61 protein-coding genes and 1 riboswitch (2 of these 62 only partly in view) are annotated in these 56985 nt (G+C 40.9%); of the genes, 22 read left to right on the forward strand and 39 right to left on the reverse strand.

The features are described 5' to 3' along the window. From EV282_RS17020 to EV282_RS17055, 8 genes are all read right to left on the reverse strand, one after another. Positions 1 to 761, reverse strand: partial view of a branched-chain amino acid ABC transporter substrate-binding protein gene (locus tag EV282_RS17020; RefSeq protein ID WP_130297095.1) — the 5' portion only. 433 nt of this gene lie to the left of the window's left edge; 761 of the gene's 1194 nt are visible here — the first part of the coding sequence; its start codon is at positions 759 to 761; its stop codon lies beyond the left edge, outside the window. 223 nt (positions 762 to 984) lie between these two features. After that, complete coding sequence (locus EV282_RS17025) at positions 985 to 1392, reverse strand: secondary thiamine-phosphate synthase enzyme YjbQ (protein WP_130297096.1); 408 nt, start codon at positions 1390 to 1392, stop codon at positions 985 to 987. Between the two features lie 485 nt (positions 1393 to 1877). Continuing rightward, on the reverse strand, positions 1878 to 2939 hold the full coding sequence (gene rsgA / locus EV282_RS17030; RefSeq protein ID WP_130297097.1) for a ribosome small subunit-dependent GTPase A: 1062 nt from the start codon (positions 2937 to 2939) through the stop codon (positions 1878 to 1880). A gap of 353 nt (positions 2940 to 3292) precedes the next feature. Beyond that, complete coding sequence (locus EV282_RS17035; RefSeq protein WP_130297098.1) at positions 3293 to 4351, reverse strand: SDR family oxidoreductase; 1059 nt, start codon at positions 4349 to 4351, stop codon at positions 3293 to 3295. A gap of 131 nt (positions 4352 to 4482) precedes the next feature. Continuing rightward, on the reverse strand, positions 4483 to 4656 hold the full coding sequence (locus EV282_RS20385) for a hypothetical protein (protein ID WP_165389519.1): 174 nt from the start codon (positions 4654 to 4656) through the stop codon (positions 4483 to 4485). 2 nt (positions 4657 to 4658) lie between these two features. Continuing rightward, on the reverse strand, positions 4659 to 5126 hold the full coding sequence (locus tag EV282_RS17040) for a redoxin domain-containing protein (protein WP_226537141.1): 468 nt from the start codon (positions 5124 to 5126) through the stop codon (positions 4659 to 4661). A gap of 449 nt (positions 5127 to 5575) precedes the next feature. Next, positions 5576 to 7207, reverse strand: coding sequence for a hypothetical protein (locus tag EV282_RS17050; protein ID WP_130297100.1), 1632 nt, complete (start codon positions 7205 to 7207; stop codon positions 5576 to 5578). Positions 7208 to 7269: 62 nt separating this feature from the next. After that, on the reverse strand, positions 7270 to 8103 hold the full coding sequence (locus EV282_RS17055) for a hypothetical protein (RefSeq protein WP_130297101.1): 834 nt from the start codon (positions 8101 to 8103) through the stop codon (positions 7270 to 7272). Between the two features lie 219 nt (positions 8104 to 8322). On the opposite strand from EV282_RS17055, the gene EV282_RS17060 reads away from it, so the two are divergent. Then, complete coding sequence (locus EV282_RS17060; protein ID WP_130297102.1) at positions 8323 to 9054, forward strand: Bax inhibitor-1/YccA family protein; 732 nt, start codon at positions 8323 to 8325, stop codon at positions 9052 to 9054. Positions 9055 to 9083: 29 nt separating this feature from the next. On the opposite strand, the gene EV282_RS17065 is transcribed toward EV282_RS17060, so the two are convergent. From EV282_RS17065 to EV282_RS17075, 4 genes are all read right to left on the reverse strand, one after another. Continuing rightward, positions 9084 to 9731, reverse strand: a complete 648-nt coding sequence (locus EV282_RS17065; RefSeq protein ID WP_130297103.1) for a hypothetical protein — start codon at positions 9729 to 9731, stop codon at positions 9084 to 9086. Between the two features lie 63 nt (positions 9732 to 9794). After that, a complete protein-coding gene (locus tag EV282_RS20390) occupies positions 9795 to 9947 on the reverse strand; it encodes a hypothetical protein (protein ID WP_156774206.1) in 153 nt (50 codons plus the stop codon). A gap of 129 nt (positions 9948 to 10076) precedes the next feature. Continuing rightward, the gene (locus tag EV282_RS17070) at positions 10077 to 10520 is read right to left on the reverse strand and encodes a DUF6376 family protein (RefSeq protein WP_130297104.1); all 444 of its coding nucleotides are present in this window, start codon (positions 10518 to 10520) and stop codon (positions 10077 to 10079) included. Between the two features lie 118 nt (positions 10521 to 10638). After that, complete coding sequence (locus EV282_RS17075; RefSeq protein ID WP_130297105.1) at positions 10639 to 11649, reverse strand: hypothetical protein; 1011 nt, start codon at positions 11647 to 11649, stop codon at positions 10639 to 10641. Positions 11650 to 11800: 151 nt separating this feature from the next. After that, positions 11801 to 11882, reverse strand: a riboswitch (cyclic di-GMP riboswitch). Positions 11883 to 12242: 360 nt separating this feature from the next. Between EV282_RS17075 and EV282_RS17080 the strand changes: the two genes are divergently transcribed. Beyond that, a complete protein-coding gene (locus EV282_RS17080; protein ID WP_413466156.1) occupies positions 12243 to 12437 on the forward strand; it encodes a hypothetical protein in 195 nt (64 codons plus the stop codon). Positions 12438 to 12488: 51 nt separating this feature from the next. Here EV282_RS17080 and abc-f read toward each other — a convergent pair whose 3' ends face one another. The 7 genes from abc-f to EV282_RS17115 form a co-directional block, all read right to left on the reverse strand. Continuing rightward, complete coding sequence (gene abc-f / locus EV282_RS17085; protein WP_130297107.1) at positions 12489 to 14138, reverse strand: ribosomal protection-like ABC-F family protein; 1650 nt, start codon at positions 14136 to 14138, stop codon at positions 12489 to 12491. 269 nt (positions 14139 to 14407) lie between these two features. Further along, positions 14408 to 14848 carry an Hsp20/alpha crystallin family protein gene (locus tag EV282_RS17090; RefSeq protein ID WP_130297108.1) on the reverse strand — a complete coding sequence of 147 codons (441 nt, stop codon included), beginning with the start codon at positions 14846 to 14848 and terminating at the stop codon, positions 14408 to 14410. 13 nt (positions 14849 to 14861) lie between these two features. Beyond that, a complete protein-coding gene (locus tag EV282_RS17095; protein WP_066286096.1) occupies positions 14862 to 15062 on the reverse strand; it encodes a spore germination protein GerPB in 201 nt (66 codons plus the stop codon). Beyond that, on the reverse strand, positions 15059 to 15454 hold the full coding sequence (locus EV282_RS17100) for a spore germination protein GerPE (protein WP_130297109.1): 396 nt from the start codon (positions 15452 to 15454) through the stop codon (positions 15059 to 15061). The genes EV282_RS17095 and EV282_RS17100 overlap by 4 nt, the downstream gene beginning before the upstream one ends. A 10-nt stretch (positions 15455 to 15464) precedes the next feature. Beyond that, positions 15465 to 15635, reverse strand: a complete 171-nt coding sequence (locus EV282_RS17105) for a spore gernimation protein GerPD (RefSeq protein WP_077364830.1) — start codon at positions 15633 to 15635, stop codon at positions 15465 to 15467. Further along, a complete protein-coding gene (gene gerPC / locus EV282_RS17110; protein ID WP_130297111.1) occupies positions 15610 to 16236 on the reverse strand; it encodes a spore germination protein GerPC in 627 nt (208 codons plus the stop codon). Before gerPC ends, EV282_RS17105 begins: the two co-directional genes overlap by 26 nt. Positions 16237 to 16294: 58 nt before the next feature. Next, on the reverse strand, positions 16295 to 16516 hold the full coding sequence (locus EV282_RS17115; protein ID WP_077364834.1) for a spore germination protein: 222 nt from the start codon (positions 16514 to 16516) through the stop codon (positions 16295 to 16297). A gap of 162 nt (positions 16517 to 16678) precedes the next feature. On the opposite strand from EV282_RS17115, the gene EV282_RS17120 reads away from it, so the two are divergent. Beyond that, complete coding sequence (locus EV282_RS17120; RefSeq protein ID WP_077364836.1) at positions 16679 to 16897, forward strand: spore germination protein; 219 nt, start codon at positions 16679 to 16681, stop codon at positions 16895 to 16897. A 12-nt stretch (positions 16898 to 16909) separates the two neighbouring features. Continuing rightward, on the forward strand, positions 16910 to 17395 hold the full coding sequence (locus EV282_RS17125) for an Hsp20/alpha crystallin family protein (protein WP_130297112.1): 486 nt from the start codon (positions 16910 to 16912) through the stop codon (positions 17393 to 17395). A gap of 44 nt (positions 17396 to 17439) precedes the next feature. Here the strand turns inward: EV282_RS17125 and EV282_RS17130 are convergent, their stop codons facing one another. Beyond that, positions 17440 to 18183, reverse strand: coding sequence for an AIM24 family protein (locus EV282_RS17130; protein ID WP_130297113.1), 744 nt, complete (start codon positions 18181 to 18183; stop codon positions 17440 to 17442). 104 nt (positions 18184 to 18287) lie between these two features. Between EV282_RS17130 and EV282_RS17135 the strand changes: the two genes are divergently transcribed. After that, positions 18288 to 18629, forward strand: a complete 342-nt coding sequence (locus EV282_RS17135; protein ID WP_130297114.1) for a DsrE family protein — start codon at positions 18288 to 18290, stop codon at positions 18627 to 18629. Positions 18630 to 18882: 253 nt separating this feature from the next. Here EV282_RS17135 and EV282_RS17140 read toward each other — a convergent pair whose 3' ends face one another. Both EV282_RS17140 and EV282_RS17145 read right to left on the reverse strand, forming a co-directional pair. Continuing rightward, positions 18883 to 19245, reverse strand: a complete 363-nt coding sequence (locus EV282_RS17140) for a YggT family protein (RefSeq protein WP_130297115.1) — start codon at positions 19243 to 19245, stop codon at positions 18883 to 18885. A gap of 48 nt (positions 19246 to 19293) precedes the next feature. After that, positions 19294 to 20118 carry an aminoglycoside N(3)-acetyltransferase gene (locus EV282_RS17145; protein ID WP_130297116.1) on the reverse strand — a complete coding sequence of 275 codons (825 nt, stop codon included), beginning with the start codon at positions 20116 to 20118 and terminating at the stop codon, positions 19294 to 19296. 403 nt (positions 20119 to 20521) lie between these two features. On the opposite strand from EV282_RS17145, the gene EV282_RS17155 reads away from it, so the two are divergent. From EV282_RS17155 to EV282_RS17165, 3 genes are read left to right on the forward strand one after another with little or no spacing between them, the layout of a single operon-like run. Further along, complete coding sequence (locus EV282_RS17155; protein WP_130297118.1) at positions 20522 to 21274, forward strand: DeoR/GlpR family DNA-binding transcription regulator; 753 nt, start codon at positions 20522 to 20524, stop codon at positions 21272 to 21274. Then, on the forward strand, positions 21271 to 22182 hold the full coding sequence (gene pfkB, locus EV282_RS17160; protein WP_130297119.1) for a 1-phosphofructokinase: 912 nt from the start codon (positions 21271 to 21273) through the stop codon (positions 22180 to 22182). Before EV282_RS17155 ends, pfkB begins: the two co-directional genes overlap by 4 nt. 28 nt (positions 22183 to 22210) lie before the next feature. Continuing rightward, positions 22211 to 24088, forward strand: a complete 1878-nt coding sequence (locus EV282_RS17165) for a PTS fructose transporter subunit IIABC (protein WP_130297120.1) — start codon at positions 22211 to 22213, stop codon at positions 24086 to 24088. 43 nt (positions 24089 to 24131) lie between these two features. Here the strand turns inward: EV282_RS17165 and nhaC are convergent, their stop codons facing one another. Continuing rightward, entirely contained in the window at positions 24132 to 25535 is a 1404-nt protein-coding gene (gene nhaC / locus EV282_RS17170) for a Na+/H+ antiporter NhaC (RefSeq protein ID WP_130297121.1), read from the reverse strand. Between the two features lie 169 nt (positions 25536 to 25704). Between nhaC and EV282_RS17175 the strand changes: the two genes are divergently transcribed. Beyond that, the gene (locus EV282_RS17175) at positions 25705 to 26175 is read left to right on the forward strand and encodes an NUDIX domain-containing protein (protein ID WP_165389520.1); all 471 of its coding nucleotides are present in this window, start codon (positions 25705 to 25707) and stop codon (positions 26173 to 26175) included. A gap of 200 nt (positions 26176 to 26375) precedes the next feature. Here EV282_RS17175 and treR read toward each other — a convergent pair whose 3' ends face one another. The 3 genes from treR to treP all read right to left on the reverse strand — a co-directional run bounded on the left by treR (position 26376) and on the right by treP (position 30301). Next, positions 26376 to 27092, reverse strand: coding sequence for a trehalose operon repressor (treR, locus tag EV282_RS17180; RefSeq protein ID WP_130297123.1), 717 nt, complete (start codon positions 27090 to 27092; stop codon positions 26376 to 26378). A gap of 26 nt (positions 27093 to 27118) precedes the next feature. Further along, positions 27119 to 28807: an alpha,alpha-phosphotrehalase gene (gene treC / locus EV282_RS17185; RefSeq protein WP_130297124.1), complete on the reverse strand. Its 1689-nt coding sequence runs from the start codon at positions 28805 to 28807 to the stop codon at positions 27119 to 27121. A gap of 87 nt (positions 28808 to 28894) precedes the next feature. Continuing rightward, positions 28895 to 30301 carry a PTS system trehalose-specific EIIBC component gene (treP, locus tag EV282_RS17190; RefSeq protein ID WP_130297125.1) on the reverse strand — a complete coding sequence of 469 codons (1407 nt, stop codon included), beginning with the start codon at positions 30299 to 30301 and terminating at the stop codon, positions 28895 to 28897. A 303-nt stretch (positions 30302 to 30604) separates the two neighbouring features. Here treP and pdxK point away from each other — a divergent pair, with 303 nt between their 5' ends. The 7 genes from pdxK to EV282_RS17230 all read left to right on the forward strand — a co-directional run bounded on the left by pdxK (position 30605) and on the right by EV282_RS17230 (position 37216). Continuing rightward, complete coding sequence (gene pdxK, locus EV282_RS17195) at positions 30605 to 31417, forward strand: pyridoxine/pyridoxal/pyridoxamine kinase (protein ID WP_130297126.1); 813 nt, start codon at positions 30605 to 30607, stop codon at positions 31415 to 31417. A gap of 447 nt (positions 31418 to 31864) precedes the next feature. After that, positions 31865 to 32215, forward strand: coding sequence for a YojF family protein (locus tag EV282_RS17205; RefSeq protein WP_130297128.1), 351 nt, complete (start codon positions 31865 to 31867; stop codon positions 32213 to 32215). Positions 32216 to 32230: 15 nt separating this feature from the next. Continuing rightward, positions 32231 to 32875: a bacillithiol biosynthesis deacetylase BshB2 gene (bshB2, locus tag EV282_RS17210; protein ID WP_130297129.1), complete on the forward strand. Its 645-nt coding sequence runs from the start codon at positions 32231 to 32233 to the stop codon at positions 32873 to 32875. 204 nt (positions 32876 to 33079) lie between these two features. Continuing rightward, the gene (locus EV282_RS17215; RefSeq protein ID WP_077364862.1) at positions 33080 to 33352 is read left to right on the forward strand and encodes a spore morphogenesis/germination protein YwcE; all 273 of its coding nucleotides are present in this window, start codon (positions 33080 to 33082) and stop codon (positions 33350 to 33352) included. Positions 33353 to 33659: 307 nt separating this feature from the next. Next, complete coding sequence (gene proB / locus EV282_RS17220; protein WP_130297130.1) at positions 33660 to 34793, forward strand: glutamate 5-kinase; 1134 nt, start codon at positions 33660 to 33662, stop codon at positions 34791 to 34793. Positions 34794 to 34856: 63 nt separating this feature from the next. Then, complete coding sequence (locus EV282_RS17225; RefSeq protein ID WP_130297131.1) at positions 34857 to 36128, forward strand: glutamate-5-semialdehyde dehydrogenase; 1272 nt, start codon at positions 34857 to 34859, stop codon at positions 36126 to 36128. Positions 36129 to 36250: 122 nt separating this feature from the next. Further along, positions 36251 to 37216, forward strand: coding sequence for a nuclease-related domain-containing protein (locus EV282_RS17230; RefSeq protein ID WP_130297132.1), 966 nt, complete (start codon positions 36251 to 36253; stop codon positions 37214 to 37216). Between the two features lie 368 nt (positions 37217 to 37584). Here EV282_RS17230 and qoxD read toward each other — a convergent pair whose 3' ends face one another. The 6 genes from qoxD to EV282_RS17260 all read right to left on the reverse strand — a co-directional run bounded on the left by qoxD (position 37585) and on the right by EV282_RS17260 (position 44321). Further along, a complete protein-coding gene (qoxD, locus tag EV282_RS17235; RefSeq protein WP_130297133.1) occupies positions 37585 to 37995 on the reverse strand; it encodes a cytochrome aa3 quinol oxidase subunit IV in 411 nt (136 codons plus the stop codon). Beyond that, on the reverse strand, positions 37988 to 38608 hold the full coding sequence (gene qoxC / locus EV282_RS17240; RefSeq protein WP_130297134.1) for a cytochrome aa3 quinol oxidase subunit III: 621 nt from the start codon (positions 38606 to 38608) through the stop codon (positions 37988 to 37990). Before qoxC ends, qoxD begins: the two co-directional genes overlap by 8 nt. A 14-nt stretch (positions 38609 to 38622) precedes the next feature. Beyond that, positions 38623 to 40563 carry a cytochrome aa3 quinol oxidase subunit I gene (gene qoxB, locus EV282_RS17245; protein WP_130297135.1) on the reverse strand — a complete coding sequence of 647 codons (1941 nt, stop codon included), beginning with the start codon at positions 40561 to 40563 and terminating at the stop codon, positions 38623 to 38625. A gap of 18 nt (positions 40564 to 40581) precedes the next feature. After that, the gene (gene qoxA / locus EV282_RS17250) at positions 40582 to 41559 is read right to left on the reverse strand and encodes a cytochrome aa3 quinol oxidase subunit II (protein WP_226537117.1); all 978 of its coding nucleotides are present in this window, start codon (positions 41557 to 41559) and stop codon (positions 40582 to 40584) included. Between the two features lie 411 nt (positions 41560 to 41970). Next, on the reverse strand, positions 41971 to 42849 hold the full coding sequence (locus tag EV282_RS17255) for a hypothetical protein (protein ID WP_130297137.1): 879 nt from the start codon (positions 42847 to 42849) through the stop codon (positions 41971 to 41973). 119 nt (positions 42850 to 42968) lie between these two features. Then, complete coding sequence (locus tag EV282_RS17260; RefSeq protein WP_207224348.1) at positions 42969 to 44321, reverse strand: L-cystine transporter; 1353 nt, start codon at positions 44319 to 44321, stop codon at positions 42969 to 42971. A gap of 322 nt (positions 44322 to 44643) precedes the next feature. On the opposite strand from EV282_RS17260, the gene EV282_RS17265 reads away from it, so the two are divergent. Then, positions 44644 to 45213, forward strand: coding sequence for a DJ-1/PfpI family protein (locus EV282_RS17265; protein WP_165389521.1), 570 nt, complete (start codon positions 44644 to 44646; stop codon positions 45211 to 45213). On the opposite strand, the gene EV282_RS17270 is transcribed toward EV282_RS17265, so the two are convergent. Further along, positions 45208 to 45930, reverse strand: a complete 723-nt coding sequence (locus EV282_RS17270) for a 5-formyltetrahydrofolate cyclo-ligase (protein ID WP_130297140.1) — start codon at positions 45928 to 45930, stop codon at positions 45208 to 45210. The genes EV282_RS17265 and EV282_RS17270 overlap by 6 nt on opposite strands. Before the next feature lie 123 nt (positions 45931 to 46053). Between EV282_RS17270 and EV282_RS17275 the strand changes: the two genes are divergently transcribed. The 3 genes from EV282_RS17275 to EV282_RS17280 all read left to right on the forward strand — a co-directional run bounded on the left by EV282_RS17275 (position 46054) and on the right by EV282_RS17280 (position 48429). Further along, positions 46054 to 46506: a DUF2269 family protein gene (locus EV282_RS17275; protein WP_130297141.1), complete on the forward strand. Its 453-nt coding sequence runs from the start codon at positions 46054 to 46056 to the stop codon at positions 46504 to 46506. A gap of 64 nt (positions 46507 to 46570) precedes the next feature. Continuing rightward, positions 46571 to 46732, forward strand: coding sequence for a hypothetical protein (locus tag EV282_RS20395; protein WP_165389522.1), 162 nt, complete (start codon positions 46571 to 46573; stop codon positions 46730 to 46732). 140 nt (positions 46733 to 46872) lie between these two features. Further along, on the forward strand, positions 46873 to 48429 hold the full coding sequence (locus tag EV282_RS17280) for an ABC-F family ATP-binding cassette domain-containing protein (RefSeq protein ID WP_130297142.1): 1557 nt from the start codon (positions 46873 to 46875) through the stop codon (positions 48427 to 48429). Positions 48430 to 48678: 249 nt separating this feature from the next. Here EV282_RS17280 and EV282_RS17285 read toward each other — a convergent pair whose 3' ends face one another. Beyond that, positions 48679 to 50595, reverse strand: coding sequence for an ABC-F family ATP-binding cassette domain-containing protein (locus EV282_RS17285; protein WP_130297143.1), 1917 nt, complete (start codon positions 50593 to 50595; stop codon positions 48679 to 48681). A 102-nt stretch (positions 50596 to 50697) separates the two neighbouring features. Beyond that, complete coding sequence (locus EV282_RS17290; protein WP_130297144.1) at positions 50698 to 50940, reverse strand: hypothetical protein; 243 nt, start codon at positions 50938 to 50940, stop codon at positions 50698 to 50700. A gap of 71 nt (positions 50941 to 51011) precedes the next feature. Between EV282_RS17290 and putP the strand changes: the two genes are divergently transcribed. After that, positions 51012 to 52490: a sodium/proline symporter PutP gene (putP, locus tag EV282_RS17295; RefSeq protein WP_130297145.1), complete on the forward strand. Its 1479-nt coding sequence runs from the start codon at positions 51012 to 51014 to the stop codon at positions 52488 to 52490. 54 nt (positions 52491 to 52544) lie between these two features. On the opposite strand, the gene fni is transcribed toward putP, so the two are convergent. After that, positions 52545 to 53585 (reverse strand): type 2 isopentenyl-diphosphate Delta-isomerase, encoded by a 1041-nt coding sequence (gene fni / locus EV282_RS17300; protein ID WP_130297146.1) that lies wholly within the window; start codon positions 53583 to 53585, stop codon positions 52545 to 52547. 275 nt (positions 53586 to 53860) lie between these two features. Here fni and EV282_RS17305 point away from each other — a divergent pair, with 275 nt between their 5' ends. Beyond that, positions 53861 to 54367 carry a GNAT family N-acetyltransferase gene (locus EV282_RS17305; RefSeq protein ID WP_130297147.1) on the forward strand — a complete coding sequence of 169 codons (507 nt, stop codon included), beginning with the start codon at positions 53861 to 53863 and terminating at the stop codon, positions 54365 to 54367. Between the two features lie 45 nt (positions 54368 to 54412). Here the strand turns inward: EV282_RS17305 and EV282_RS17310 are convergent, their stop codons facing one another. The 3 genes from EV282_RS17310 to EV282_RS17320 form a co-directional block, all read right to left on the reverse strand. Then, positions 54413 to 54592, reverse strand: a complete 180-nt coding sequence (locus EV282_RS17310) for a hypothetical protein (RefSeq protein ID WP_130297148.1) — start codon at positions 54590 to 54592, stop codon at positions 54413 to 54415. 43 nt (positions 54593 to 54635) lie between these two features. Beyond that, positions 54636 to 55904, reverse strand: coding sequence for an ATP-binding protein (locus tag EV282_RS17315; RefSeq protein ID WP_130297149.1), 1269 nt, complete (start codon positions 55902 to 55904; stop codon positions 54636 to 54638). Between the two features lie 131 nt (positions 55905 to 56035). After that, positions 56036 to 56985, reverse strand: the 3' portion of a protein-coding gene (locus tag EV282_RS17320) for an ABC transporter ATP-binding protein (RefSeq protein WP_130297150.1). The gene runs 850 nt beyond the window's last position; only the last 950 of its 1800 coding nucleotides appear in the window; its start codon lies off the right edge, out of view — the gene reads right to left on this strand; the stop codon is at positions 56036 to 56038.

The raw sequence follows: 56985 nt of genomic DNA on the forward strand, positions 1-56985 counted from the left end.
TTGTCACGTGCTTGACGGATCAGCTGGCCGCCTTCTGTATAAAGTCCGCCAAAGAATACTAAGTCAGGTTTCTTTGACAATACTTGTGTAAGTACACCATTGAAATCTTTCTCTCCAACGGTAATCCCTTCATATCCAAGAATTTCAGCTCCAGCGTCCTCAGCTGCTTTTTTGAACGCGTCAGCAAGACCTGTTCCGTAAGCTGTTTTGTCTTGGATAACGAAAATCTTTTTAGCTCCTAATTTATTAATCGCAAAGTCTGCACCTGCAGGACCTTGGAAATCGTCACGTGCAACGATACGGTTTACTGTCTTAAGTCCGCGGTCTGTTACTTCCGTAGCTGTATTAGCTGGAGAGACCATCGGAACTTTGTACTTTTCATACACTTCAGATGACGGGATAGAAACACCTGAGTTCAAGTGGCCGACTACCCCAAGGATGGATTTATCAGAACCGATAAGCTGGGCATTAGCTACACCTTTTTTAGGGTCAGCTTGATCATCATATGGCTGAAGCTGAAGCTTGTACCCTAAGTCTTCGAACTTCTTCTTGTTTTCTTCAAGAGCAAGCTGTGCACCAAGTTTAATAGATTCTCCAAGTGTTGCACTTCCCCCTGATAATGGAGTCTGTGTTGCAATTTTAATAACCTTTCCGCTTCCTCCACCACTGCCGCCTGATCCTCCTGAAGCATTACAGCCTGCTAAAAGTCCTAAAGACAATGCAGAAGCTGCTAATACTTTTAACCCTTTTTTAATCCCCACCTAGAAATCCCCCTCGTAAGAATATTTTGATAATTGCAACTATTTAAAAAAATAGTACATGAATCCGTGACGGTAGACAACTAAAATTTTGAAAAAATAGATATTTTATTTTAAATTTAAAAGTTTTCCCTAATGTTCAACAAAATCCCTTACATTCCGCAGCTAGAACTTTAGTACGAAAAAAGAAAAAATCCGCTGAAATGTACTCAGCGGATTTCATTTATTAATTTTGATTCGTTAGTATTTTCACGTGATACTTTCTTGTCCTCGGTCCATCAAATTCACAAAAATAAACGCCTTGCCATGTTCCAAGCAGTAACTCCCCATTCTGGATTAGCACGACCTGCGAAGAGCCAACCGTGCTGGCTTTTAAATGAGAAGCTGAATTGCCCTCAGCATGCCGATATTTTGGGTGTTCCCATGGATACACTTCATCAAGCCTCATTAACATGTCTTTCACAACATCAGGATCTGCGTTTTCATTTATCGTAATGCCAGCGGTGGTATGCGGACAGTACACATACATTACCCCGTCTTTTACTCGCTGTTCCTCCAGATACGCTTGCAGTGAACTCGTAATCTCATACATTTCGTCACGCTGGTGTGTTTGAATCGTAAACGTTTGAGCCACTTCCTATCCCTCCTCTACACTACTTAATTTGATGATTCCCTAACAAAAACCTTTTTATATCGGAAATTGTATAGAAGGATGATTACAAAAGCAGTTTTTAATGATAGCTTGAGAATGTCCGGTATCGTTCGTAAAGTTCTAGAATCGCTCGTGAATTTCAAGAATCGCTCGTAAATTTCAAAAACCGCTCGTAAATCTCAAGAACCGCTCGTAAATCTCAAGAATCGCTCGTAAATCTCAAGAATCGCTCGTAAATCTCAGAAACCGCTCGTAAATCTCAAGAACCGCTCGTAAATCTCAAGAACCGCTCGTAAATCTCAAGAACCGCTCGTAAATCTCAAGAACCGCTCGTAAATCTCAGAAACCGCTCGTAAATCTCAAGAACCGCTCGTAAATCTCAAGAACCGCTCGTAAATCTCAGAAACCGCTCGTAAAAATAAAAAATCCCCAAAAGGACAGTTCCTTTTGGGGATGATTTGCTTATCTTATTTTCTATGAACTCTCGTACGGTCACCTGCGAGCTTTTTCCAGCGAGCTTTTTCTGCAAGAGCCAGCTTTTGATCTTCTTTTCTGGCAAAATAAGCGAGTTCACGCTGAAGTTTTAAAAAACTATTATACCGTTCTTCATCTAATTCACCGGATGCAATAGCACCCTGGACGCCGCAGCCCGGTTCATTATTATGTGTACAGTCACGGAATCGGCATTGTTCTGCAAATGCCTCAATATCCTGGAAGCTCTGGCTTAAACTGCTGTCACCTTCCCAAAGCTGCAGCTCACGCATTCCTGGTGTGTCGATCAGTATTCCGCCGTTTTCAAGAACGAGTAGCTCCCGGTGAGTCGTCGTATGCTTTCCTTTTCCATCTTCTTCACGAATATCGTTCGTCTTCAATACTTCCTGACCAAAAAGCTTATTGGCGAGTGTTGATTTCCCAACCCCGGAGGACCCTAATAATGCGACTGTTTCTCCTTCTTTTATAAAAGAGGATAGTGCATCAAGACCCGATCCATTTTCCGCACTGACTGCAAAAGTGGGTACTCCAAAGGCAATTGTCTCCACTTCATCTATATACGTTTGAACATCCGCACAAAGATCTGCTTTACTTAGAACGATAACTGGAGTTGCACCGCTCTCCCATGCCATCAATAAATAGCGCTCCAATCTGCGCAGATTAAAATCCTGATTTAATGCATTCACTAAAAATACAGTGTCTACATTAGTCGCTACAATTTGTTCTTCTGTCGTTATACCCGCTGCTTTCCTTGAAAACTTGCTCTTTCGAGGCAAGATTCCATGAATATAAGCTTTTCCTTCTTGAGGAACAGCTGAAACAGCAACCCAATCACCAACTGCGGGATAATCGTGCCTTCCAGCAGCGTTGTATCGGATTTTCCCTGTGATCTCTCCAAGCAGTTCTCCGTGTTCAGTAAGAACGTCATAAAGACCTTTATGTTCAACGCTGATCCTGCCAGGAACAAGTGCTTGATCTTCATATACTTTAAATGCTTCTTCAAATGTTTGATTCCAACCTAGTGATTTTAAATTCAATGTAATACCCTCCGAATAAATGTTGTCTAATTTTTTGTAATAAAAAAGAACCGCAGTAAACGGTTCTTTAAAAGAAAGAGAGGTGCACAAAAAAACCTCTTTTTCATATAAAAAACCATGAACTGAATGCACAGCCCATGGTTAAAATGACAAATTTAATCGCAGAAATCACAAATCAAATAAACTTTATCTGCTATCCTTCATTGTCCCAATAGGCTGTACAAGAAACACTACACTCTCTGAAGTCAATCCTTTAAGTTGTCTCATCATACATCCCTCCTTGGGTTTTGATAAAATAGTTTACTTTCCCACTATACCAGTATATGCATATTTTGTAAATAGATGCATTCAGATTATTTTGTTATTGAAGAACTTTCATGATAGCCTTTAATAATGGTTTTAATCATCTCTTCATCCATTTGGAGTGGCATTTTATCTAATGTATTAAGCAGCTCCTGTGTATTAGAGTCATCAAACACGATGTTGCGATTCAAATAGTTCTTATATACATCAACAACATTGTTCAACAGCTGTTCTTCTTCATTAAGATTTGACTCATAATCATATGGAGCAAGTTTGAAAAGATCGAGGTCAGCCTTGTCTCTCATGATTTGAAACACATCAGCACTTAACGGAGGATTGCTGTTAGTAATGTGATAGATGTTATCTTCTCTTCCTTTTTGCAGTACATCTGATAAAACATCAGCCACATAATCTACAGGAACGAGATTCTGCGTGCTTCCTTCCTCACACAATAGGTGAAAAACGCGGTCTCCCAGTCCTTTGCGCTGAAATCTCTTTTTAAAAACTTCCAGACTTCTCATTAATCCATAAAGAGTAAACTTCGAATCAGCTTCACCGGTTTTTGAATCGCCGATAATGATGGCAGGCCTCAAGATGGTTACGTTGAAGGATTTCTTATAATCCATGCAGAGGTGTTCAGCTTTACACTTGCTTTCCTCGTAAGGATTATTGAACGAACGGTCTATCGAATGAAGCTCTTCTTTTGCAAATTCATTTTTTCCTAATGTGTAAGCCGTACTCACATAATAAAAATGCGAAACACCCATCTTTTCCGCTGCCGCTAAAGCATATTTAGTGCCCGAAAAGTTTATTTGAAAAAGTTCTTCTTTCAGATCAAGATCAAACTTAACAAGTGCGGCCATATGATAAAAAACATCAATCTTATTCGCAAGCTCCCGTTGAGTCTCTTTGTTCATACCCAGATCAGGAACTGTAATATCACCTTTAATAATATGAATATTGCCTTTAAGATCAGCTGTCTTTAGAAGAAGCTGCTCTGCTTTTTTTATATTACGCGCCAGTACATATAACGTATGTCCTTCACGCGACAAGTTTTGAATTAAGCGTCCACCTAAAAAACCGGTAGCTCCGGTAAGAAATATATTCATTAAGCCGGTTCCTTCCTATTCCTATATCAGCATATTTTCTCTTCTATAGTAACACATCATCTTAAAGATGGCGCTGTATTCATAGGGTTTTGTACTGCTTCCACAAAAAAATAAAGCCACAACATGTAGCTTTACTTTTCATCATCAGATTTCGCAATATTTACTGCTGGCATCTCATTGTTCATATAGTCCGTAGGATGACCATCATCTTCCCGATTTTCACCATAGAAAAACTCATTAATTTCCTTTTCAGCATGTGCTGTCGGATCTTCAAGTCGCTTTTCCGATTCATGTTCCTTGTCCAATGCTATTCATCCTTTCCACAGTTTTCACAAGCTTTAAATACTTCCTCATATTGTAGCTTTTCGTTAGCATCAAACTTATGATTGCAGTAGCGAATAATACCTTCTTGATCGATCACAAAACAAGAACGAATTGCGGTACCATTCTCTTCGTTTAATACACCAAAAGCTTTAGTCACTTTTTTATGCCAATCGGCTAAAAGCGGATAAGGAAGTGTTCCAAGGCTAGCAGAGAAAACATTATGGGAATAAATGTGATCCACACTTATCGCAAGCACTTCTGTATTCGCATCTTTAAAACGCTGATAATCCTCTTTCCAAGAGGTGATTTCCTTTATTCAGCCAGGTGTGAAGTCCAGCGGATAGAACGCTACAAGGACATTTTTATTGCCTCTGAAATCGGCTAAAGAAATATCTTTTTGAAGCGTGGATGGCAACGTGAAATCTGGTGCTCGATCGCCCGTATTTAACAACTAACCCACCTCCTTAGTTCTCAAGAATATAGTTCCCTGTTCCTTTAAAAGAAAACGTTGGAATATAAAGTTATTCTTTAATGTATGCAGGAGGGAAAGAGCTTGTCTCCATGATTGATGAGGTATTCTTAAAAATGAATAAATTAGATAACGTTTAAAGATGTAGCCTATTTAGAAGAAAATGAGCTAAAAAGCATCATAAAAAGAGATGACCCCCTAAGAAATTGTGTATCTTGGTTGGCGTCAAGTGATCATTAACCGGTATTGTTGGCATTTTGAAGATTACGAAAGGGCCGATTGGGATTAATTTCACCAAAAACAATTATAATTTCACCTTTCTTGGTGTTATATTAAAGAATCTAAGCATTATTTTCACCAAATTGGTTATTTTATTGACACTTCGACTAAACAAAAAAAGCCAGAGGACACTCCCCTGGCTTTCAAAAATATTATTTTACCTCTACTACAGTTGTTTCTTCTGTAGTCACTTCTTCAGTTGCTGGTACTTCAACAACTTCAGGAGCATCTTCTTCTAAAACATCTTCAACTGCTAGAATAGCTGCATTGATTGCTGCATAAAGTTTCGCATTTTCACTAGCGTGCTCTGCTGCTAAAGAACGGATCTTGTTTAAAAGAGCCGTAACTTCTTCAGATGCTACTTCTTCAGTCGTTGTTTCTTCCGTTGCTGGAGCTTCTTCAGTCACTTCTTCTTCAGTCGTTGTTTCTTCTGTTGCCGGAGCTTCTTCAGTCACTTCTTCTTCAGTCGTTGTTTCCTCTGTTGCTGGAGCTTCTTCAGTCACTTCTTCTTCAGTTGTTGTTTCCTCTGTTGCTGGAGCTTCTTCAGTCACTTCTTCTTCAGTCGTTGTTTCTTCTGTTGCCGGAGCTTCTTCAGTCACTTCTTCTTCAGTTGTTGTTTCTTCTGTTGTTTCTTCTGTTGCTTCTTCTTCAGCATCTACAGCGTGAACAGCAGCGTTTGGTGCAGCATGCAGCTTCGCGTTTTCACTTGAACGCTCATATGCATTAGAGTTGATTTTGTTTTGAAGAGATTTGTTTTCTTTTGCTTCTTCAACTTCTTCAGTAGTTTCTTCTGTTGCCTCATCTTCAGTTGCAGTTTCCTCAGTTGCTGGAGCTTCCTCAGTCACTTCTTCTTCAGTCGTTGTTTCCTCAGTCGCCGGAGCTTCCTCAGTCACTTCTTCTTCAGTATCTACAGCGTGTACAGCAGCATTTGGTGCAGCGTGCAGCTTCGCGTTTTCACTTGAACGCTCATATGCATTAGAGTTGATCTTGTTTTGAAGAGATTTGTTTTCTTTTACTTCCTCTGTATCTTCAGATTCTTCTTTGTCAGAATCATCTTCTTTTACATCATCAGCATCTTCAGAATCATCTTCATCTTCTTTCACTGCATCATCGTCAGCGATTACATCTGTGTCTTCTTCCTCTTTTACCGGATTATCTTCATTTTCCTCTTGGATCTCATCAGAGTCAGAGTCATCATCGTCTTCTTTCACTGCTTCTTTGCCAGAGTCCACGTCAGTGTCTTCATCGTTGCGAGTTGCATCCTCTTCTTCAGTTACATTTTCATCCGTTTTACCTTCATCGCTGTCTGATTCAGGGATTTCAATCTCGATCACTTCAGTTTCTTCTTCCTCAACTGGAACTGTAACTTCAGTTGGTTCCTCTGTTACAGGCTCCGTTACTACTGGCTCTTCTTTTTCAATGGGACCAGCATGAATGGCTGAGTTTGGAGCAGCATGCTTTTTTGCAGTTTCACTTGCATGCTCTGCACCTTGAGAGTGACTCTTATCTTTAACAGGTTTTTCAGCTTTTGCAGGTTTTGGTGCTTTTTCAGCTTTAACCGGCTTTTCAGCTTTAACTGGTTTTTGAACTTTCACAGTAACTTTAGATGGTTTTGCATACTTCTCATCCTTAGCTTGTACTTGTCCTTGAGAGCTTTGTGCTTTAATCGCATGCTCAGATTTGTGACCAGCCGCTTCAGCAGCACCTGTTCCTACAACTGCCGCAAGAGTTAATGTTCCAGCAAATACTAAAGATTTTACAAATGTACGGTTGACTTTTTTCATTATAATTCGCTCCTTAATTTTCAAATGGTTGATTTAAAACTATCCAATATCTCCATGAAAAATTAAAGAGCAGTTTCCGGTGGCATTGATGGCGGTGCGTTCACCCATTGACTTCTCAAGAGGTCCATTCTGCTAAAATACACAGAAACTTTTTCACTATCAGCAAAGATTAGCGGCAGGACCAAATTAGCCTTAACATTGGCTAATGGCAGCCCCCCATTTCCAGCATCCTTAGAGGACGATGAATGAGAAGAGCTTTGTCCCGCAGTTAATGGTATTGCCTTAGAATCCGGCTGTTGAGGAAGCTCTTTAGAAGGAAGCCTGTTCGGAAGTTTTGATACAACTTTTTTCCGTTGCTGTTCTTTATTCTTCCTTTTTGATGAAAAAAGCTTCTTATTTTGCTCTTCCTCTGCCGTAACTTTAGGCAGTACTGATTGGTCTTTAATTGTTTCTGTATGTACGTACTTTGATGTTTCAGCCTTTTTCTTCTCAGGCTGATTTATTGGAACATTCTTTTTGAGTTGTCCTTGAGGAACTGATTTTTTTAGTCCGTTCGAGTATTTTGTTTGCTGAGAAGATCTGCTTTTTTCAGCAGCAGCATTCTTTTCTCTGGCTTCATAACTTTTCTCCGAACCATGATAGTTAGATGTATCCCCTTTCAATTTCTTCGGTGAAGCTTCAGAAACTTCGGGTTTTAATACATTTTCCTTTTGAGGTTCTCGTTCAGGAATATCAACTTTTGCATTTTCCTGTTTAAGGTCTGATTGATTCTGAGTTTTTTGTTCTGCTGCTGAATTTTGTTTCTCTTCATTATTTTTCTCGGCAAATACTTCATTAGGAATAAAAAGGATGGCACCTGCGATCAAACCTTGCATAATAATGCTTGGAATTCGCACAAATTCACCTCCCTTCTTTCATGTATATAATACATCCAATTTATGTGTTTTTTGTCGGTCTTTGTCCAAAATAGTCATTACTTCCTAAAGAACCACAATTTCAAAAAATATCAAGAGGGACTTGTGTCTTAAATTGGAGACAAGTAAATAGCTTATACACGAAACTTTACAATAAAAATATCGTATAGTTAGTTGAAAGAAAATAAAGGAGTGTATGTTATGCGAAGTGCGAATCCTGCTTTAAAGAGTACAACCTTTAATAAATTCGGAGGAACATCTGTCAGCAAACAGATGACATTATCAGGAACCGTTTATAAAACATTTATTCTACTGGTCATTTTAATGGCTTCTTCCTTTTATACTTGGCATCAATATAATATTGGAGAACCAGTAAGCCATTTAATCATGATCGGGGTGATTGGGGGACTCATTTCAGCATTAATCATTGCCTTTGTTCCTAGAACTGCTCCGCTGCTTGCACCGGTCTATGCTGCTCTGGAAGGTTTGGCAGTAGGCGGCATATCAGCAAGCTTCGAAGCTCAGTTTAATGGGATCACAATGCAGGCTACAGCTTTAACGTTTGGTACGTTATTTGCCTTGCTGCTCGCTTATATGCTTCGAATCATTAAAGTTACACATAACTTCAGGTTGATTGTTTTCTCGGCAACAGCTGGCATTATGCTTGTTTATCTTACGAGTTTCATATTAGGGTTTTTCGGGATCAATATTCCATACCTTCATAGTTCAGGACCCATCGGTATTGGTATCAGTCTATTCATCGTGGTCATAGCAGCACTTAATCTAGTCCTTGATTTTGACTTTATCGAATATGGAGCAAGCCAGCGTGTTCCCAAATACATGGAGTGGTACGGCGCATTTGGCTTGATGGTAACATTAGTTTGGTTATACTTTGAGATTCTTCATCTATTGGCAAAAATCAGACGAAACTAATAAAGAGAAGCCCGCGGGCTTCTCTTTTCTTATGAAAGAATCATTATCCATCTGTTAATCGTCCAAACACCTATGCAGATATTAACGGCAAATAAACCAAATCTCATAAATTTATTCTCATGAGCAATAAGCTGAACAGTATATAATATCCCCCATAGAACGAGGATAAGAACCGACCAGAACAACCCGTTTAGATCACCTTGCATAAATGCTCCATAGCTATAGATTAATGTATAGGGCATCAAGAGGATGGCAATCAGAAAATACATCCCATGTATGATGTGTCTGCTCACCGGACCAGAGAGCGGGGCTGTTTTTACAGCTAAACGATATAAAAGGGCTATTCCAATTCCAGACTCAAGAAAAAATAAAGCCTGGAAGATTTCATAAAAAAATACCGGCAAGACTTGAAGAGCATCCATCCAAAGAATTCTGCTATAAAACAGCAGCCATAACATAAGGATTACTCCTGCTATTGAAAAAAAGGGTTTGATCCCTTTCCAAACCGTTGACCCTAGCAAAATCACACCAAATATAAAAAACAGAGAACCCAGCAGTTTGCTTGCGAATAGTAAAAGAAAACTATATAAACAGAGAAGAACGGCAAACGCAATATGAAAAACATAATCATATTTTGAATGCTCAGCTTGTTTAAATGTATTGTATATGGGATCCATGCTGCACCTGCCAAGTCTAGTCGTGTTTATACTTTTATCGACATGTATCTTTAATTACTTAAATTATTCTTTCGGCACTTTAACAACACCGCGAATGTGCCACATGTTGATAAGCTCAATTCTTTTACGGTATTGTTTTGCCTGCAGCCTTCCCTTTTTGTATCTTCTTTTTAATAGCTGCAAGTAATCTTCAATCTTAAGATGATAATCATTCATGCTTTATACCCACCCTCGCCATTTTTCTCACTGTCATATTCCCGAAAATAGTCGATTTGTAACATGAAAAATAAAAAAACATGAGAGGGTTAGGAAAAGACAGCTACAAGATCGCAGCTGTCCTAAAAATTATTCGCCTAGTTTTTTAATTTGTGATAATAGATCATTATAAACAGCGATGTCATCCAGCAGACCGCTTTGTTCGAGCAGCTCAGCGTTCAGTTCCCCATCTTTTATCACTGTTAAATATTTATCAATTCCCTCTTGAAGCTGATTATTATGTTCAATCACCTGATTGTGAACATCTTCAAACACAGAAGGCGGTGTTAAATCCGCGAACTCACTAATGTCTGCTTTCATATCTCCCAAGAGCTTTTCAAGTTCCTCTCTCGCTTTCGGGTCGTTTACTGCCGTCTCTGCAATTGCGGAAATCTCTTTTGAAAAATCTTGTACATCGTTAATATATTCAGTAGCTTCAGGTACATAGTTCAGACCATTCGTGACTTCATTCACTGCCGAACAACCTGTTAATACCGTGATTGATAATAAAGCGGCCATCAAAGTCTTTTTCATTTTTTTCTCCTTTTTCCTTAATATTTGGAATGGATTTGAATTAAAAAAAACGCCCCTTTTCTTGAGCGTCTCGACTTCTGCTTATTGTTTTATACGATTCGTGATGCATTAAGTTTCATCACTTTCTTAATGAGTAAAAAAGATCAGTGAACTTATCGATTACATTTTCAAGTTTTAATTTTTCCTTCTCACCATACACCTTTGATTTTAACCGGTCAGGATTAATAGAAGATAGTTCCTTCATGTAAGCTTCGATTTTTTTCAATACGGCATTAAAACGTTCCAGTGAAATTTCTTTTTTATAAACTTTGGAATCCTTAATACGATCTTCAAAAATCTTCTGAACCGTATCATTAGAAAATTTAATATCCACTGCTTTTCTCGTTCCATATCCGTCCACGATATAAAACATGGTTGTTCCTTCTGATTTTTTGCTAGGATCGGCAAACTTTATTTCTGAAGTCAGGCTTCCGACTCTAACCTCCATTTTGAACGAACCTGAAGAAAACACCTGGTTTGGCGTAAGGGTTACTACAGGATTGTTCCCTGAAGGATTAGTTGCTGGAGGATTTTGCAGGGGCGGGTTTCCTTCTTCAATCGGCAGCTCTATTTCACTCGTTGGATCACTTTCCCCGTTTTGATTTCCCGGTTTTCCAGGTATATGTTCCTTAACGATATCTTCAATTTGGTTCCATAATAATTCCCTGACTGTCTCTAATATTCCATCAGCGGATTTTAAATGTTTTTTCGCTTGACCATGCGGAGAGTCCGCAAGCAATGCCTCAAGGTCATTCTTCAAACCGAGCAAAAACTTTTCAAGTGACTCAGAAACTTCTTCTTTAAAGGTATCTAAACTATTTTCAGGAGTTTCTTTCAGCTCACTTTTAAGAGAATGGATAAAGTCAGCGGAGCTATCCGCTAGTTCATGCCTCCAGTTGCTATAAATCCGTTCCGCTTCTTTTGCTCCTTGATGATGTTTCTCTATATCTTTCCTGGTATACGTTTTAAAAGGTTTATTTTCGTGAACACTCTTTTCAAAATAATCTTCTTTTTTATTTTCTTTTTTAAGTTTCTCGGGAGGAACGGCTTCAAGATGATGAGTCTTTTTTACATGATAATTCTTTTTCAAATGCCCATAAGCGAAATGGTTTCCCCGATCATATGAAAATGCCTGTGCAGCGTGATTTACCAGCTTGAAAACCTCCCTTTTCCCGTAATTTTTGTTTTCTTCCTGAGTTTTTGGACAAAATAAAAAAGCCCACAACAGAAGATCAGATCTTCTTTATGCCGGCCGGTTGCATCACTAGCTCCACATACTTATAGATGCCCAAATAAAAAGTATGCTTCCACGCTTCCATTAATTTCAATTATAATAACAAAAATCTAAAACAACAATATATTTTTCTATATTTAAGGATCTTTTCTAAAAGATGGTTACTTATGAAAGAAACTTCATTGACAAGTTGATTGGAGCGCAAGGTGCGTGCCTACCACATGAGAAGCTTCTTCGTTAGGCATGCGACGAGGAAGCTCACTTCGGTAGCATTTACTTGTAAACGCAGGAGCAAGAATACTTCTCTGAAGCAGACAGGTGGAGGCAAAGCGACGAGTGGGCTCACCGCACACCCCGCGGAAAGCGAGCACCTGGAGCGGAAATCAACAACTTTCAAAAACATCAAAGTTTACAAAACAGCCTTTAATAAATAAGAAAGGATGAAGAGAATGAGTAATAAGGATAAAGCTTATGAAGGAAAAGACGAACTGTACTTGGATATCGATAGAATGATTAACGAAGGAATGGCTGGCGGTACTGTGGCAGACACTGAAGATCTTCGACAGATTGGATATGATACTGATATTACCTCTCAAGAAGAACCGCCAACTATTGCTGGTGAAAGAGAAGAAAAAGATAAATAAAGAAACAAAAGGATGCCCTACATTCGGACATCCTTTTTTTATTTTCCAATTTTATTTAGCCTTTATAAGTCTGATCTCCTTTAAGACTTCTTGATATCTCCGATCAAGTCTCATCTTCTCTTCATCATTCAAGCTTAATGAAAGCTGTCCGATTAAATCGGTCATTTCAAGTTCCAGCTTCAGCAAATGATCTTTGTGATCCGTGGTTTTTAGACCTCCTTTTTTATCGCCATTCTTATTTTCAAGATATTCTTCATAGCTTCCCTCAAACCAATAAGCTCTTGGAGGCTGAAGATCCAAAACATGTGTTGCTGCTTTTTCCATTAACCTTCTATCATGTGTTGCTAGGATAAATGTACCCGGATAGGCTATCAAGACTTCTTCTAATGCTTCCCTCGTAAACAAATCCAGATAATTCGTCGGCTCATCAAGCAATAACAAATTATAATCATTTAAGAAAAGCTTTGCTAAAGCGGTCTTCATCTTTTCTCCACCGCTTAGTACTTCTACTTTTTTAAATACATCTTCACGTTTAAATAAAAGCCTCGCTAATATCGTCCTTACCCATGTCTCCTCATATAAGCTGTTTTCCATGACATTTTCTAAAATACTTTTTGACTCATCTAGGATATTTAAATGCTGATGAAAGTAGCCGATCTTGAGCTGCTTCGATTTTTCAATCTGGTCATTCCCTCTATTTATATTCTCTAATAGGGTTGATTTTCCGGTTCCGTTTTTACCTGTTAAAACAACCTTCATACCGGGCTTTACTGTAAAAGTTAGGTCAGTAAACAGCTGACGTTCTTCAAACCCAACTGTAAGTTGTTTAACAGCCAGCGCTTGTTTGCCATGGATGACTGAAAACTGCTGAATATCAAAATCGATTTTAGGCTGCTCTTTTGGCTTTCCTTTCTTATCCATCATCTCGATTCTTTTTTCAATAACTTTAGAAGCCTTCTCCAACGACCTTTTTGCGCTTTTGACCTTCATCTTTCCTAATTTCGCTTCACTATAAGACATTCGAGCCGGTTTATCCTTCATGCCCTTCGCTTTCGATGATTTCTCCTTAGCGGCATTCTCCAGTCTCGTTTTTTCTTTCGTGTATTGCTCATATTCAAACTGCTGACGCTCTTGTTTTTGTTCTTTTTGATTAAGGTATTCCGTGTAATTTCCGTGATACAACGTAAAAGTTTGCTGCTCAAGCTCAATGATCTTTGTACACACCGTATCAAGAAAAGTTCTGTCATGGGATACGAGCAATACAGCGCCTTTATGATGATTAAGAACTTTTGCCAGCTGATCCATCCCGTTAACATCCAAATGACTTGTCGGCTCATCTAAAATAAGAATGTCCGGTTGCTTCTCCAGAGCTCCGGCAATCTGAGTACGCGTTTTTTCACCGCCGCTCATTGTTTCATAGCTTTTCCCTTTAAGGTTCCACTGGCCTTCACTTCTTGCTGTAATCGTTTGTGCACCTTCTTCAAACTGGCTGACTACAGCGAACGTGCCATAGTGCTGAACGAATCCGGAATCAGCTTCTTCCATCAAAGAAAGCAGCTTTAGGAATGTTGATTTTCCTGTTCCGTTCAGTCCTACTAATCCGATACGATCTTTGTTAAAGAGCTGAAACGGCTCTGTTTGTTTTAAAATTAATTTTCCTTTGTATGACTTTTCAAGTCCGATTGATTCTAATAAAAGCATAAAAAAACCTCCTAGTTTTACTAGAGAGGTCTGCCCACGCCGAATATCACCGTACTTACCGCGCAAATAAACGGTTTTTTGGCAACAAAAAAACAGGCATGCAGTTGAGTCCTAAAAATGGGCAGAGAAATCCTATCTAGCGTTCTACTTTAATCATTCAAGTAAATGGCTAAAATAAGATTAATTGCTCATTGGACGTCTACACCTGTTCCTTCCGTTATTTTTCTAAATTGTAAGCGATAACCTAAACAAACGTCAAGCGTCATTTTTCACTCCTGTACCCAATGCAGATTTACTTTTCTTTGATTGGCACCAGGTCTTGTATCTTTCAGCATCCGGATAAAAAGCAGGCCTTTCCGGTAATGCGCTTGAACAGGATCTTGGTGCACCCGGACAGGAAGTGTGATCTCCCGCCTAAATTCACCAAGCTGAAACTCTTCGGTATTCAAGCGATAGGAATCAAGAGAAATGGATAATTTTCCTTGGACCGTCAGTTTGAATGGATCTACGAGGACTTCTACATCATCCGTGCGGTGTAATCCTGGCAACGCAAGCACACAGCAGATTTCCTGAGGTGTTTCGTATATGTTGCAAAGCGGATTTTCGTTCCTTATCTCAGAACTCGGTGCCTGATTCGGTGCAAAGAACTGGTCACCAAAGTATTCTTCCGCCATCCTTTTCCAGTCCATCATTTGTTTCCAAGTGTCCATTCCTATTCACCTCTTATGAAGGCGGCCCTAAAGGAACTGAAGGAAGATCAGGATCAGGAAGTTGAGGAGCCGGACCTATATGACCGCCTGTGTTAAATAATTGCGAGACCGGTTGGATAACGCCAGCGCTGCCGATCTGGAGAACTGAGGAATTTTGAATGCCTTCCACTTTTAATTGCTGAATTACAATCGTCTGACTGACAAACAGATTCATGATTCCTCCTCCTCAATTTCTGGATAAGGATTTTTAAGAAAGTTACGAATATGCTTTACACGGGATTGCAGGGTCATCTCATTAACTGAACCTATATGCAGAAGAGATGAACTTGATACACCGAGAATATCAATTCTGCCTACTCTAATAAAAGGGCATGCGTTAAACGTTTTCTTAATCTGAACTGCTGGACAAACAGGAACTACGACAGGCTGCGAAAAAATATCATACTTGTTTAATGGGATATCAAATCTTCCGAAATCAGTACGCTCTCTCTGAATAGCAAGAGCAGCAGAAAAACATTGTATTTTTTCTGTATCCCCAGTTTGGATAATAGAAGAAGAGGCAACTGAATTTACGATTACTTCATCTACTGCAGATGTTCTATACATTTTTTCACCCCTATAGCGGAACGAGGGATGTTCCTAAAACAAGCGACTCAGGCGGAGTGTCAAACGCTGATCCAAGATTGATACAGTCAACATCTCCTACTAAAACAACAGAGGATAGACCCACTCCGATGATGTTGATCTCACCAACAAACAGCTCATGGTTGGTTACGCAAAATTTCACTCTCTCCACCTCCGTCATTCTTTGAATCTTTTAAGTGCACGATGAATGTTTCGATCCCCCGGTAGATATCCTCTTTCGTTTTTTCAAGGATATCTTTGCGGCCCCTCTCATCTTTCGGCTCATATTTTGTAAGATAATGCTTTATTCTTCCTGGAACTTGACGCTGAACATCCTCTAAAATAAAAACACGGTAAGCTTCATCAAGCGGAACATTTATTTTATTTTCAAGAGATTGAAGATATACAGGAGCTTCTTTAATAAAAAATTCATCCATCGCTTTTATCATTTCACGGTAATTAGGATTTTCTATAACACTGCGCTCCATCTTTCCTGGCATCTGAACCGTATTCTGGCCGATATTGAATTGCTCGATTAAATCTTTGCTCTCAGCGGAATGCCCTATGCCAATATGAAGGGTTCCCTCAAGTTTTTCTACTTTTAATTGATCAAACTTGTATTCTACCGTTTTAGGCTCATTAGCTAGTATATTAACCTGCTGTTTAAGCTTTTTTATCTGAAGTTCCAATACTTTAATTCTGTCATTCTGGTCCTCGAGCATCTGTTTCATCTTGACTAAATAATAGTTGTTCTCCTCGTTCATACAATCATCAGCTCCTTAGTAAGATGTATGCCTTCTTACTAAGGAATTTGCATATCGCTTAAAAATTTGTAGTGTTGGTGTTGTCATTAACATCCGGGTCTTGCGTATACGTCACGTTGTAGCCATTATGCAAACGAAGATTATCACCTGTATTAAATGAACCAGCACCTGCATACGTTTTTGCATAACTAACCGGGCAGATCGTCTGGACGTCACCTACATGAAATACAGAACCGCTAGATACAGAGTTTACAGAAATCTTTCCTACGATAGCCGGCATACACGTTCAGTCCTTTGTAAGGTTCTCCTCATATGCTATGCATACGCCCATCTTCCTGTGATAAAAAACATCCATTCACCTTTAGGCTCCTACCTACATAAGCTATCTCAAAGGGACGACGTCACACTCGTAAAACCTTTTATATAAGAAGGAGGTGTTAAAGTGCCCTGTTTGATTGTTGCACCTATCAACATCAATGCGGCAGAAGGGGTTGTAAACTTCGGGGATACGCTAGTGATCAACCCTAAAACTACAGGGAAAGGGTACAATGGCGCTGGCGGCGGGAATACAGGGAACTTTATACAGACGATCTCTGTTGTCAGTGCTACAAATACGTTGGATCCTGATGTTTTTGATTCGAATAATGCCGGAAATGCGTAGGGGGAATACTGGATGTTTGGAAGAGGTCCTTTAAATCCATTCACTAATAACCGATCTATGGATGACTGGCTTAAATCGTTTGAACAGTTCGTCAACAAAGGGTTAACTCAGTTTGAGCGTTACGCTGACCAGATATCATTTGATGTAGATACCGAAGAGACTGATCAAGATTATAAAGTTTATGCCGATCTTAAAGCTTATAATCCTGAAGATATCCAAATTGAAGTTCTAAATCAGGGGCTTCAGATAAAAGCTCAAAGAGAAGAAATCCGATCGATGAAGAATAAGCGTACAGGACATTTTCAAGAGAGAAAGTCCATGAAACGAACAGAACGATTTGTACAATTGCCTTTTATGTTTAGAAATGAGGATATAAAAGCTCAGTACAATAACGGCATCCTAATGATTTCCGTAAATAAGGGGAATGGTGAACCAGCTAACCCGACTGTTCCGATTGAGGTTGCAAATGATACTAATGACAGTGAATTTGAAGAGTGAAATTTGAAGGCCCCTCTTAACGAATAGAGGAGCCTTTTCTTTGTTTATCGGCCTAACGTTGGAGCGAGCCACACTTCACCAGTACCTTCAAACACGTGTAAATAGCCTTCCCCGCTCGTTGCTGACCCTACGATGGAAGAAGATGCACGCTTGACCGAAAAGTCGATGTCACCCTTTCGAAGAAGAGCAAACGTACCGTCTACTTGAAGTTTTTCATCATTCAGCTGCACTTTCATAATTTGATCTAGAGGTACAGGACTTTGCAGCACGCAAAAGCCTGAACCCTTTAACTTCGTCTGAAACAGTCCGTCATCACCTTTTATAGAAGACGTTAGCTTTTGTCTGGAGACACCAAGCTGCACACTAGGCTCTGCGGCATAAAACATTCCTTTATCTGCAACAACTTCCTCTTCGTTAAGATTCATTAAAAGGTAATGCCCATACGACGGCTCTAGATAGATCTCACCCGTACCCTCATAGAGTGGCTTGAACAAGGATTCATCAGTGAGAATATTTGAAGCCATCTTTTTCATAAAACCACCAACACCGCCTGCGTTGCTTTTCAGCTGCAAATCACCCTTCATAAACTGAAGAGCACCTGCTTCAGCCTGAACAGCTCCCTGGCGAAGGGTAATCCGGACTTGCTTCAGCTTAACTCCCGTCTCCTTCGCGTAATAAGATGAACTGGACCCGGCACTCGTTACAGGCAAATGCTTATACTCAAGGACTTCAAACGTGGCACGGCGCCCTTCCTGTTTTTCAATTACGGTGAATAAAGAATCATTCATGTTATCGTCCCTCCTCCTAACTAGGATACCAAAGAGTCTCTTAACCTAGTCAAAGCATGGTATAATTCACATAAAATGATTAAAAAAGAGAGGCGTGATTTTTTATGCAAAATAAAATCATTCTAGTCACTACAGATTCTTTTGGTACCGGCAATGACCCTGCCCTTGGCGAAAATGTGATGGAAACGTACTTTACTGTTTTAAAACAGCAGGCGGATCTCCCGGCAGCTATCTTTTTTATGAATCGCGGTGTTTACTGCCTGACAGAACGTTCATTGTGCTCCCTTCACCTGAAAGAAATGGAGGAAAAAGGCGTAAAAGTGTTCGGCTGTAAAACTTGCGTCGACCACTATAATGTTGAAAATGAACTAGCAGCTGGAGAAATCTCAGGAATGGCGCATTTTGTAGAGCTATCAGCAAAATATGAAGTCATCACGATCGCTTAATACATAATATAATCGATTGAGGATGGATGCTTTGATCCATCCTCTTTCTTTTAAAGTAATTTTTCCTTTTCAAAAATACATGAAATTCATAACCGGACAAAAACCAATCAAAACCGTACAAAAAATGAGTTTAACCGAACAAAAATTTAGGTTAACCGAACAAAAAAATGAAGTAGGTTAAATATTGTACACTCGAGACGGACACGAACATAAAAACACACCCCCAACGTAGGGAGTGTGCGTTTTTCCTCATTTATCTGCGCTTCTCTTCAATAATTCTCTTCTCATGTGTTGTCGGTTCTTCCCTGACTACAGTCTCTCGGTGAACGGGTTCTTTTCTGACAGTGAAAAGTCGCTTAAGCAGCATGCCCACCACTCCATAGACAATGATTGCTATGATAGTCGACAGTTCTACAACAAAACCATTCGCGAGTTCGATATTCGGGAATAAAGCTTTGAAAGGCAGCAGCAGTGGCTCACTTAATCCGTATATCAGCTGAGCAAATGTGGCTCCTTCATTCGCGTTGAACAATTGAAAAATGAAACGCAAAACTAAAATTAATTGAATGATGCCTACAATAAATGAAATAATCGTTGCGGGTACGGAACGTCTCATAACAATTCCCTCATTTCAATGGATTTGCTCTTAAGATACCCGTAAATTCTACAAATTAAGCATTGGTTGCTGCTTTCCTGCCAGATCATAGTTTGCAAGCCATCTTTCTGTAAAATCCACCAGTTCCACTTGCGGAATCAGACGGCATTCCGCTGATCCTGCTTTCCCTTTTATCACTGTGTGACCTGCTCCCTCATAGGCGCTCCCGATCTCCTCAAAGAGTTCTTCACGATAAGAAACTTGAGTAAAAGACTTCCAAACACGTTGTCCATAAAGATAATAGGGTCCTGCGTTTTCTTCGGTTTTTGGGTTCGGAACACGATGTTCCGCCAGATGCATCGTCGTATTCGAGTCATAACCCACGCCGATTAAAAGAACGTGGCCACCAAGTTCATACATTTTCCCAAGCGGTGAATCCTCTCCTAAAGCAAAGTCAAGCGTTTGACCGTTTATGATTGTTTCTTTATTTTTCCCCCACGCCGCAAAAGATTCGGTAGGGTGATTGCTTCTTATCACGCCAGGGAACGTCCGAAAAGCCTCAACAATCGCTCCCATAAAATAAGTCGGTGTAATCTCAGGATCAAAGGCAGGCATTTCTTCCCGGATAACCGGCCACCATTCTTCAGGTACAGGAGGATTCAGCCAGCCGGCAGGATCTGAATAATGTGCCGTATGTGCAGGCATCACAAGGGTTCCTTCTTCAGTGATTACATCCATTAAAGCTTGTACGACTGCAACCGGTCCCCCCACTACCCAGCCTAACGATTTTAGTGAGGAGTGCATGATTATCGTCATACCCTTTTTCAAACCAAGATTGCGGAAATCCTCTGCTAAAGAAGACCTCGTTTTAGGAAAATCCGTTTTTAATTCCATTTTGTTCACTCTTTTCTTTAGACTTTTTCTTATATGTTTGTTGCTATGAAATCATTTTTGTAAAAACCCTTCATCGAAAAGTTGATTGGAGCGGAAGATGCGAGACTCCTGCGGGATCAGCGGGACAGGTGAGACTCCTAAAGGCGCAAAACGCCAGGAGGCTCGCCGCCCGCCCCGTGGAAAGCGAGCAACCTGGAGCGGAAATCAACCACTTTCAAGCAGCAACAAAGTTTATGAATCAGCCCTTTATTATGTTGTTTCTATTATTATAACAATCAATTGGATGAATTTGGCGATGACTATTATTGATTTATTTTGGTTGAAATTGAATGTTTATGATTGAAAAATGTAAGGGCTTACGTTAAACTAAGGTCAATGAATGAAGATTGTTGGAGGTTATAGAATGTTAACTCCTGAAAGGCACCGTAAAATCATTGAACGATTAGGCGAAAAACAAGTCGTTACTATACAAGAACTAGTCGAAGCAACATCTTCTTCCGAATCAACAATCCGGAGAGACCTAAGTCAGCTTCAAAAAGAAAAGAAACTTAAACGTGTACACGGCGGCGCTTCTCTTCTGCACCAAAAAAGTGAAGAGTTAAGCGTAGTTGAAAAGTCAGCAAGAAATTTTTCCGAAAAAGAGAAAATCGCAAACTTTGCTGCAACGATCGTGAATGATGGCGACTGTATTTACATTGATGCCGGAACGACCACTCACCTCATGATCCCTCATTTGAAAGATAAAGAGATAACCGTTGTAACAAACGGCATTTCGCATCTAGAGGCCTTGACTGAACATCAAATCACTACGTATTTAATCGGCGGTCTCGTTAAACCAAAAACAAAAGCACTTGTCGGAAGCGGAGCACTTAACAGCCTGAGCACCTACAGGTTCGATAAATGCTTTTTAGGAATAAACGGCATCCACCTTGAGGCGGGCTTCACTACACCAGATCCAGAGGAAGCATCAGTAAAACGGCTCGCGCTCTCTCTTTCGCAGGAAGCTTTTATTCTGGCGGATCACAGCAAGTTTAACGAAGCCTCGTTCTCGAAAGTTGCTGATTTACATGAGGCTGTCATTTTAACAAACGAGCTGGACGAAGACGCTGCTTATGACTTTGAAGATAAAACAGAAATAAGGGTTGTGACACCATGATATATACTTGCACACTCAATCCATCCATTGATTACGTCGCAAGAGTAAAAGACTTTAAAGAAGGCGATTTGAACCGGACAGAATCAGCCCAAATGTATCCTGGGGGAAAAGGAATTAATGTTTCTAGAGTTCTTAAACGTCTCGGAATTGAAAGTACTGCTATAGGGTATACCGGTGGATTTACGGGAGAATTCATTAAAGATTTTCTCACAAATGAAACGATTACCCATGATTTCATAACAGTTTCGGACCTTACGAGAATCAATGTGAAACTCAAATCCGAAAAAGAAACAGAGATTAATGGACTTGGACCAAGTATCTCTTCTTCTAATCAGGAAGAATTGCTTGAAAAGATTAACAGTATGAATGAAGGTGACTTTCTCGTCTTAGCTGGGAGTATACCTCAATCGATCACAGAAGATTTTTACGGAGAGATTGCAAAAAAATGTCTTCTAAAAGGAGTAAAAGCAGTTATAGATACAGCAGGAACTGCACTTATTAAGACCTTCCACCACAGTCCCTTCTTAATAAAACCTAACCATCACGAGCTTGGCGATCTTTTTCAAACTAAGGTTGGAAGTGTTGAAGATGCGGTTTTTTATGGGAAGAAATTACTGAATGAAGGTGTGGAGAATGTCATCGTTTCTATGGCTGGTGAAGGAGCAATCTTCCTGAATAAACAGCACACTCTTCTTGCGAATGTACCAGCTGGAACAGTGAAGAATTCTGTTGGCGCAGGAGATTCAGTAGTTGCAGGTTTTCTATCACAGATAATCCAACAAAACGATATCCAATCAGCATTTAAGTACGGAGTCGCTTCGGGAAGTGCTACTGCATTTTCGGAGGATCTATGTACAAAAGATCTAGTTGAAAAATTAGTAAAGGAAATCTCTATTAAAGAGATATAATGCTTTACCTTTTGGGGAGGTAGTTTTTATGAAAATTACAGATTTACTTACGAAAGACACCATCATCTTAAACCTGGAAGCCCGTTCGAAAGAGTCAGTGATCGACGAACTGATCGAACAACTGGATGCTGCGGGCAAGTTAAATGATAAAGAAGAGTATAAGAAAGCGATTTTAGCGCGTGAAAGCCAGAGCACAACAGGTATTGGCGAAGGCATCGCAATTCCGCATGCTAAAACAAATGCCGTCAGCCAGCCAGCAATTGCGTTCGGCCGCTCTCATGACGGTATTGATTATGAATCATTGGATGGTCAGAACGCTCATTTGTTCTTCATGATCGCAGCCTATGAAGGTGCAAACAACGATCACTTAGCTACCCTTTCAAGACTTTCGAGCTTTTTAATGGACACAGGATTCAGGAAAAAACTCGAGACGGCTGCAACGAAAGAGGAAATTCTGCATGCTATTGACGCGAAAGAGAAAGAGATGCAAACAGAGGAAGACCCTATTGTTTCAGCATCACGTCAAAAAATCTTAGCGGTTACAGCCTGTCCGACAGGCATCGCCCACACCTATATGGCGGCTGATTCCCTTAAAGCAAAAGCAAAGGAAATGGACGTAAATTTAAAAGTTGAAACAAACGGTTCGAGCGGAATCAAGAATGGTTTAACTAAAAAAGATATAGAGGAAGCCGACGCGATTATAGTAGCAGCGGATAAACAGGTGGAAATGGACCGTTTTGACGGAAAACATGTGATTCAGGTTCCCGTTGCTCAAGCGATCAGAAAACCAAAGGAACTTATTCAGCAGGCACTTGATCAAGATGCACCTGTTTATAAAAGCACAGGAACCTCTCGATCAGATGAAAAAAATAGCACATCGAAAAGTGGAAGATCAGGATTTTACAAGCATTTAATGAGCGGTGTATCAAACATGCTTCCTTTTGTTGTCGGCGGAGGAATCTTGATCGCCATCTCATTCATTTTTGGAATTAAAGCCTTTGATCCGAATGATCCTTCTTACCACCCGATCGCGGAAGCACTGAATACGATTGGTGGCGGGAACGCTTTTGCATTAATGATTCCTGTACTTGCCGGATTCATCGCGATGAGTATTGCGGACAGACCTGGTTTTGCTCCTGGTATGGTCGGCGGTTTCATGGCTGCAACAGGCGGAGCTGGATTTTTAGGCGGATTGATTGCTGGTTTCTTAGCTGGTTATCTTGTTCTTGGTCTAAAGAAAGCCTTCAGTACATTACCAGGTTCTCTGGAAGGGATCAAACCTGTCCTTCTATACCCGTTGTTCGGTATTCTGCTGACTGGCCTTATTATGATGTACATCGTAATCGAACCTGTAAAAGCACTGAATGACGCACTGACTGTTTGGCTGAAAGGAATGGGAACTGGGAACCTTGTATTGCTAGGTTTGATCTTAGGTGGAATGATGGCAATCGATATGGGCGGACCGATCAATAAAGCTGCTTTTACATTTGGAATCGCGATGATTGATGCTGGCAACTTTGCACCTCATGCTGCGATCATGGCGGGTGGAATGGTACCTCCGCTCGGGCTTGCCTTATCAACAACATTATTTAAAAAGAAGTATACGAAAGCTGAAAGAGAAGCAGGAAAAACAAACTACATCATGGGTGCTTCGTTTATAACCGAAGGAGCTATTCCCTTTGCAGCTGCCGATCCAGGGCGTGTCATACCTGCAGCAATCGCAGGTTCAGCTGTCGCTGGGGCACTTTCCATGATGTTTGGCATCGGATTGCCTGCACCACATGGCGGAGCATTCGTCATTCCAATTGTAAACGGCAATCCTCTGCTTTATGTAGTAGCGATTTTAATTGGTGCAGCGGTTACCGCGTTTATCGCTGGACTTTTAAAGAAAGAAGTAAAAGAATAAAGCATGAAAAAAGCGCTCTTTCGCAAAGAGCGCTTTTTCTTTATTATGCAGCTGCATGTTCGTCTTTATCAGTTAATGATTTTTTCTGGCCGATGCTCCACCCTGTGTACGCGAGCAGCAATGTAAACATTGGTGATAACCAAAGGAACAACGCGTATGGAATGTATTCAATAACTGACACACCAAGTGTTGACGCGAAGAATGCTCCGCTCACACTCCATGGAACGAGCGGATTCACGAGTGTTCCTCCATCCTCCACTGTTCGTGACAAGTTCTTTAACGGTACACCTGATTTTACGTATGCATCTTTTAACGCCTGTCCCGGCAACAGAATCGACAAGTACATCTCGCCTGCAAGCAAGTTTATTCCTACTGAAGAAGCTAATGTTGTCGCAATAAGCTTCCCTGCTTTTTGAGCTGAGTTTTTCACAGCACCAAACAATAGATCAAACAGTCCAAGCGCCTGAATCACTCCGCCTAACCCTAATGCGATGAGCACGAGTGATATGGACCACATCATCGACAATAAGCCGCCTTTGTTTACGATGCTGTCTACTGTTCCGTTTCCTGTTTCCGTCTGTAACCCGTTCTGCATAACGTTCATTACTTTTTGTACAGTCAGATCTGGGATTAAGAAAAACGAAACCGCGATAGAAACGACCACACCTGCTAATAGAATCGGGATGATCGGCAATTTTCTAAACGCTAAAACCAGTACAACGATCGGTGAAATCAGCGTTACGGCATGAATCGGAAATTCATTAGAGAGTACAGATTGAATCTGCTGAATTTCATCAAATTTTGCCACTCCCGTACCTTTTCCACCAAGAACAAAAAATGCAATCGCCGTTAGTATGAATGCCGGCACTGTTGTCCACATCATATGACGAATATGTTCGAACATGTTCACACCAACTACACCTGGTGCAAAGTTAGTAGAATCTGATAACGGTGACATCTTATCACCAAAACATGCTCCGGAAACAACAGCTCCTGCTGCCAAAGCGGGATTAACACCTAACACGTGGCCGATTCCCATTAGAGCGACGCCAACCGTACCAACGGTCGTAAAAGAACTTCCTGTAAACGATGAAACGATCACCGTAATAAGGAGTGCGCTGACAGCGAACCATTCTGGCTGAATGATATCCATCCCGTAAAACAGCAGCGTAGGAACTGTGCCGCTCAACATCCAGCTAGCAATAACAAGACCAACCGTTAAGAGAATCATGATCGGCTGAAGACCAGCTATAATTCCGTTAAACATTCCCTTTTCGAGGGTTTTCCAGCTGGCTCCAAAAGCCGCGCCTACTGCAGACAGTAAAACTAAACAAGCAAGCAATGGAATATGTGGTTCTACTTTTATAAAAACAAGACTCGTAAACATAACAGCAAAAATCGCTACAAATAAAACGAGCGCTATCGGTAATGAGATTTGTTTTTTCATAATGTGTATCTCTCCGTTCGTATGAATCATAAGTTCACTTACATGCTTAAACGCTTTTATGCGTTGAAGTAAATGAGTAACTGTTTTACATACTAACGGACTTTACAGATGCTGTCAACACTTTAAGAGTGGTAAATTAAAGTAAAGACTAGTAATGGAGGCTATTCATTTGTATAAAATTCGAAGTTCAGTGAAGGCGTTAATCATACATAATCATCACTTACTCACGATTGAAAAGCAAAGCAGTGATAGTAAAAAATACATAATGCCCGGCGGCGGACAGGATTTTAATGAAACACTATCAGACGCTGTTGCCCGTGAATGCATGGAGGAACTTGGTGTGAAGGTTGAAGCTGGCAAGCTTCTTTGGGTGCGAGAGTTTATAAGCAAAAACCACATTTCCGATCAGCCCATGGACGATCAAGGTCACATTGTGGAGCATATCTTTGAAGCTTTTTTGGAGGAGATTCCGGAGAGATTTGATCCGATGGAGCCTGATTCTACTCAAACAGGTGTTGTTTGGCTGCCGATTGACCAGCTTTCGGAAATTAACTACTATCCTAAGGAGTTGATCCCGATGATTCAAGGGATAAATAGCGGTGAAAGTACCCTTAAGGTGTATGTGGGAGATATAAATTAGTGGCGGTAGACGATGAATCCAGAAGTTTTGCTGCTGAATCCACAAATTTCAGGGGTGAATCCACAAATTTTGCTCTTCAATCCAGAAATTTAAGGCGTTTATCCACGAGTTTACTTTTGCCGACAATATCCGACACTCTCTCACACATAATAAAAACAACAAAAAAGAGCGAGGCATTTTCCCCCTCGCTCCTTCATCACCTATCTCCCCCGCCTCGCAAAATCCACGAATCGAAACTTATCTAATCTGTGACGGGACTCCGTATATTGAAATAGGCTCGCATCATCTAAATACACAAAGTTTTTCACAACAACAATGTGCTGAAAGCCATCCAGGTCCAGTAGCTGTTTATCCTCTTCTGTACATTCAACGACTACAATTTCTTTTTTTGCAAAGCTGATCGTTAATCCGAGCTCTTTTTCTAAATAAGCATAGATTGATTTTTCACCGATTTCTTTTGACAGCTTCGGAATATACTTTTTCAAAAAGAAGTCCTTGTCCAAAATGATGGTTTCCCCATCGATTTGTCTCGAACGAATCACTTTCCAAACAAGTTCATTCGAATCAGCCTGAAGCTGCTGCTGCAGAAAACTGTCAGGTTCGATCAATCCAAATTCATGTACAGTCGTAACACTGCTTTTTCCCATCGTTTCAGACAGCTCTTGAAAGCTGACTAACCCTGAAACAGGAAAACTGAACTTGTTCGTCTCCAGGACAATCGACCCTTTTCCCCGGATTTTTTGAATAAATCCGTTTTGAGATAAGAGGTTCAACGCCTTTCTAACAGTTTCTCTTGATGTTTCATAGCGGTCTGCAAGTTCGTGTTCAGATGGAAGCTGTGTGTTAGCCGCAATAATACCTTCTGTAATCTGTGAAGACAGCTCTTGATAGATTTCTTGAAATTTATTTTTTCGCATCATTATTCACCATGCTTATTGTAGCATTATTTTTTTAAGTGAAAAACGACAGATTCATACGGTCTCAATGTAAAAGAAGAAAAATCTTCTGGACTGGAGTCATAATTGCTTATCAGCACATCTGCTTTATAGCCATCAGCCATATTTTCTTCAGGCAATGTGAACGTAGTCTCCTTGCCGTAAAAATTATTAACGACCAGCAGTTTTTCGTCATTTTCGCGGTTACGGAAATAAGCAAAAATCTCTGGGTGATCCTCTAATATAAGCTCATAATCACCATATGTCACAATGTCTAATTCTTTTCTGAGCTGATTCAGTTTTTGATAATGATAAAAGACAGAACTCTCATCCTTAACTGCTTCTTCTGCATTGATCTGGTGATAGTTGTCCGCAACCGGAATCCAGGGCTCCCCTGATGTAAATCCAGCATTCTCCTCATCATTCCACTGAACAGGAGTACGCGAATTATCACGTGATTTATGCTTCAGAATTTCTAGAACCTCATCTTCGCTTCGTCCTTCTTCTTTTAAAAGCTTGAACATGTTTAAGGACTCGACATCTCGATACTGCTCAATCGAATCAAACTTCGGATTTGTCATGCCGAACTCTTCACCTTGATAGATGTATGGTGTACCTTGCATCATATGAATCGTCGTCGCAAGCATTTTTGCTGATTCTACGCGGTACTTTCCATCATTCCCATAACGAGATACAATCCTTGGCTGATCATGGTTGCACCAAAAGAGCGCATTCCAACCTCCTCCTTTATGCATTTCAACTTGCCATGTGGATAAGATCTCTTTCAGTTTCAAAAAATCAAAATCGGCAACACTCCACTTTTCACCGTTCGGATAATCTACTTTTAAATGATGAAAGTTGAAAGTCATGCTTAACTCTTTACGATCTGGATTCGTGTACTTTACACAATTATCGATCGTTGTGGATGACATTTCTCCTACGGTCAATACATCATACTTCGAGAAGACCTCTCTGTTCATCTCCTGCATGAATTCGTGAACGCGCGGACCATCCGTGTAAAATTTACGGCCATCACCAGGTGCCACTGATCCATCATCATCAGGAAACTCCTGATTTTTTGAGATGAGATTAATAACATCAAGACGGAAGCCATCAACACCCTTCTCAAACCAGAAGTTCATCATCTCATAAACCTTCTGCCGGACTTCTTCGTTCTCCCAATTCAGATCAGCTTGTGTCACGTCAAAGAGATGAAGGTAATATTGTCCTGTCTCCTCATCTAATTTCCACGCAGATCCTCCAAACTTGGAAACCCAGTTCGTCGGTTCCCCGCCATCAACAGGGTCCTTCCAAATGTAAAAATCGCGATATGGTTTGTCTCTAGAGGAACGCGACTGCTCAAACCATTCATGTTCAGTGCTCGTGTGGTTTACGACGATATCCATGATGATTTTCAGATCACGTTTGTGCGCTTCTTCTAGCAAACGGTCAAAGTCTTCCATCGTTCCATATTCATCGAAAATCTTATAATAATCACGGATGTCATATCCGTTATCACGCTGCGGAGAATCATAGATTGGAGTCAGCCATAATACATCGACCCCTAATTTCTTAAGATAATCCAGCTTATCAATGATTCCTTGAATATCTCCAGTTCCGTTTCCAGTAGTATCGTTAAAGCTTTTCGGATAGATCTGATAGACAACTGATCGTTTCCACCATGGTTCGTTCTTCATTTTTTCACCGCCATAATTATTACTTTATGAATGAAAACAACCGGAAATCAAAGTTCATCCGGTTGTTTGGTTTTACTTGTTTTTCATTTACTTCTTCTCTTTTTTCACTTTCGCATAGAAATAAGTCAGTACGAATGGCACTACGATTACGATTCCCATTCCGATAAAGAATGAGCCCCAGCTTCCCGGCAGGATAGAAAGGAATCCTGGAATTCCGCCTACACCAATGGAAGATGCTTTTACGCCGGCAATGGTAATCACGATACCTGCCATCGCAGAACCGATCATCGCAAAGATGAATGGATATCTAAAGCGTAAGTTAACCCCGAACATCGCAGGTTCTGTAATACCAAGATAAGCAGATAAAGCTGATGTTCCAGCTAGACCTTTAAGCTTCTCATCGCGTGAAGCAACGAACATAGCAAGTGCAGCTGAACCTTGAGCGATATTTGATAATGCAAGCATCGGCCATAAGAATGTTCCACCCGTGTTTGAGATAAGCTGAAGATCGACAGCTAAGAAGGTATGGTGCATACCAGTCACAACAAGAAGTGCGTAGAATCCTCCATAGATCAATCCGCCTAACCAAGCAAAGTTATCAAAAATGGATACGAAGAAGTCTGTTACAGCATTCCCGATCGAGAATGTAATCGGACCGATAACGATAAATGCTAAGAATCCTGTTACTAACAATGTGATTGGTGCAACTAATAGGAGCTGCAGTGAATCAGGAATACGTTTTTTCAAAAAGAGTTCAATTTTAGCTAATACATATGATGCAATTAATACTGGCAATACTTGACCTTGGTAGCCAACTTTTTCAATCGGCAGACCAAACAGGTTCCATGTCGGAATATCTTTTGTTTTCCCGTAGTCCCAAGCGTTTAATAGATCTGGATGGACGAGCATGAGTCCAAGCACGATACCCAGCAATGGACTTCCACCAAACTTCTTAACGGCTGACCATCCGATTAATCCTGGCAGGAACACGAAAGCAGTATTCGCGATCAGGTTAATGATGCCAGCGAGATCTGCCCAGTTTTTATGAACATCAATAAATGATTTCTCATCATAAAAAATGCCCGGTCCAGTCAGAATGTTGTTGATACCCATCAATAGACCTGCCGTAACGATGGCAGGAAGGATAGGAATAAAGATATCCGCTAATGCTTTGATCGCTCGTTGAAGCGGATTCAATTTCTTGCTTGCTTCGTCTTTAATGTCTTCCTTTGAAGCTCTTCCTGTACCCGTGATGTCGATAAATTCGTTGTACACTTTATCAACGGTACCTTGTCCGATGACCACTTGATACTGGCCGTTCGCGGAGAACGACCCTTTCACTAGATCAATATCTTCAAGTGCTTTTTCATCAACTTTTCCTTCGTCCTTCAATGCGAGGCGAAGACGTGTGACACAGTGTGTAGCTGCAGATACGTTATCTTTACCGCCGAGTGCTTCGACGATTTGTTCAGCTGTTTCGCGGATTTTGCTCATTAATGTTCCCTCCTAGAAACCGTTTCCATTTCTGCTGATAAAAAAAAGGTCTTATCGTGTCTATACCCTTAATTATCATGTGATGAAAACTAGTACTTTAATCAAACTGTGTATGAAGCGTTTCCAAAGAACCGGAAACTTGTATATACATATTACAAAAATAATTTAACCTGTATATACAAATAAGTCAACTCATTCGTTTAATTGGTGTTATTTACTAAAAAACGCAACTTTTCCTTTTCCTAATTTCTTTTGATATAATTTGTTACAGAAGCAGAAACGAACTGAAAAGGAGATCATAGAATGTCACCTAAAAAAGCACTTACTATTGCAGGCTCTGATACTAGCGGCGGAGCAGGCATTCAAGCAGATTTAAAAACATTCCAGGAGCTAGGCGTTTACGGCATGACAGCACTTAACGTTGTAGTCGCTCAAGACCCTCATCGCGACTGGTTCCATGAAGTATTTTTACTTCCGGCTGATATGTTTAAAAAACAGCTGGAAACGGTTGTAGCAGGAATCGGAGTTGATGCATTAAAAACAGGCATGCTGGCATCTGTGGAAGCGATCCAAATTACAGCTGATCTAATTGAAAAGCACAACCTTCAAAACGTTGTAATCGATCCAGTGATGGTGTGTAAAGGTGCTGAACCACTTCACCCTGAACTGGCGAGCACACTGCAGAACGTTCTTGTACCAAAAGCAACAGTGGTAACACCTAACCTTTTTGAAGCAGCACAATTAGCTGGTATGGAACCAATTACGACTGTTGAACAAATGATGGAAGCAGCTCATAAGATCCAAGCGAACGGCGCAAAATACGTTATTGTAAAAGGCGGCGGAAAACTTGATCATGAAAGTGCTGTAGATGTTTTATATGATGGAAACGAGTTTGAAGTTTTAGAATCAGAAAGAATTGAAACAACATGGACGCACGGGGCCGGATGCACGTTCTCAGCTGCAATCACAGCTGAACTTGCAAAAGGAAAGCCTGCGCGTGAAGCGATTCTTACAGCAAAAGATTTTATTACAGAAGCAATCGCATCTGGTTTTGAACTCAATCAATATGTAGGACCAACATGGCACGGTGCATACCGCAATAAATTGAATAAATAATTTTCACCTTAAAACGGGCTGTCTAATAAGTAGGTTTAACTTACTTGGACAGCCCGTTAGTTATTTTTTCAAAAAGGAATCTTGAATAAAAGCCTAAAAGGTTGTTGCTTTTAGCTTTTACTATTATCATCATTTGCAAGTTGATTGGAGCACAAGGTGCGAGACTCCTCGAAAAATAAACTTCAATTTTTCTTCGTGCGATGTCTCGCTGCCGGAGCCTTCCTTGTCCTACGGGACGAGCGGTCAGGTGAAGAACCTAATGGCGCAAAGCGGCAGGAGGCTCACCGCACGCCCCGTGGAAAGCGAGCAACCTGGAGCGGAAATCAACTTCTTTCATGAGCCACGTTTGCGATTAACCCTCACTTTTTTTATGCCAGGCATATCATACACGATTTCCGCTGTTTTGAATTATAATAAGTACATCTATCATAAGCAGGAGTGAGAAGCATGCAGCCTATTCAAGCTAATGACGTCCAGAACGCACTGGATCAATTTATAGGAAAAGAACTATATTTGCATTTGGAAACCACTAATGGCGCTTATGCCAATCACAATAACGAATCAGTACTTACTGTTAATGCATATATCCGTAACGGAAAAGTAACACCTTTGTCCGGAAAAATCATGGGCACCGGTCCTTTTCGTGTCGGGTTAAAGATCGAACTTGGCTGGATCTATGCAGAAGGATTAACACATTGGGAAATCGACTCAGAGGGAAGACTGCTTCTCGCCGGCCATGATCAGGAAGGCCGTCTTGCTGTAGCTCTTCAACTCAGCACTTCCCCATTTGATGTTTAAAGGAGGTTATCATTCATGAACGATCATTTATTAGTCATCTTTCCACATCCTGATGACGAAGCTTTCGGAGTATCAGGGACAATTGCCCAACACACGAAAAAAGGGTCACCCGTAACTTATATTTGCCTTACTTTAGGACAGATGGGGAGAAACATGGGAAACCCGCCTTTCGCAACTCGTGAATCCCTTCCTCTCATCCGTCAAAAAGAGTTAGAGAATGCTTGTGCTGCAGTCGGGATTAAAGATCTGCGTCAATTTGGACTTCGTGATAAGACGATTGAGTTTGAAGATGAACAGCTTCTCGCAGATCAATTCTTAACCGTTATTGATGAAGTGAAGCCTGCAACGATTATTACTTTTTATCCAGGATACAGTGTGCATCCCGATCATGAAGCAACGGGAAGAGCAGTAGTTCGAGCGGTTAAGGGCATGGCTGAATCGGACCGTCCAGAACTTTTATGTGTAGCTTTTGCGAGAAATTCTGAAGAAGACCTTGGTGCACCTCATATTGTTACCGATGTTTCTGATGTTTTTGAAGACAAAATGAACTGTATCAAAGCGCATCGCTCACAGACACAATGGCTTGTTAATAGCGTAGAAAAAGATCCTGCGATGCTGGAGTGGGTTCAAAAAGAAAGATTTTGGCGCTATCCATTATAATTTTTATGTATTAGAATCTGTTGCCTTGCTGGGCTTCTGGATTCTTTTTTTATGTTTAATAACTTGAATTTTCAAAAAAATGTACAATTCCATGTGGCATTTTTCTCCTATTGTGGTATACTAAATGTAACAAATCGTTCACATTTTAGACGCTAATTTGTCAAAATTGTAAGCGTGTACAATACTTCAAGGGGTTGATATGTAATGGATGTATTCATGGTTTATTTGTTTGTAGCAACTGCGACACCGCTGTTTTTGTGGAATGATAGTCGTAAGCTTGCACTGGCACAGATACCGTTTATCGCCCTGTTATGGACTTACGTAGGATTATTTATGGCATATGACAGCTTAAGCCTGTTTGTTCATAGTTTCTTTATAACGGTATTCATCGCAAACGTCGTTTTTGCTCACTATGCAGCTTACGTTGTTTGGGGCCGTCCATACTTGGCGAAACGTAAAATGGAAAAAGAATATTAAGTTAAAAAAACGTGACCCCCTCTATTAAATTAGAGGGGTTTTTGCATTTATTGGTAAATTAAACCTCGGAAATTCCACGGTATACCGCCGCTCATCAGTCCCTCGTCTCCCCTCACCTTCTATAGCGTATATATCCTTCTTTTCTTCGATTTTCTTCACTTTTTGCCCGTTTTCTACACTATCTCACCAAATACTGTTGTCATAAAATCTGACCATGTTATACTCAGTAACGTTGAATTTTTGACCGGACAAGTAAATAAAAAACACTAAAAACTAACAAACAAAACAGGAGTGATTAACACCAGATATGGCTTTTAATGAAACAAAGAATAAACGTATTGTAATAAAGATTGGTTCCAGCTCATTAACGAGCGGACTTGGTGATATTAGCAGACGTAAATTAGAACGTCTTGTAGATGAGGTTGTTAAATTAAAAGATGAAGGGCATGAGGTGTTGCTCGTTTCATCTGGTGCAGTTGCAGCAGGCTACAGAAGATTGGGATGCTTAAATCGCCCAACTACTCTATCTGAAAAACAAGCAGCAGCTTCAATCGGACAAGGTCTTCTAATGGAAGCTTATTCTGAAAGATTTGTTTCTCACGGCTACACAGCTTCACAGATCTTGATCACAAGAAGTGACTTCTCTGACCGGAATCGTTATCACAATGCGCGTAACACAATAAATGTTCTATTAGACCGCGGCATTATTCCAATCGTAAATGAAAATGATACGGTAACCGTCGAACGGTTAAAGTTTGGAGATAACGATACACTTTCAGCTAAAGTGGCAGGTCTTGTGGATGCCGATCAGCTGATCATCCTTTCAGATATTGACGGTCTATATACAGAAGACCCAAGAAAAAACCCAGAAGCTCAACTTTTAACGAAGGTAAGCGAAATTACACCAGAAATTGAGGATTCCGCTGGCGAACCCGGCAGTGCTGTCGGCACAGGAGGAATGCGCTCTAAGATCGATGCAGTCAAGATTGCAATGGCATCAGGCATCTCTTCATTCCTTGGTAATGCAACTGCAAATGACATCATTCATCAAGCAGTAACAGGAGACGCACGAGGAACTTATTTTGTTCCTAAAAAGAACGAATTCAACTTGGATACAAAATTACAATGGATTGCGTTCCATTCAGGACCCGAAGGCGAAATTGTCGTTACCAATAAAGCAAAAGAAGGAATTGATGACCTGAAAAGTCTTTACCCTACTGGAATTCATTATGTTAGTGGACACTTTAAAAAGGGTTCTGTTGTCCGCATCAAAGACCTTGATGGCAATGAAGTTGGACTAGGTGTATCTAATTATTCATCAAAACAGCTCATTAAGATCAAAGGTTTCTCAACAGACGAATTGGAAGACGTTGGTCCTGAAGAAGCGATCAACAATGATGATTTAGTGTGTCACACACGCTTAGCAGTACCGATTCACTAAAATTTTGATGAAAAGTTTTGATGAAAGTTAAACAAACGTTTAAAAATAACAAGGAGGCGTTGGATGAGTACTTTTAAAAGTACAACCAAACCATTGATTGTAGAAGACCAGGCAAAGCTAGCTCAGAAAGCTTCAAAAAAGCTTGCCTTACTGACCGAAAAAGAGAAAAACGAAGCTTTATTAGTAATTGCAGATGTTTTAGAAAAAGAGTCAGATTATATATTACAAGAGAACAAAAAAGATTTAGAGAACGGCGAAGAAAAAGGTTTTTCAGAGGCTCTCATGGACCGTCTGCGTTTAACTTCTGACCGTGTAAAAGATTTTGCTGACGGACTTCGCGAAGTTGTTGAACTTCAAGATCCTGTCGGCGAAATCTTATCAGGCTGGACGTTAGATAACGGACTAAAAGTAGAACAAGTACGCGTTCCGTTAGGTGTAATCGGCATGATCTATGAAGCTCGTCCGAATGTAACGGTAGATGCTACCGGATTAGCATTGAAATCAGGTAACGCTATTGTGCTTAAAGGCGGTTCGAATGCTATTCATTCCAACTCAGCAATCGTATCTGTGATTCATAAAGCATTAGCTGATACGAAGATTCCTGAGGACGCTGTACAATTCATCGCTTCAACAGATCGTGAAGCTGCGGGACAGTTGTTTACGATGAAAGAGTACATCGACGTGCTGATTCCTCGGGGCGGCGGAAAGCTGATTCAGACAGTCGTCGAGAATGCGACAGTTCCAGTGCTCGAAACAGGCGTTGGTAACTGTCACATCTATGTTGATCAGTTTGCAGACGTTGATAAAGCACTGGCTATTTTAGAAAATGCAAAAACAGACCGCCCTGCTGTTTGTAATGCAGCCGAGACGTTCATCTTTCATGAAGCATGGTTAGAGCAAAATAAAGATCGTGTCGTTGCATTATTTGATAAGCATGGGATTGAAGTTCATGGTGACGAAAAAGCTGGCGAAATACTGCCAGACGTTATCCCAGCTACTGAAAAAGACTGGGCTGAGGAATATTTAAGCCTTGCTGTAGCTGTGAAAGTCGTTGGATCCGTTGAGGAAGCAGTGGCTCACATTGAGCGTTATGGCACGAAGCACTCTGAAGCAGTGGTGACAGAAGACGCTGAGACGGCGGTAAGTTTCTTGAATGCCGTTGACGCAGCTGCTGTATACCAAAATGCTTCAACTCGTTTCACCGACGGCTCTGCGCTAGGTTTTGGAGCTGAGATCGGAATCTCGACACAAAAGCTTCATGCTCGCGGGCCAATGGGTCTGCCAGCACTGACGACGATTAAATATCGTATGACTGGTGATGGGCAGGTTAGATAAACAACTTTAGTAGCACAACTACTATTGAAAGCAGTCTCGCTTTGGCGGGGCTGTTTTTTGTTGTTTATAGACAGGTAAATCATTGTTTCAGGAGAATATTTAGGTAGCAAAGGAGGTCGTCAATGCTAGTTAAAGATCGTTCAAAATCGCTTAGGATCAAAAAGCTTGAGGTATTCCAACGCCGTTTAATTCAAAATCATCCTAAACTTTTACCCATTAATGATGAGTTAGGAGGTAGACTCGCAGGACATCATGGTGAACAATCCAACGATTATTTTTTAAAACCTTTCTTAAGTAAAGGCTATACTGTCCTTCATGACTTACGGCTGGCTGCCCACGATAGCTTTTTTCAGATTGACACACTTCTAATATCCACACACTATATTTTAATCCTTGAAGTAAAGTACATCACTGGCACCTTACATTTTGATCACCTTAATCAAGTGATCCGAGTAAGAGATGACGGCAGTGAAGAAGCATTTCAAAATCCGATTTATCAAGTGAAACGCCAACGGTCTCACTTAACCGATTGGCTGTCTAGAAATCGTGTTCCTCATATCCCTGTTCACTCTTTAGTTGTAATGAGCAACCCCAGAACCATCATCAAATCCCTTCCCTCTCATAAAGACATACCTCAATATATAACCCATAGCCCTTATCTCCAAGAACGGATTCAAGTTTTCGATAAGATGCATTCCGTTGAGAAACTGACAAAAAGAGAAATCACAAAACTTTCAAAACTGCTCGTCCGCCAGCATACTCCAGACAACCCCGACTTAATAAAAAGGTATCAGATTGAAGAAAAGGATATTATCAAAGGGGTTTATTGTACTAAGTGTTTTTATATGCCGGTGGTGAGGAAGCATAATACTTGGGTTTGCCCAAAATGTTCTAAAAAAGATCGGAATCTTCACCTGCCTTCTTTAGAGGATTACGCATTATTATATGGAGCAAGCATTACAAATAAAGAATTTTGTAACTTTCTACAAATCCCTTCCAGGCATGTAGCAAAACGTATTCTTAGTAATATGAATTTACCTCATACCGGAGGCTGCAAAGGAAGAACATATACGTTACCCTATCTTTAAAACCCTAGTAATTGCTCATAAATTTCTAGGACGGCTCGTAAAATTCTAGAACCGGTCGTAAAATCCTAGAACCGCTCGTAAAATTCTAGAACCGCTCGTAAAATTCTAAAACCGCTCGTAAAATTCCAGAACCGCTCGTAAAATCCTAAAACCGCTCGTAAAATCCTAGAATCGCTCATAAAATCCTAGAATCGCTCATAAATCCCCAGAGAAGGTTCTTTTCCCTCCCAAAATAGCATCATACTCTTAAGACATACTCTAGAACATAAATACCAAAGGCTCTCGCCCATCGAGAGCCCACATCCACCCAAATTCCACACAAAAAAGCCTCCTGCAACCAAGCAAGAGGCTTTCTTTCATCAATTCTATTAGTGACTCCCATGCTCCTCAGACTTCTCTGCTCCACCATGTTCACCATGGTTCTCAGTCTTCGGTTCGTCATGTTTGTCGTGTTTTGCGTGGCCTGCTGTCATTACCCAGACAGAGCCGAGAACAATAACGATCGCTACGAACGCTGCGAACAGGATATTACCTACCTGTACACGGCCCGTGAGCTTCGTGCTCGTCGAGTTCTCTGTCACGTGCATGAACATTAATAGCTGCAGGGCAGCCTGCAAGAACGCAAATCCAAAAATGATTATTAAAATCCAAGTTAGCGACAAGTCAGTCCCTAGCGCAATCCATAATGCGAACAGCGTCAACACGATTGATAAAACAAATCCAATCAAGTGTTTCCAAGGGAATCCGCCATGTCCGTTAGCTGCAGTTTTATTAGCCATGATGCATCACCATCCCCATCAGATAAACGGCAGTGAAGATGAAGATCCACACTACGTCTAAGAAGTGCCAGTAAAGACTGGTGATGAAAACTTTTGCAGAAGTGGCAGGCGTCAGACCGCGCTTAGCCACTTGGATCAAGACCATCGTTACCCAAAAGATACCGAACGTTACGTGGGCACCGTGAGTTCCTACAAGAACAAAGAATCCTGACCAAGCTGCACTCGTACCGATGTTTGCACCCTCATGAATGAAGTGCAAGAATTCCTGAATCTCAAAGTAAAGGAATCCAAGACCTAAACCAAGTGTGATGATCATCCAAAGCATTAAGCCTTTTACATTATGACGGCGCATTTCATGAACCGCCAGGCCGCAGGTGAAACTACTTGTTAAAAGCAAGAAGGTTTGAATAAGCAAACTCTTCACTTCAAACAGTTCACCAAGAGCCGGACCGTCTGCAATACGATGTGTTAAAACCATATACGTTGCAAATAACGTTGCGAACAACGCAATTTCTGCCCCTAGGAAGATCCAGAAACCGAGAATGTTAAGACGCCCGGTCTCCGAACGATACTCTAAAGGCGTGTTGGGGTCGTGTGTTTCTACATGTGCCATTTTTTCACGCCTCCTTATTTAGAAATCTTTTCTGTTTCAATGACTTCTTCTTCACTTACATAATACCCGTCGTCATATTCAAATGAACGGTAAATCAATGTTCCGATAACTCCGATACCACCGAGAATCGCCATCCAGATCCAGTCAAATACAAAACCAAATCCAAGAACGAAGAAGAACGATCCCATGATAAACGGTACACCAGAGTTGCTAGGCATATGAATCTTTTTAATATCTTTAGCTGTTAACTTCTCTACCTTGCCTGCCTGCTTCTGTCTCCAGAAATGGTCAAGACCTGTAATCTCTGGAATTTTAGCAAAGTTATAAAATGGCGGCATTGCTGAAGGAGTAGACCATTCAAGCGTACGGCCATCCCAAGCGTCACCAGTTGTTTCACGCTTCGCGAAACGGAAGCTGTAGTACATGTTGTAAACGAGTACTAAGAATGCGATACCCATCATGAATCCACCGATTGTAGAAACCATGTTCAATGGACCCCAGCCAGACTCCTCGCTGTATGTGTACACACGTCTAGGCATACCATCAAGACCTAGGAAGTATTGAGGCATGAAACATACGTTAAACCCGATTGTGAACAACCAGAATACCCATTTACCGATACGTTCGTTCAGCTTGTAGCCAAACATCTTAGGATACCAGTAGATTAAACCAGCGAAACATGCAAATACTGTACCAGCGATCAACACATAGTGGAAGTGAGATACTAAGAAGTATGTGTTGTGGTACTGATAGTCAGCTGCTGCCATCGCAAGCATGACACCTGTAACACCACCGACTACGAAGTTCACGATAAAACCAAGTGACCATAGCATCGGCGTCGTAAATTGAATCTTACCTCTGTACATCGTGAACAGCCAGTTAAAGATCTTAACCCCAGTCGGTATACCGATCGCCATCGTTGTGATGGAGAATACAGAGTTAACGGCTGCACCTGAACCCATCGTAAAGAAGTGATGGACCCAGACCAAGAAACTGTATCCTGCGATAAGAAGCATAGACCAGATCATGGCTTTATAACCAAACAATGTTTTTCTAGAGAACGTAGAAATAATTTCTGAGAACATACCGAATGCCGGCAAGATTACGATATATACCTCTGGGTGACCCCATAGCCAGAAGAGGTTAGCCCAAAGCATATCCATCCCTTCACCTTGAAGAGTGAAGAAGTGGCTTCCGAACAAACGGTCAAATGACATAAGTGCAAGTGCTACCGTTAAAATCGGGAAAGCGAAAATAATGATAACCATTGTTACGAGTGATGACCATGTGAACATCGGCATACGGAACAACGTCATTCCCGGTGCACGCATCTTTAGAATCGTAACTAGGAAGTTAATCCCTGTTAGTAGTGTACCGATACCTGCAATCTGCAGACCCCATAAGTAGTAGTTCTGCCCAGGTCCCGGACTAAGTTCGTTACTCGCAAGCGGCATGTAACTCGTCCAACCTGCTGATGGCGAACCACCGATAACGAACGAGATGTTAAACAGCATCGCTCCGATAAAGAACGTCCAGAAACTTACTGCGTTTAAATAAGGATAAGCTACGTCACGAGCTCCAATTTGTAATGGAACGACAACGTTAATCAAACCAATTAAGAACGGCATCGCCATGAAGATGATCATGATCGTACCGTGAGTTGTAAATATCTCGTTATAGTGCTGCGAATCAAGGAACTTCGCATCTGGAACAGCGAGTTGAGTACGCATTAAGAGCGCATCGACACCACCGCGGAAAAGCATAAGAACCGCAGAAACGATATACATGATACCGAGTTTTTTATGGTCAACAGTCGTTAGCCATTCTGTCCATAGCCATTTCCACTTTTTATATCTAGTTAGGTAAAACAGGATCCCCACCATTGTTAAGACAATGGAAACGTCAGCCCCATAGATCAGTGGGTCGCCTGTTACGAAAAATTCATCCCATTTCATATTAAGTTGCCTCCTCTGTTAATGGGCATGTGAATCCCCATGAGACTCTGATTCTTCTTGTTGTTCTTGTTTCTTTTTCTTTTCTTCTTCACGTTTCTCTTTTGCTGCTTTCGAGTGAGGAATTAACGGCTCATAGCCTAATCGCTCTCGAGCTTTAAGCGCATAATCAGCTTGATCAGCATGGTTAACAAATCCTAAGTGAGTAGAAGAGAACGTCATTTCTTTCACGTGGCCAGGAAGCATCAGCTTGTCGTACTGCTCTTTCGTTAGTTCAGGAGCATCAGCTTTCGTTTCACTCGCCCACTTTTCAAATTCTTCATCAGACATAGCCATTACATCAAACGTATGATCTGTAAAACCTTCTCCTGTAAAGTTGGAGTTTCGTCCTTCATACGTTCCTTGCTCATCGGCTTGCAAGTAAAGTTCTGTTTCCATACCAGCCATCGCATATTTTTGGCCGCCTAGTTGAGGAACCCAAAATGATGCCATAGAATCGGCTGAAGTCAGTTTAAATAGAACAGGTCGATCTTCAGGGATATGAAGATAGTTTACTGTCTCAATGTCTTGCTCAGGGTAAGTGAAGACCCATTTCCAATCCACGGATGTTGCATGAATCACCAATGGCTTTTGATCTTTCGTCTCTGCAGGAGGTCCCTCAAGAGAATAGATCGTTTTAACCGTTGGAATCGATAAAGCAACAACAATTATAATAGGAATGATCCACCAAATCGTCTCAAGCAAATGACTTCCTTCATTATCAGGATCATAGCCCTTATGATTTTTGCGATCACGATATTTATAAACAATAAAAGCTGTAAGTGCATATACAACTAGCAAGATAAATAACATAAACCAGATCGAATACATAATAAGATCCTTCTGCTGCTCACCAACAGGTCCTTTTGGATCTAAAACCACCATATCGCTGCAGCCGCTTAGCATGAACACGGCCATCAATAACCCGATTGTTAAAAACGGCTTTAACCGTTGCATCACCAGGTCCACCTTCCTTTCTCTATTTAAAAGCATTTCTTTTTGCCTTTTATAAATCGATCGAACCAAAAGTGATTATAGTACATTGTGAAACAAATCACAATGGATATCAAAGGCAAAACCAAATGACAAAAAACCTTTGCCTTCATAGTATCAGAATCGCTCCAAATGTGGTTTATCCGTAATTAAATGTCACGAGAACTTCAAATAAAGCTCACAACTTTATCACAGTTTTGACATACAATGTTCACGAATTTGGAAGAGCCTTCATCTGCTGGTAATAAGATATCCTCTTTTAGAAAGTTCAGTTTTTAATTTTTACCCTAATTGGAAAGGCTTCACACCTTTTTAGTGAATATTTACAAACAAAATAAAGCACAGGATAACAATATCCTGCGCTTTATTTTTTGTATTTTATCTAATGATCCTATTCAAATTTGTCTGCTGTCCATTCACAGGTAGCTGGTTCCCTAATCTTACAGAAGTGATCGAACAAATGGGAATAAGGATGGGTATAGCAAGCTGCAGAATGATTGTACCGCAATTTACCTTTACGATTCTTCCGACTTCGATAAAATTACCTTCTGTAGTAAGGGTAACTTCCTTCCCAATGCAGTCTTTCAACTCATCTCTAAGTGCTTCAGTGCAACTATCATTTACACATTCACAGTGACAATCTAATTTACAATCCCTTGTTTGATTCGTCATATTGCAAACAGAACTTGGATTAATAAACTGAATCACACTCGAAATGGCGCATATAGAAAAGATAAACGGCGTTCCTGTTAGACTGTCTCTTAAAACAATAAAACCGCAGCTTACCTTCAATAATGCCCCATTAAACGGACCATCTGGAGTCGTGATTCCAATTTCCTTTTCAATACAATCTTGCAGTGCTTCTCTTAGTTCTCTTATACACTCATTCTCTGTGCACTTACACTTGCAGATCGAGCATGTTTCATCCTGCTTTTTCACGAATTCACACACGGTGGGTTGAGACGGATTAAATGCATTGTCGCATGCGAAGCTAATAATATCACATATTTTTATTAATAACGGACCTGTAATCTGCGGAGTTTCACTTTCAACAATAATTGTTCCGCAATCCACTTTGATTAATCTTCCGACAATAAAGCGCACATTTGGGATACTGGCTCTCGAAAGTAATGTAATTCTTCTTCCCACAATTTTTCTTAACTGCTCTCTCAGCTCTCTCGTACATATACTCTCACCGCACTGGCATCTATCACATTTTAATTTTCTATGGTTAGGGTTCACATTACCGCAACTCAACACGAGTTCCTCCACTCAAATTTTAAACTTTATGTATTCTATGCAAGTACTAGGACAACCGTTCAAGCAGACAAAAAAACGACCCTGCCACTAGGCAAGATCGTCTCACTTTTCAGTTCTTATGCACTTACTTCAACTTGATTTTCACTGTCATTATAAGCATCTGTATCTAATTGTTTCTGAACTTTGCTTGTTAATAGTCCAGATGTCATCGCACCGCTTACGTTAACTGCCGTACGGCCCATGTCAATCAATGGTTCAACCGAGATCAATAGACCGGCAAGTGCAATCGGAAGGTCCATCGCAGACAATACGAGGATTGCTGCAAATGTTGCTCCACCACCTACACCCGCTACCCCAAACGAGCTAAGCGCTACAACTACAACGAGCGTCAACAAGAACGATGGTGACAGAGGATCGATTCCTACAGTTGGAGCGATCATAACTGCAAGCATCGCCGGATAGATTCCTGCACAGCCGTTCTGACCGATCGAAAGTCCGAATGAACCTGAGAAGTTCGCAATTCCGTCAGGCACACCCATGCTCTTTTGTGTACGGATATTTAATGGAAGTGCACCAGCACTCGTACGTGATGTGAAAGCAAAAGACAGTACCGGAAAAGATTTCTTCATATATGTGATTGGATTCAACCCAGCAAACGTTAACAATAACAAGTGAATTCCAAACATAATCAACAGTGCTACATAGGAAGCAATGACAAACTTGCCAAGCTTCGCGATTGCGCCCATATCACTAAGCGCAACAGTCTTCGTCATTAAAGCCAGCACTCCGTATGGTGTTAAGCGAAGAATTAATGTAACAACACGCATGATCACAGAGTAAAACGCATCCACAATCTTTGCAAAGAGCTCAGCATGTTCTTCCTGCTTCCGCTTCACTCCAAGGTACGCTACTCCCAAGAATGCCGCAAAGATAACAACAGCAATCGTAGATGTAGGTCTAGCTCCTGTAAAATCTAAAAACGGATTAGCTGGCAGCAAGGATAGAATCTGCTGCGGCAATGTAAGGTCTTTGACCTGTTCAAAAGTACCCTCCATCTGCTCACCGCGCGCTGTTTCAGCGTCACCTTGCTCGATCTGGACCGCTTCAAGATCGAACGCCACGGATGTTCCAATTCCGACAACAGCTGCAATAGCTGTTGTTCCTACAAGAATACCAATGATCAATCCGCTTAATTTTCCGATATTTCCTTTAAGATTTAAACGCGTAAATGCTGAAAGGATCGAAATGAACACGAGCGGCATCACGATCATTTTTAAGAACGTTACATAACCGCCGCCTACTAGATTGAACCAATCAGTAGATTTTGAAGCAACTTCAGAATCAGCACCATAACCGTACTGAAGTACAAGACCGAAAAGAATACCTAATCCAAGACCTGTGAATACACGTTTCGAAAAAGAAACGTGCTTCTTTTGCATGTAAAACAACACACCCAAAAGTATAAGCATAATTGCAATGTTTGATAAAACTAAGTAAGTAGTCACCTACAAGTCCCCCCTTTAGTTAACTAAAATATATTAATACAATAAAACCCATCTGTAAAGTAGGAATTACTGAGGGAAATTTTGCGGCCACCTCCTTTGCAAAATAAAAAGCCCAGCACTTCCGAATAGAAAGAGCGAGCTTTAGTGTCATTTGTGTCTGGTTTATTAGTGTGTTTATTTAGTTGTGTTTCAGATATATTCTTTAAAGAAATAAATTATGCTTGTTTTTGTAGCAAATTCATATGAGCAGGTGCTAAAATTTGGATATATAAAAGGAGGTCAAGCTATGAAAAAAGTTTTGCTGTTCGTGTATGATTCATTCGCTGAATTTGAAATTTCAATTTTAATCACGTGTTTAAATGGTTCTGACTATGAATTAGTCACATGCTCACCGTATTCTTCCGGCAGAGCGGTCACATCAGCCGGAAAATTGAAGATCATGCCTGATATAACAATCAATGAAGTTGATCCAGACGATTACGCAGCACTTATCATTCCAGGCGGAAATCCCTATCACTTACTAGAGGACACGAGTGTAACAAACATGATTCGTACATTTTTCGATAGCCATAAACTGATTGGAGCGATATGCGGAGGCCCAGCTTTACTGGGGGCTGCCGGTATTTTAAACCATGTAAAATATACCGCTTCCCTCACTCAGGATGATACACAGTATCTGCCCGTTATGAATTGGGACAACAAAGAAGAAGAACATCTTGTTACAGGTCAAAATGTAGTCACTGCAACAGGCTCAAACTATGTCATTTTCGCTGAAGAAGTATTGCGTCATCTTAATATCGTACCTGCTGAAGAAAAAAGTCCCCTGCAATATTTTAAAGAACCTTCTATGTCATAACTTTTTATTAGAAATCAATTCTTTAATTTCCTTTAAAACGGGCATGGTCTCCATGTCCTCTTCACTTACCTCTGCCCAAACAATCCCTGTCGGTTTTGGATAAGGTGATTTTGTTTCAATCAATCCTTTTTCTGTCGCAATCCAATCCACGGTTAAGTCAAATACATCTACAGGAATTTCATCATCAACCATCTGAGCACTTTGTATGGAAGTGATCACGGGCACTTCTTTGTTCCCAAGCTCACGGATAATCGCATATTCCCTGTCTGCATATCCTTCACCTTTTCCAAGTCTTCTGCCATCACGATGGATCGCAACAGATCCTACCACAATCAAGTCGATCGAAGGCATCTTAGATAAAGGTATTACTTTTCCATAGTTCATAATGCTCGAAAGACTTGCCGCTTTCCTTTCCTCACCCTTTGGAACCCACTCTGGCTTCACTTGAATGAAACCATCCTTAAGTCTTGGCGTTGGTACGAGCAACATTTTTCCATCTTTTAAAATTTGAGTTCTAAGCGGCAGCTGAGGTGAATCAGGGTTTACTTTAATGATTCCAGCCTCTTTGTACTCCGGCATTTCGGTTATGTATTTTGCAGCAGCCTCCGCCCCTTTGAAGTTCGGTATCCGATTTGTTAAAGGAAACGGAAATCTTCCAAGTTTTTCTTCAGTCAGCTTGCTCCAAACTTTATGCCTGATTTCATCCTTTTGGTTCATTTATACTCTCCTTTCATCTATTTAGGATAAAAGTCACCGATAAAAAAGAGGACTATTCTCCTGTTTAGCGTAATAAATTGAGTGGGGGAAAGAAATTAATGCTGAAATGGGGGGATTTTTTATATGACGTTATACGGAACACTTGTCTTGATTCACATTATTGCGGCTATTGTCGGCCTTGGAGCAAGCTTTGCCATGCCTGTCGTTACAAAATTCGCAAAAACAGCCAGCCAGGCCAGGTTTGCACTTGAGCTTAACGCAAAGATTGAAACCTTTCCGAAGATCGGAAGCTTAACACTTCTTGCAACTGGACTTTTATTAGGTTATTTAAATTCTGCACTATTTAGTGAAGTTTGGTACATCTCATCGCTTGTTATCTATGTTCTGGCACAAGTACTTGTAATCGGCATCATACCTAAGAAACAAAAACAAATGAACGAAATTCTTGCTTCACATGAAGGCGATGAACTGCCCGATACTTATCGGACCATTGATAAACAGCTTGACCCCTATGTTTATCTTTTACACGGCTTAGCTGTAGTATTGATCGTTTTAATGGTCGTAAAACCTTTTTAGGTGTTCATAAATTCTCCCTCTCTTGGACACAATACGGTGTAAAGAGACGAGGAGTGAAAAACACATGGCACGCGGAAAAGAATTCGAACATAAGAAAAAGGGCCATCCGGGCCGTTTTCCTGACAACACACTGCAAAACAGACTCGTTCAAAAAAGTGACGAGACTGACTCAGCAAACCTAGCTACAAAGGAAGCTTTTAAAAATCGTACTGGTGAACAAGAATAATAAACGAGCAGCACTCATGGAATTTTTCTCCTTGGGTGCTTTTTCATTGTCACGATTCGTCATACACCTATTGAGTTCCTTCCCCATTCAATACTATAATCAAGAGGGTACAAATTACTGACAGAAAAGGTGTTATATAGATGAGTATTTTAACAGTACAAGGATTGAGTCACGGTTTCGGCGACCGTGCCATTTTTAACGATGTCTCTTTCCGTCTCCTAAAAGGAGAGCACATCGGTCTAATCGGTGCAAACGGTGAAGGTAAATCTACCTTTATGAATATAATCACTGGCAAATTAAAGCCAGATGAAGGAAAAGTGGAATGGGCGAAAAAAGTCCGCGTCGGTTATCTGGATCAGCATACTGTTCTTCAAAAAGGAATGTCGATCCGCGACGTGCTGAAGAGCGCGTTTCAATATCTGCTCGACATGGAAACAGAGATGAACAGCATGTACGAAAAGATGGGTGAAGCCACACCTGAAGAGCTGGAGAAATTGCTTGAAGATGTAGGCGTAATCCAGGATACGCTAACGAATAACGACTTTTATGTAATCGATGCAAAAGTTGAAGAAATCGCGCGAGGTCTTGGACTCGATGATATCGGTCTTGATCGTGATGTTCACGACTTGAGTGGCGGACAGCGTACTAAAGTATTGCTTGCGAAACTTTTATTAGAAAAGCCAGAAATTCTATTGCTGGATGAGCCTACAAACTATCTGGACGAACAGCATATCGAGTGGCTGAAGCGCTACTTGCAAGAGTACGAAAACGCGTTTATCCTGATTTCGCATGACATCCCATTCTTAAATAGTGTAATCAACTTGATTTATCACATGGAGAATCAAGAACTGAATCGCTATGTTGGCGACTACGATCACTTTAAATCGGTTCATGAGATGAAAAAATCCCAGCTGGAAGCGGCATTTAAGCGCCAACAGCAGGAAATTGCCGGCTTAAAAGATTTCGTGGCACGCAACAAAGCCCGTGTTTCAACTCGTAACATGGCGATGTCCCGTCAAAAGAAGCTTGATAAGATGGATGTCATTGAGCTCGCAAAAGAAAAGCCAAAGCCAGAGTTCAACTTCAAAGAAGCCCGCACGCCGAGTAAGCTGATCTTTGAAACAAAAGATCTCGTGATCGGATATGACGAGCCATTATCAAGACCGCTGAATCTCCGTATGGAACGCGGACAAAAAATTGCTTTAGTCGGTGCGAATGGTATCGGAAAAACAACCTTACTCCGCAGTATTTTAGGTGAAATCAAACCTGTTTCTGGCTCGGTTGAACGCGGGGAAAACCTTGAGATCGGCTATTTCGAACAAGAAGTAAAATCTGCGAACTACAACACATGCATCGAAGAGATCTGGAACGAGTTCCCTGGCTTCTCTCATCATGAAGTTCGTGCAGCTCTGGCAAAGTGCGGATTAACAACAAAACACATCGAGAGTAAAGTGGAAGTTCTGAGCGGAGGCGAAAAAGCAAAAGTTCGCTTATGTAAACTGATCAACCATGAAAATAACGTATTGGTACTCGATGAGCCTACAAACCACTTGGATGTTGAGGCAAAGGACGAGTTGATGCGTGCGCTGAGAGCCTTTAAAGGAAGCGTCCTGTTGATCTCCCATGAACCGGAATTCTATAAAGAAGTAGCAAACGAAGTCTGGAACTGTGAAAGCTGGACGACAAAGGTGTTTTAATCTATGAATTTTGTAAGCCCTCATCTTTTGGTGAGGGTTTTTATTTTAGGAAGAAAAATTGATTAAGTCTAAATTTCAATAATAAGGTCTAAATGAAAGTTAATTAGGTCTAAATCAGAAAAATTAAGTCTTTTCTAAGGCCGATTAAGTCTTTTTTTAAAAATATAGGTCTCTCGACAAAATCTGACATAGCGCTTCTTTCACTTCTCAAAAAAACACCTCTTGCCAGCCGCAAGAGGTGTTTCTCATTTAATTCTCCAGTTTTTCCACCAGCAGTGACAGCTCTTCCCACCGTTCCATCGTCGTTTCGAGCTCTGTCTCTACTTTTTTCTGTTCTGCATACAGCTCGCTGATCCGTCCAAAATCGCTGCCTGCTGCAACGATTTCAGCTTCAATCTGCTCTTTTTTCTCTTCATGCGCCATGATCCGGTCTTCAATCGTGTCCCATTCCTGCTGTTCTTTATAAGATAGCTTTTTCCGCTTTTCTTTTCGGGGCTGGCTGCTGCCATCTGCCGCCTCGGCCGTGACAGCCTCGGCTTCCTTCTTAACAGAAGCCGCAAGCTCGTCGCGTTCTTTTTTCTCTTCCATATAATCGGAGTAACTGCCCTGGAACCTGACGACCCTGCCCTCCCCTTCAAATGCAAGCAGATGATCCACTACACGATCTAAGAAATAACGATCATGTGAAACAGTTAATACAACACCTGGGAAGTTATCGAGATACTCTTCTAAAATACTGAGCGTTTGAATATCTAAGTCATTCGTTGGCTCATCCAAAAATAGAACGTTCGGCTCTTCCATCAAGACCTTCAGCATATATAATCTTCGCTTCTCTCCACCAGAAAGTTTGCGAATGTACGTATATTGCATATAACGCGGGAAGAGGAATCTTTCCAGCATCTGTTCAGCTGTGATCGTCTGGCCATCCACTGTAGTGATCACTTGTGCCGTCTCTTTGACATAATCGACCACACGAAGGTTGCCATCGAGTTCATCGTGATCCTGCGTGTAATAACCGATTTTAACAGTTTCTCCGACTTCAACAGAACCAGAGTCAGGAGTCATTCTGCCTGCAAGCATGTTCAGCAGAGTTGTTTTTCCGCTTCCATTTGGCCCGATGATCCCAAGACGCTCACCAGGAACAATCAAATAGTCCAACCCATCAATCAGCTTCTTGTCATCAAGACTTTTGGACAATCCTTCTACCTCGATTACTTTTTTGCCAAGACGCTGTGATCCGATTGCAAATTCAACAGAACCTTTTGCAGCCGGACCTGTTTCCTCCTGAAGACTTTCTACCCTTTGAATACGGGCTTTTTGCTTCGTCGTACGCGCTTTTGCACCGCGGCGCAGCCAGGCCAATTCGCGTCTCAGCGTGTTTTGGCGTTTATCTTCATTCTGCAGGACGAGCTCTTCCCGCTCTGCCTTTTTCTCTAGATACGTTTCGTAATTTCCTTCGTAAACATAGAGTTTTCCGTTATCAAGCTCAAATATATGATTCGTTACGCGGTTTAGGAAATAACGATCATGGGTAACCATTAAAAGTGAGCCTTTATACCCAGCGAGAAATGTTTCCAGCCATTCAACCGTTTCATTATCAAGATGGTTTGTCGGCTCATCCAGAATCAAAAGGTCAGCTGGCTGGATCAACGCTTTTGCGATCGCAACACGCTTTTTCTGTCCGCCGCTTAAGAATTTCACTTTACGTGAAAAATCGCGCAGACCGAGCTTTGTAAGAACCGTCTTTGCGACAGTGTTTGCTTCCCAAGCTTCTTGCTCGTCCATTTTTTGCTGACCATTCATTAAGCGCTGCAGCTTTTTCTCATTTGCAGGATCTGCTTCAAGATCCAGCAGAGCTTGCTCATAGTCTCGCATGGTACGCATGATGGTGGAATCGCCATAATAGATCTGTTCCAAAACGGAAAGTTCTTCGTCCAGCTCCGGCTCCTGGGCTACGTATTCGATCTGAAACTGATTGGCGTGGGTGATGCTGCCCTGTTCAGCAGGGTCTAATCCTGACAAAGCTTTCAACAGAGAGGACTTTCCCGTTCCGTTCGGACCGATCAGCCCGATTCTTTGTTTTTCGCCAATGGAAAAAGAGATTTTATCAAAGAGAGTCTTTTCTCCATATGTTTTATATAAATTTTCTACTAGTAAAATACTCAAAACAAAATCATTCCTTAAGGTAAAATTCTTATTTTCTATTGTAGCTTAACGGCGCCAGAATAGCATCTTTAGGTTATGATTTGGGTTTTTTCTTAATCTTTGTTATAGTGATAAACATGTTCTGAAAAGGAGTGGGCACGTTTTTTGCTCAAAACGGATGCCGCTATTTTCGATTTTTTCGGCTTGGCTTTTATCTTGTTGTTGATGCCGGTTAACATTTTTTCCGGCAATGTTTGTTATGCGTTTTTCCACCGCGCTTTTGACTTCAAGTTTTTTTGTCACTCCTCGCAAGCTCTTTTTGCAAATAAAAAGCTCTAGTTTTATACAACCTGTCAATTTTTTCATAAACTTGTAATCCGTTGAGCAAACTAACGTGACCCATTTCATGAAAAAAAGAAAAGGAGAGATTTTTTTACATGCAAATCGAAGTAATTATTTCTTTAATTATTTACATGATTGGTATGCTGTACATTGGTTATTGGGCATACAAAAAAACGTCTGATCTGTCTGACTACATGCTTGGCGGCCGTGGACTTGGTCCTGGTGTAACAGCATTATCTGCTGGTGCATCTGATATGAGCGGATGGATGCTGATGGGACTCCCTGGTGCTATGTTCGCAGATGGGTTGAGCAGTATTTGGATTGCAGTCGGTTTAACAATCGGGGCTTATCTGAACTATATTCTTGTAGCACCTCGTTTGCGTACGTACACGGAAGTAGCAGATGATTCGATCACCATTCCGGATTATCTTGAAAACCGTTTTAACGACACACAGAAAATTTTACGTATTGTATCAGGTATTGTTATTATCATCTTCTTTACTCTATACGCTTCTGCAGGTCTAGTATCTGGAGGAAAGCTGTTTGAGAGTGCATTCGGTCTTGATTACATGACTGGTATGCTGTTAACTGTCGGAGTTGTTGTAGCTTACACTTTGTTTGGCGGATTCCTCGCCGTAAGCTGGACTGACTTTGTACAAGGATGTATCATGTTTATCGCTCTTGTATTGGTGCCAATCGTTGCCTTTACTGAGGTTGGAGACACTCAAACACTGGTTGATACAGTACGTGGAGTAGATCCTTCATTGCTTAATGTAACAAAAGGACTATCATTCTTTGGTCTATTGTCTCTATTAGCATGGGGGTTAGGTTATTTCGGACAGCCGCACATTATTGTCCGTTTTATGGCCATCACATCTGTAAAAGAAATTAAAGCAGCTCGCCGAATCGGTATGGGTTGGATGATCATCTCCATTATCGGTGCATTGTTTACTGGATTCATCGGTATCGCATGGTTTGAACAATCAGCAAGAACTCTTAAAGACCCAGAAACAGTGTTTATCGTATTTGCTAATGTATTGTTCCACCCGTTCATTACTGGATTCTTATTAGCAGCTATTCTAGCAGCCATCATGAGTACAATCTCATCTCAGCTGCTCGTAACGTCATCAGCAGTAACAGAAGACTTTTACAAGCAGTTCTTAAAGAAGAATGCATCTGATAAAGAGCTTGTATTAATCGGAAGACTTGCTGTATTAACAGTTGCTGTTGTCGCAGTATTGCTTTCATTAAGCCCGAACGAAACAATCCTAAGCCTTGTAGGTTATGCATGGGCAGGATTCGGTTCAGCATTTGGTCCATTAATCTTGTTGAGCCTCTTCTGGAAACGCATGACAAAATGGGGTGCATTAGCAGGTATCATCGTTGGTGCAGTTACCGTATTGACATGGGTTCAGTTCCCAGACTTGAAAGCTGAAGTTTATGAAATGATTCCTGGATTCTTCTTAAGTATGCTGGCTGTCATTCTTGTCAGCTTAGTCACGAAAGATCCGTCTTCAAAAGTTCAGAATCAATTCGAAGACATGGAAGAAACATTAGATAACAAAACAACTTAATAAAAAGTAAAAAAGCGCTCCTGCTTTTCAGGAGCGCTTTTTCTTATGGCTTTTTCACTTTTTCAACAAGCGTTTTGTAGTTTTAAGTTCATCAATGTTCAGAGCACCAATTCCAAACATAGCAGTTCTAAGTTCAAATTCAATCCGGTCCATTTGTAAAATCAAAGCTTCAGCATCTTTTTCAACCGCTGACTGAAGCAAGCTGCGGCCAAACCCAGCTATGTCGGCACCTAGGGCTAATGATTTCGCTGCATCAACCCCATGTTTAAGGCCACCGCTCGCGATAACGGGTATCTTTTGGGATACTTCCCTCACACCATTTATACTCTCAGATGTCGGAAGACCCCAATCCAGAAATGCTTCAGCAGCCTTTTTCCTTGCTGCATCTTCTGAACGATAGCTTTCAACTTGTACCCAAGATGTTCCGCCAGCTCCAGCGACATCAATAAACTGGACGCCCGCTGCAATCAGTCTCTCAGCAGTGTCGTTATCAATACCCATGCCCACTTCTTTTACTCCAACCGGAACAGGCATTTCTGAAACAAGTTTTTCGATTTTACTTAATAAATGAGAGAAATCCGTATCCCCTTCTGGCTGGAACACTTCCTGCAGCGTATTTAAATGAAGAACGAGAGCATCCGCTTCAGCGATCTCAACCGCTCGTTTACACTCCTCAAGCCCAAATCCGTAATTCAGTTGTACAGCACCGATGTTTGCAATAACAGGGATGTCAGGAGCCCATCTTCTAATTTGAAAAGTGTAAGCAAGCTCTTCTTTCTCCACTGCCGCTCTCATAGACCCAAGACCAATCGCCCAGCCTCTCTCCTGTGCCGCAATAGCCAAGTTCTGATTTATCTTAAGCGCCGTTTCCGTACCGCCAGTCATCGAACTGATCAAAAAGGGAGTCTTCATCGATTTCCCTAAAAAAGAACCAGAAAGAGCTACATCCTCAAAAGATATTTCGGGCAAAGCATTTGGTACAAATCGATAGTTCTCTAAACCCGTTGTAATGTTTTTCCCCTCAACATCTTCATGGAGACTGATCCTAATATGCTCTGTTTTCCGTTTCTCTGTGAGATCTTTAGGTTGATCCATGTTTAAATCCTCCCTTCTTGCTGTTATTTCTATCTTTCCGCAAAAACCACACCATTACACTTTACATCTTCTAAACAGCTCACGCTAGGGGGACTGACCCCCAACAATTTATTTCCCGCTCCAATAACGAGTAAACACCCGTTAGGTATGCTCCATTTCAATCCACCAAACTAAGGCATATCATTTTTCAGCCTTCAAAAATCTAAATTCAAATAGCACTGAGTTTGATAATTGTGTTAAACTACCAATTAAAACAATTATTGGGGGTTATTTGTATGGAGATCCGCCTGCTCACACCAGATGATGCTGAAGCCTACTGGGAAATGCGCCTTGAGGCATTAAAAAATCATCCTGAAGCTTTTGCTACAAGTTATGAAGAAGCTCTTGAGCGTAAAAATCCAATTGAAGAGGTTGCCAACAGGCTTAAAGGAGACGGTGATTTTACTTTCGGAGCATTTCAGGAGAATACCCTAATGGGTGCCGTTACACTAGTCCAAGACAAAATCGAAAAAATGAAGCACCGTGCTCACATTTTCGCCATGTATGTGAAACCCGAACACCGCCGGTCAGGTGCCGGTAAAGCTCTCGTGACAGCTGTGATCAGTCATGCAAAACAGATTCCCGAAATATTGAAACTTAACTTAACAGTTGTCTCCAGCAATGATAGAGCAAAAGGACTCTACAGCTCACTAGGTTTTACGACATACGGAAAAGAAGAAAAGGCGCTTCGAGTAGATGAAACATTTTATGATGAAGAACTAATGGTCCTTTTCCTTAAATAATCTTAAACGCACTAAAAAAGCCTGCAAACGCTATGCAGGCTTTCTTTACTTATTTGTATCATTTGAATGATCATTATTGTGTTCGAGATAGTCTTCTTCTTGATTTTTCGGCTTTTTCTTTTTAGTCTGACGCACGATTAGTATAACAATAATAATTACTAACAATAAGCTGACGTTTAAGAAGCCGCCTAAAAAACGAAAAATATCTCCCATAAAGTTGTCCATGCTGCTTCACCTCTTTTCAGCATTTTCCCCTTTATAGCATTTTTTAAACCGTCTCTTCTTCAAACGAACTGATCAAAGGAAGCAAGACACTAACCTTCGTACCTTTGCCAATCTTGCTTGTATACTCTACTTTGCCGCCCATTGATTCGATGATACGAATGGATACCATCGTTCCTAACCCAGTTCCTTGCTGCTTTGTTGAAAAAAACAGAGAGCCGATACGGGACAGCTGTTCTTTAGTCATCCCTTTTCCTGTATCTCTCACGATAATCTTCACTTGTTCACCGTCAGGGATTAGCTTTATAGATACACGCCCCTCTTTCGGAGTTGCCTCAACAGCATTCTTTAAGATATTGATCAGTGCCTGTTTTAACTGATTACGGTCTGTCATGATCATCGCATCTGATTCAATCAAATGAGTAAGCGTTATACCATCTTTTAAAGCATATGGATTCAACAAAATACTTAGTTCCGTTACTAATTCAGCTATTGAAAAAGTTTCGATCTTTTTAAACTCCGGTTTAGCGAAGTTCAAGTAATCACTTATAATACTTTCTGCTCTGCTTAATTCACTTAAAATTAATGGATAGTAATGTTTATGCCGTTCATCCTCACCTTCCATAAGCTGAAGAAAACCTTTTACTACAGTCAATGGGTTACGGACTTCATGTGCAATAGAAGCCGCCAGTTCCCCCAATGTATGCTGTTTCTCAGAACGCCGAATCTCATCTTTCATTAAGTTTCTCTCTATGACAGCCTCATTTAAGATAGAGCCAAAAACAACAGCTAAAATTTGAATAATACCGAAAACAGCTATGTATAAATAAATATCTTGGTTAACCTGTAGAACATCATCATTCATGTACAGGTAGCTTAAAAGAATCAATAACTGTACAATAGCTGGCCATAACCCAGCTATGATGGACATGTAAATTCTTTTTCGCGGAGGAAATCTCCAGAAATATTTATAAAGAATAAAAGGAACCGTACATGCTACCGCTGCACTTATGTAACCTAGGTAAAGCGTGTCTCCGCCCATTACTGTTCTGGTTGCTAAAAGAGCAGTGAGCGTAATAATCCCTGAGATCGGCCCGCCGTAAAAAATAGAAAGCACTAGAGGAACATAGCGCAAATCCCAAAATAACCCCGAATCAAAATAGGCAAAATACATGCAGAGTGAAGCAGATGCACCATATAGAATACCTAAAAAATAAGGGGATTTTCCTATCTTTCTGCTTTCGAACAAAAAGCTATAGCTAAGTACTGGTGCAATAACAATCAATACATGCAAAAGCAGCTTTTCAATGATCATTTTCTACTCCCTGGTCAAAATGGCTTGTGTACTATAATTACGACAAAAAAAGGGAGATTCCTGCAAGAATCGCCCTGATAATATGACAAAAGCATCGTTTCCATAAGACAAAAGTTTTAATTTCAATAGCACTAAGCTTCTTGTTTCAACTGACTGTTATATAAAGAATGGTAAAACCCTTTATGATTTAACAATTCCTCATGAGTTCCTTTTTCCAGGATGCCGCCATCATGAAGAACTAGAATCTGATCAGCTTGCTGAATCGTATTTAATCGATGGGCAATAACAAAGCTGGTTCTGCCCTTCATCAATCTCTGCAAAGCTTCTTGAATCTTCATCTCCGTTATCGTGTCGATACTGCTGGTCGCCTCATCTAATATCAAAAGGGAAGGGTCTGCCAAAATGGCACGCGCTATGGATAACAGCTGTTTCTGCCCTTGGCTGATTCCGCTTCCTTCCTGATTTAAAATCGTCTTGTAACCCTTTGGAAGCTTTTGAATAAATGAATGGGCATTTGCAAGTCTTGCAGCTTTAATGACTTCTTCATCGGAAGCATCTAGCCTTCCATAACGGATGTTTTCGAAGATAGAACCTTCAAACAAGAAAGAGTCTTGCAGCACAAAAGCCATATGACTTCTTAGACTGCTTCTTTTTACGTTCTTAATATCATGACCATCGATTAAGATCTGCCCTTGATCTGCATCATAAAAGCGTGACAGCAGATTCACAACGGTTGTCTTTCCTGCTCCTGTAGGTCCCACTAGTGCGACCGTTTCACCTTCTTTTACCGAAAAACTAAGACCCGATACAGTTTGGTCGTCACCTTCATACGAAAATGAAACATCTTTGAATTCCACTTTTCCTTTAACGGATGAAAGTTCGATCGCATCTTCTTCATCTCTTTCTTCTCTCGACTCATCTAAAATTTCAAATACTCTCTCCGCACCGGCAACAGCAGAAAGGAGTGTATTAAACTGATTGGCCAGATCATTTAATGGTCTCGTGAATTGTCTTGAATACTCCACAAAGATTACGATAACCCCGATCGAAACTTTGCCGTTCAATGCCAGCACACCGCCGA

The organism is Fictibacillus sp. BK138 (assembly GCF_004216955.1).
Classification (GTDB): Bacteria; Bacillota; Bacilli; order Bacillales; family Fictibacillaceae; genus Fictibacillus.

What these genes read in the sequence shown, in the direction of transcription:
- EV282_RS17145 (WP_130297116.1), bottom strand. Translation starts at nt 20,118, where the DNA reads ATGGAATTAAAAACGGATTTTCCTAAAACGAGGTCTTCTTTAGCAGAG.
- qoxD (WP_130297133.1), bottom strand. Translation starts at nt 37,995, where the DNA reads ATGGCTAATAAAACTGCAGCTAACGGACATGGCGGATTCCCTTGGAAA.
- EV282_RS17230 (WP_130297132.1), top strand. Translation starts at nt 36,251, where the DNA reads ATGCTAGTTAAAGATCGTTCAAAATCGCTTAGGATCAAAAAGCTTGAG.
- EV282_RS20390 (WP_156774206.1), bottom strand. Translation starts at nt 9,947, where the DNA reads ATGAATGATTATCATCTTAAGATTGAAGATTACTTGCAGCTATTAAAA.
- bshB2 (WP_130297129.1), top strand. Translation starts at nt 32,231, where the DNA reads ATGAACGATCATTTATTAGTCATCTTTCCACATCCTGATGACGAAGCT.
- EV282_RS17290 (WP_130297144.1), bottom strand. Translation starts at nt 50,940, where the DNA reads ATGAAAAAATTGACAGGTTGTATAAAACTAGAGCTTTTTATTTGCAAA.
- EV282_RS17155 (WP_130297118.1), top strand. Translation starts at nt 20,522, where the DNA reads ATGTTAACTCCTGAAAGGCACCGTAAAATCATTGAACGATTAGGCGAA.
- qoxB (WP_130297135.1), bottom strand. Translation starts at nt 40,563, where the DNA reads ATGAAATGGGATGAATTTTTCGTAACAGGCGACCCACTGATCTATGGG.
- EV282_RS17205 (WP_130297128.1), top strand. Translation starts at nt 31,865, where the DNA reads ATGCAGCCTATTCAAGCTAATGACGTCCAGAACGCACTGGATCAATTT.
- treP (WP_130297125.1), bottom strand. Translation starts at nt 30,301, where the DNA reads ATGAGCAAAATCCGCGAAACAGCTGAACAAATCGTCGAAGCACTCGGC.
- qoxC (WP_130297134.1), bottom strand. Translation starts at nt 38,608, where the DNA reads ATGGCACATGTAGAAACACACGACCCCAACACGCCTTTAGAGTATCGT.
- EV282_RS20395 (WP_165389522.1), top strand. Translation starts at nt 46,571, where the DNA reads ATGGCACGCGGAAAAGAATTCGAACATAAGAAAAAGGGCCATCCGGGC.
- EV282_RS17315 (WP_130297149.1), bottom strand. Translation starts at nt 55,904, where the DNA reads ATGATCATTGAAAAGCTGCTTTTGCATGTATTGATTGTTATTGCACCA.
- EV282_RS17065 (WP_130297103.1), bottom strand. Translation starts at nt 9,731, where the DNA reads ATGGATCCCATATACAATACATTTAAACAAGCTGAGCATTCAAAATAT.
- nhaC (WP_130297121.1), bottom strand. Translation starts at nt 25,535, where the DNA reads ATGAAAAAACAAATCTCATTACCGATAGCGCTCGTTTTATTTGTAGCG.
- EV282_RS17265 (WP_165389521.1), top strand. Translation starts at nt 44,644, where the DNA reads ATGAAAAAAGTTTTGCTGTTCGTGTATGATTCATTCGCTGAATTTGAA.
- EV282_RS17280 (WP_130297142.1), top strand. Translation starts at nt 46,873, where the DNA reads ATGAGTATTTTAACAGTACAAGGATTGAGTCACGGTTTCGGCGACCGT.
- EV282_RS17070 (WP_130297104.1), bottom strand. Translation starts at nt 10,520, where the DNA reads ATGAAAAAGACTTTGATGGCCGCTTTATTATCAATCACGGTATTAACA.
- gerPC (WP_130297111.1), bottom strand. Translation starts at nt 16,236, where the DNA reads ATGAACGAGGAGAACAACTATTATTTAGTCAAGATGAAACAGATGCTC.
- EV282_RS17125 (WP_130297112.1), top strand. Translation starts at nt 16,910, where the DNA reads ATGTTTGGAAGAGGTCCTTTAAATCCATTCACTAATAACCGATCTATG.
- treR (WP_130297123.1), bottom strand. Translation starts at nt 27,092, where the DNA reads ATGCGAAAAAATAAATTTCAAGAAATCTATCAAGAGCTGTCTTCACAG.
- EV282_RS17050 (WP_130297100.1), bottom strand. Translation starts at nt 7,207, where the DNA reads ATGAAAAAAGTCAACCGTACATTTGTAAAATCTTTAGTATTTGCTGGA.
- EV282_RS17225 (WP_130297131.1), top strand. Translation starts at nt 34,857, where the DNA reads ATGAGTACTTTTAAAAGTACAACCAAACCATTGATTGTAGAAGACCAG.
- EV282_RS17270 (WP_130297140.1), bottom strand. Translation starts at nt 45,930, where the DNA reads ATGAACCAAAAGGATGAAATCAGGCATAAAGTTTGGAGCAAGCTGACT.
- EV282_RS17130 (WP_130297113.1), bottom strand. Translation starts at nt 18,183, where the DNA reads ATGAATGATTCTTTATTCACCGTAATTGAAAAACAGGAAGGGCGCCGT.
- treC (WP_130297124.1), bottom strand. Translation starts at nt 28,807, where the DNA reads ATGAAGAACGAACCATGGTGGAAACGATCAGTTGTCTATCAGATCTAT.
- EV282_RS17115 (WP_077364834.1), bottom strand. Translation starts at nt 16,516, where the DNA reads ATGCCGGCTATCGTAGGAAAGATTTCTGTAAACTCTGTATCTAGCGGT.
- EV282_RS17260 (WP_207224348.1), bottom strand. Translation starts at nt 44,321, where the DNA reads ATGCTTATACTTTTGGGTGTGTTGTTTTACATGCAAAAGAAGCACGTT.
- EV282_RS17165 (WP_130297120.1), top strand. Translation starts at nt 22,211, where the DNA reads ATGAAAATTACAGATTTACTTACGAAAGACACCATCATCTTAAACCTG.
- EV282_RS17275 (WP_130297141.1), top strand. Translation starts at nt 46,054, where the DNA reads ATGACGTTATACGGAACACTTGTCTTGATTCACATTATTGCGGCTATT.
- EV282_RS17305 (WP_130297147.1), top strand. Translation starts at nt 53,861, where the DNA reads ATGGAGATCCGCCTGCTCACACCAGATGATGCTGAAGCCTACTGGGAA.
- EV282_RS17080 (WP_413466156.1), top strand. Translation starts at nt 12,243, where the DNA reads ATGAGTAATAAGGATAAAGCTTATGAAGGAAAAGACGAACTGTACTTG.
- pdxK (WP_130297126.1), top strand. Translation starts at nt 30,605, where the DNA reads ATGTCACCTAAAAAAGCACTTACTATTGCAGGCTCTGATACTAGCGGC.
- fni (WP_130297146.1), bottom strand. Translation starts at nt 53,585, where the DNA reads ATGGATCAACCTAAAGATCTCACAGAGAAACGGAAAACAGAGCATATT.
- proB (WP_130297130.1), top strand. Translation starts at nt 33,660, where the DNA reads ATGGCTTTTAATGAAACAAAGAATAAACGTATTGTAATAAAGATTGGT.
- EV282_RS17035 (WP_130297098.1), bottom strand. Translation starts at nt 4,351, where the DNA reads ATGAATATATTTCTTACCGGAGCTACCGGTTTTTTAGGTGGACGCTTA.
- EV282_RS17090 (WP_130297108.1), bottom strand. Translation starts at nt 14,848, where the DNA reads ATGGACACTTGGAAACAAATGATGGACTGGAAAAGGATGGCGGAAGAA.
- EV282_RS17215 (WP_077364862.1), top strand. Translation starts at nt 33,080, where the DNA reads ATGGATGTATTCATGGTTTATTTGTTTGTAGCAACTGCGACACCGCTG.
- putP (WP_130297145.1), top strand. Translation starts at nt 51,012, where the DNA reads ATGCAAATCGAAGTAATTATTTCTTTAATTATTTACATGATTGGTATG.
- EV282_RS17140 (WP_130297115.1), bottom strand. Translation starts at nt 19,245, where the DNA reads ATGAGACGTTCCGTACCCGCAACGATTATTTCATTTATTGTAGGCATC.
- EV282_RS17135 (WP_130297114.1), top strand. Translation starts at nt 18,288, where the DNA reads ATGCAAAATAAAATCATTCTAGTCACTACAGATTCTTTTGGTACCGGC.
- EV282_RS17060 (WP_130297102.1), top strand. Translation starts at nt 8,323, where the DNA reads ATGCGAAGTGCGAATCCTGCTTTAAAGAGTACAACCTTTAATAAATTC.
- EV282_RS17100 (WP_130297109.1), bottom strand. Translation starts at nt 15,454, where the DNA reads ATGTATAGAACATCTGCAGTAGATGAAGTAATCGTAAATTCAGTTGCC.
- EV282_RS17310 (WP_130297148.1), bottom strand. Translation starts at nt 54,592, where the DNA reads ATGGACAACTTTATGGGAGATATTTTTCGTTTTTTAGGCGGCTTCTTA.
- abc-f (WP_130297107.1), bottom strand. Translation starts at nt 14,138, where the DNA reads ATGCTTTTATTAGAATCAATCGGACTTGAAAAGTCATACAAAGGAAAA.
- pfkB (WP_130297119.1), top strand. Translation starts at nt 21,271, where the DNA reads ATGATATATACTTGCACACTCAATCCATCCATTGATTACGTCGCAAGA.
- EV282_RS17095 (WP_066286096.1), bottom strand. Translation starts at nt 15,062, where the DNA reads ATGAATCTGTTTGTCAGTCAGACGATTGTAATTCAGCAATTAAAAGTG.